Here is a 56,781-nt window from a genome sequence, read left to right on the forward strand (position 1 = left end):
GTCGGCATGACGACGTGGCGCCTCCAACCCGGGCTCCACCCGAGGCGCCGTGCGGAACCCCTCCTCCATGAACGGAAGGGGCGGCTCCTCCAGGGGGTCGTAATCGGGCTGCGGTTGCGGCGCCTTGCGGCCGGGGATCAGGCCGAGCAGGCCGCCCACCATGCCGCCACGGGGCTTGCGCGGTATGCTGTCTTCCGGTTCCGAAGATTGAATGGGCGCACCGTCGGCCTCGACCCCGATCCCCTGGACATGGCGAATGCCCTGATCCTTCAGGATCTTCTGCACACCCTTGATGGTGTAGCCTTCGCCATAGAGCAGGTGCTGGATGCCGCGCAGCAGGACGATGTCGTCCGGGCGATAGAAGCGCCGCCCGCCGGCGCGCTTCACAGGGCGGATCTGGCTGAACTTGGTTTCCCAGAAGCGCAACACATGCTGGGGAAGGCCGAGCTCATCCGCCACTTCGCTGATGGTGCGGAAGGCGTCCGGAGATTTGTCGGCTGTCCTTGCGTCCGGCACGTCCCGCCCGATCCCGATCAGTCGCTGTCTTGCTCGTCCGATGTGCGCCCGTTGATGCGATTCTTCAAGATGCTGGACGGCTTGAAGACCATCACGCGGCGCGGTTCGATGGGGACTTCCTCGCCGGTCTTGGGATTGCGGCCGATCCGCTGCCCCTTGGAGCGGACGACGAACGAGCCGAACGAGGACAGCTTCACTGTTTCGCCCCGGGCGAGACAGTCGGCAATTTCCTTCAGGACGGACTCGACGAGGGCCGCAGACTCGGTTCGGGAAAGCCCAACCTGCTGGTACACGGCCTCGCAAAGATCAGCACGCGTGACGGTCCGACCAGCCATGTGTCTCCCCGGCCCCAAGAGAGTTATGATGGAACGACCCTATCGACTTTCTGCAAGCGCGGTCAACGGGCTTAATGGCGCATTTACCACGCCTTTTCACCAGCGTACCAGGGCCGACCCCCAGGTGAAGCCCCCGCCCATCGCCTCCAGGAGGACGAGATCGCCCTTCTTGATGCGCCCATCCTTGCAGGCGGTGTCCAAGGCCAGCGGAATGGAAGCGGCAGAGGTATTACCATGCCGGTCGACGGTGGTCACCACCTTTTCCGGGGCAATGCCGAGTTTCTGGGCGCTGGCATCGATGATGCGGCGATTGGCCTGATGAGGCACGAACCAGTCGATGCTCTCAGCGCTCTCGCCGGTGGCTGAGAAGGCATCAACGATCACGTCTGTGATCATGCCCACCGCGTGCTTGAAGACCTCCCGGCCTTCCATGCGCAGGTGGCCGACCGTGCCGGTGGTGGAGGGGCCGCCATCCACATAGAGCTTGGACCGGTGACGCCCGTCGCAGCGCAGGTGGGAGGTCAGGATCCCCCTGCCCTCGCTCTTGTCGGCCTCCACCGCCTCCAGCACCACGGCGCCAGCACCGTCGCCGAACAGCACGCAGGTGCCCCGGTCTTCCCAGTCCAGGATGCGGGAGAAGGTCTCGGCGCCAATCACCAGGGCCCGCTTGAACGCGCCGGTGCGCAGATGGGCGTCGGCGGTGGCGAGCGCGAACACGAAGCCCGAGCACACCGCCTGCAGGTCGAAGGCCGCGCCGTTGAGGATGCCCAGCTGCGCCTGAACGGTGGCTGCGGTGGCGGGGAAGGTCTGGTCCGGCGTCGAGGTGGCAAGAATGACCAGGTCGATGTCCGCCGCGGTCACGCCGGCATCGGCCATGGCCCGCTCGGCCGCATGGCGGGCGAGGTCCGACGTGTATTCGCCTTCCGCTGCCACATAACGCTGGTGGATGCCGGTGCGCTGGACGATCCACTCGTCGGACGTGTCCACCCGCTGCGCCAGATCCGCATTGGTCAGGACCGTCTGCGGCAAGTAGGAACCGACGCCCTGCACCCGGGAAATCTTCAAGCTCACGATTGTTCTTCCGTTTCGGCCGCCGGAACAGGCACCGCGCCCGAGAGGGGGAGGCGGCGGCTGAGGAGGCTCGTTTCGATACGGGTCAGCAATTGGTGCCGGATCATGTCGTAGCCGACATCCACCGCGGCAGCGAAGCCTTCCGCGTCGGTGCCGCCATGACTCTTGATAACGACCCCGTTCAAGCCCAGGAACACGCCGCCGTTGGAGCGGCGCGGGTCCATCTTTTCGCGCAGGGCCTGGAAGGCGTCGCGCGCCAGCAGATAGCCGATGCGCGCCCGCCAGGTGCGACTCATGGCGGAGCGCAGATAGGTGGCCAATTGCTTGGCGGTGCCCTCGGCGGTCTTCAGCGCGATATTGCCGGAAAAGCCCTCGGTCACCACCACGTCCACCGTGCCGGCGCCGATGTCATTGCCTTCGACGAAGCCGTGATAGGCCATGTCCGGCTGTGTATCCTCCTTGAGGATGCGGCCGGCTTCCTTGACCTCCTCCACGCCCTTGATCTCTTCCACGCCCACATTGAGCAGGCCCACGGTGGGGCAGGCGATGTTGAGCACGGTGCGCGCCATGGCCGAGCCCATGATGGCCATTTCCACCAGGCTCTGGGCGGTGGCGCCGATGGAGGCGCCCATGTCGAGCACGATGCTCTCGCCCTTCAGCGTCGGCCAGATGGCGGCGATGGCAGGCCGGCCGATGCCGGGCATGGTGCGCAAATTGACCTTGGCCATGGCCATGAGCGCGCCGGTATTGCCCGCCGACACGGCGGCATCCGCATCGCCCGTCTTCACCGCGTCGATGGCACGCCACATGGACGAGCGGTAGCGCCCTGCCCTAAGTGCTTGGCTGGGCTTGTCGTCCATGCCCACGACCACTTCGGTGTGGACCACCTGTGCCGCCGCCGCGAGCGCCGGATAGCGCGCGAGCACGGCCTTCACCCGCGCCTCGTTCCCGAACAGGATGAGGCGCATGTCCGGGTGCCGGCTCTGGGCGATGGCGACGCCGGGAATCACGACCTCGGGGCCGTGATCGCCGCCCATGGCGTCGATGGCTATGCGAACCGGGGCAGTCATGTCGTCGAGGGTTCCAGTCGATCCTGCGCGGCGCGGGCATGCCGCATGGCGGGCGGACAATAACGTGTCAAATTTCGGCCGCAACTGCTCCCGCGGGGTGCTCTGTAAAGAGCGGTGCGGAGGCTCACGATTTGCCCTTCAGCTGCGCCAGGGCGGCGAAGGGCGAATCGTCCGCCGGGCCTTCCTGATGTGGTTCGAACACTTCGCCGGGGCGACGCGGATAGGGGTCGAGCCCAAGTGCGAGGAACTCGGTGGCGAGCGCGCCGAGGTCCACCGCGCCGTCCACGAGGGCATCGGGTGGATCGCGCAGCGCTTCGCCTTCGGCATCCTCTTCCTGCGCCGCCTCAAGGGCCGCGACCTCCTCCGGCGGGGCGAACTCCACCTCGAACGTCTCGTCCACCTGGTCGTCGAAGTCCTCCAGCGAGACCACGGACGTCACCCGAACGGTCGCCTTCAGGCGGCCGGTCACCACGGCGCCGTCACGGCGCGGCACGAGGGTCGCCTCCAGCTGAAGGTCGCTCACCTCTCGCACGCCCACATGGCGCGCGAGCGCGGTGCGCTCGTCCGCACTGGCGGTCAGGCGCACGGTGGTGCCGGAGGGGGACAGCTCCGCAATGCGGACTTTGTGGGTGAAGGGAAGGTCAGACATGGTCCTCGGCCTTATCCGGGGAGAATGGCGGGAACGCGGCCTCGCCACTGGAAAATCGGGCGATGGGCTGGGTGGCCAGCAGATCGCGTGCCGCCTGCACATAGGCTGCGAGCGCGCCAGCCTTGGGGCTTGTGGCCTCGGTCTCCAGGACATTGCGGGCCACGGCCTCGCGCACGGCCTCCGCCCCGCTGGCGAGCGCCGCGTCATAGGCTGCGGTGCGGCCATAGAAGGCCTGGCCGATCTTTTTCATGCGCTTGGGAACGGACAGGTCGCCGATTCCCATTTCCCGCAACGTGCGGTCCATGTCGTCCAGGAAGGCATCGAATACCTTCTGGGACAGATCCTGGCCGGTCTCCCCCTCCCCTTTGAGGCGGTGGCAGACCAGGAAGGTGTGCAGCAGCAGAAGCTCAAACCGTCCTTCCACCGTATCGGGAACGCCGAACTCCATATAGAAGGCAGGCTGCCGCGCCTGTGCCACGATCGCGCCATACAGCCGCTCGATGGTGTCAGGGGTCTTGTTTCGGCGAAACAGCTTGAGCATTACGTCCTGCGGGGTGTGCGCGCGGGGCGAGGCGGACGATAATACGCCTGCTTGAGCCCGTTTCGGGCGTAGCGCGCCCGCTTGCGTGTGGCAAGGGCGCGAATGGCGGCGGGTGGGGGCAACCCGGCGGCACATGACAAATCGGCGACGGCCCGGCAGGGGCACCGCCGGATGGGAATCAACGGAGCGCGGAGGGGCGCGGCCAAGGCCGACCATCCGCCTCGAATGAGGGACTTGGCGTGGCGTCAATGCAGTTGAAGACCAGTGCACCCGACACTTCGTCCTCCCGCAGGCGTGGCCTTCTGCGCACGGGCGCCCTGTTCGGTGCCGCCGCGGCCACCACGCTGCTGACCGCCTGCAGTGGCGCGCCAGGGCTCACCACGGGGTCCGGCACCACCCTGTCCGGCGTGGTGCGCACCTATCAGCGGGGCTACGTGCTCAGCGAAGGCGCGCTGGAGCAGGTGCCCATCGGCTCAAGCCAGGAACAGGTGCTCCTGGTGCTGGGGACGCCCTCCACCGTCTCCGTGTTGAACGGCGACGTCTTCTTCTACATCTCCCAGGTGCAGCAGAAGGTGGCGTTCCTGAAGCCCGAGATCATCGAGCAGAAGGTGCTGGCGGTCTATTTCGACAAGAATCGCCGGGTCACCCGCATCGCCAATTACGGCCTCCAGGATGGCAAGGTGTTCGACTTCGTCAGCCAGACGACGCCCACATCGGGCGCCGAGCTGTCGATTCTGAAGCAACTGCTCCAGGCGACCAATTTCAGCCCCATGGCCACCCAGTAATGCGAATGCGGCGGCCGGGTTGCCCGGCCGCCGCATTGCGACGATGTCACGCAAAACCTGAAGCGTCAGGCGTAAGCCCTTGCGATGGCAAGAAAGTCGATCGCCTTGAGGCTGGCGCCGCCCACCAGGGCGCCGTCCACGTCGGCGGCGTTGAGCAAGGTGGCGGCATTGTCGGGCTTTACAGAGCCGCCATAGAGGATGCGCACCTTGCCCGCCTCGCCCCCCAGGGCCTCGGCCAGCACCTTGCGAATTTCCCCGTGCATCTCCTCCACGTCACCGACGGTGGGGACAAGGCCCGTGCCGATGGCCCAGACCGGCTCATAGGCGATAACAAGGTTGCCTGCATTGGCGCCGGCCGGAACGGAGCCGCGCACCTGCCCGGCCACCACCGCCAAGGCGGAACCGGCTTCGCGCTCCTGACGGGTTTCCCCCACGCACACGATGGCGGTCAGCCCCGCCCGCCAGGCCGCCTCGGCCTTGGCGTGGACCGCCGCGTCGCTCTCCCCATGGTCGGTGCGGCGCTCGCTGTGACCGACAATGACATAGCCCGCCCCGGCATCCTTCAGCATCTCGGCCGAGATATCTCCCGTATGGGCGCCGGTGGCCTTGGCATGGCAATCCTGGCCGCCAATGGCGATGCCCGAGCCGGCGGTCTGGGCCGACAGAAGCGCAACCAGTGTCGCGGGCGGGCAGATGAGCAGGTCGGCCTTAGCTTTCAGGGTGGCATCATAGCCGTCCGCCATGGCAAGCAATTCGGCGCCTGAATGCTTGAGGCCGTTCATCTTCCAGTTTCCGGCAACGAGCGGGCGGCGGGCGGCGGACATCGGCATCTCCGGTTTTGTATCGTGCTTCCGTGCGGTTAGCAGAGGTCGGAAGGCACTGCAAACACGCCGTTCTGCGCCGTTGCGGGGACGAAGCCCCCTCCCTATGATGCGCGCCTTCTGCGCCGGCCTCCGGTCGCCTATCTCAAGTCAGTCGGGACGATGGTACTTCAGACACTCCGCAAAGGCGCCTCGGGCTTCATCGCCAAGGTGTTTCTCGCCATTCTCACCCTCAGCTTCGTGCTTTGGGGCGTCGCCGACGTGTTTCGCACCTATGGAGCCAATGCGGTGGCCAAGGTGGGCGACACCGAGATTTCCACGGATGCCTTCCGGCAACAATATCTGAACCAGCTGCAGCGCATCAGCCGCCAGGCCGGCCGCCCCATCACCCCCGAGCAGGCGCGCGCTTTCGGGCTCGACCGGCAGATCCTCGACCAGATGATCGCGGAGACCGCTCTCGACGATCAGGCCAAGCGCCTCGGCCTTGCCCTTTCCGATGACGAGATCGCCCGCGAGATCCGCGACAATCCGGCCTTCCGTCCCCAGGGCGCCACGGCCTTTGACCCCGCTTATTTCGGCCAGCTCCTGCGTGCCAACGGCCTCACCGAGGAGCGCTTCATCGGCCTGGAGCGCCAGCGCAAGCTGCGCGAGCAGCTGGTGGAATCGTTCGGCGGCAACATCGCCGCCCCGCTCGTGCTGCGGGATCTGATCCATCGCTACGAGACCCAGCAGCGCGACGTGTCCTACGTGGCTGTCGGCCCCGGCGCCGCGGGCCCCCTGCCCGAGCCCTCGGAAGAGCAACTCAAGGCTTTCTACGACGCCCACAAGATCACCTTCCGGGCGCCGGAATACCGCACCGTCGCCTATCTCGCCCTCACGCCCGCGACGCTCGCGCCCTGGATCCAGGTTTCGGATGCGGACGTGAAGGCGGCCTATGACGCCAATCCCGGCCGATTCGGCACGCCTGAGAAGCGCACCCTCCAGCAGATCGTCTTCCCCTCCGCCCAGGATGCGCAGACGGCCGCCGAGAAGGTGAAGGCGGGAGCGACCTTCCAGGAGATCGCCGAGGGCCGCAAGCTCAGCGACCAGGACATCAGCCTCGGCACTGTTGCCAAGGCGGATCTGATCGACCCCAAGGTGGCGGAGGCCGCCTTCGCCCTTCCCGAAGGTGGCACCAGCGCCCCCGTGGAAGGCGCGTTCGGCAGCGCTCTCGTGCATGTGGTGAAGGTGGTGCCGAGTGCCCAGCAGCCGCTGGAACAGGTTGCCCCGCAGCTGCACCAGGAGATCGCCCTGGACCGTGCCCGCAAGGAGCTTCTCGACAAGCATGACGCCATCGAGGACGAGCGGGCCTCCGGTTCGACCCTTGCGGAAGTCGCCCAGAAGGTCGGCCTGCCGCTCGAGACCGTCGAGGGTGTGGACCGCTCCGGCCGCGACCCGTCGGGCGCCGAAGTCACCGGCATTCCCTCCCGCGCCGATGTGGTATCCGGCGCCTTCTCGGCCCAGCCGGGCGTCGAGACCGACCCCGTGCAGCTGCCGCAGAATGGCGGCTATGTCTGGTATGAGGTGAAGGAGATCACCCCGGCCCGCGAGCGCCCGTTCGACGAGGTGAAGGATCTGGTGAAGGCCCGCTGGACCGAGGACGAGACCGTCAAGGCGGTCAATGCCAAGGCTGACGCCCTGCTCGCCGAGGTGAAGGGCGGCAAGTCGCTGGCCGACGTGGCGGCTGCCGCCGGGCTTGAGGTCAAGACCCAGGCCGGCCTCCAGCGCGGCCGCACCACCGGCGACTTCCCCGCGGCCGCTGTCCAGGCCATGTTCGATGCCAAGCTGAACGTGGCCGGCGTCACCTCGGGCGCCGTCCCGGCGGAGCGCATCCTGTTCCAGGTGACGAACGAGACCGTGCCGGCCGACACTGCGCTCGATGCCCGCCTGGAGGCCCAGCTGGGCCAGCAACTGGAAGGCGACGTGCTGAACCAGTACGTGGCGCAGCTGCGCAAGGAGGTGGGAGTCTCCATCAACGAGCGGTCCTTCCTGCTCGCCGTCGGCGGCAGCGGAAACTGAGCCCCGTCATGAACGCACCCACCGATTTCGAGGCCTTTTCCCGGCGCTATGCCCGGGGGGAGGCGCAGGTCGTCTCCACCACCTTGGTGGCGGACCTGGAGACGCCCGTCTCGGCCTTCCTGAAGATCGCCGGCGACCTGCCCAACGCCTTCCTCCTGGAATCGGTGGAGGGCGGGGAGACGCGCGGGCGCTATTCCATGATCGGCTATGCACCCGACGTCATCTGGCGGGCCAATGGCGACAAGGCGGAGATCAACCGCGCCGCCCTGAAGGACGCCGACGCGTTCGAGCCCTGCGCGGAGCCCCCGCTCAAGGCGCTGCGCGCGCTGCTCGCCGAATCCGCCATCGCCCTGCCCGAAGGCGCTCCGCCCATGGCCGCCGGCGTGTTCGGCTATCTGGGCTATGACATGGTGCGCCAGATGGAGCGGCTTGGCCCGGCCAAGCCCGATCCCATCGGCGTGCCCGAGGCGCTCCTCATCCGCCCCACCTTGATGGTGGTGTTCGATGCGGTGAAGGACGAGCTGACCGCGGTGACCCCCGTGCGCCCGGTGGACGGCATTTCCGCCAAGGCCGCGTTCGAGGCGGCGCTGGAGCGGCTCGACCAGGTGGTGGCCGCCCTGGAGCGCTCCATCTCCCATCCCGCGCCCGAACCCTTCCACGGCCATGTGGACCAGGTCTCCAACACCTCGGAGGCTGAGTTCTGCGCGATGGTCGATAAGGCGAAGGAATTCATCCGCGCCGGCGACATCTTCCAGGTGGTGCTCTCCCAGCGCTTCGAGAGCCCCTTCACCTTGCCCCCCTTCGCCCTCTATCGGGCGCTGCGGCGGGTCAATCCGGCGCCCTTCCTGGTCTATCTGAACTTCGCCGGCTTCTCGGTGGTGTGCTCCAGCCCGGAAATCCTGGTGCGGCTGCGCGGCGGCAAGGTCACCATCCGCCCCATCGCCGGCACCCGCAAGCGCGGCGCCACCCATGGCGAGGACGAGGCCCTGGCCACCGAGCTTCTGGCCGATCCCAAGGAGCGGGCCGAGCACCTCATGCTCTTGGATCTCGGCCGCAACGATGTGGGCCGGGTCTCCAAGATCGGCACGGTTGAAGTCACCGACAGCTTCTTCATCGAGCGCTACAGCCAGGTGATGCACATCGTCTCCAACGTGGAAGGCATGGTGGATCCCAAGTTCGATGCCCTCGACGCGCTGGCGGCGGGCTTTCCCGCCGGCACAGTCTCCGGGGCGCCCAAGGTGCGGGCCATGGAGATCATCGACGCGCTGGAGAAGGACAAGCGCGGCATCTATGCCGGCGCCATCGGCTATTTCGGCGCCAATGGCGAGATGGACACCTGCATCGTGCTGCGCACCGCCATCGTGAAGGACGGGCGCATGTATGTGCAGGCGGGCGCCGGCCTCGTCTATGATTCCGTGCCGCAGAGCGAGCACCAGGAATGCGTGAACAAGGCCAAGGCCCTGTTCCGGGCAGGCGAGGAGGCGGTGCGCTTCGCGGCGCGTGCGGGGCGCGGGCAATGAGCGGCCGGCGGCTCTTCCTGAAGGAACGATGGCGCGGCGCTTGACCCTGCCGCAACCCCACGCATTAACTCGGGGCCGGCTCGCTGCCATCAGGAGCGCGAGCGCGCCTGCCCGGATCCGCCGGGCCTGGAGTTCCGATGACCGCCGTTACGCTGATCGATAATTACGACAGCTTCACCTACAATCTCTGGCACTATCTGGGAGAGCTGGGGGCCACCGTCACCGTCCATCGCAATGATGCGAAGGACGTGGAGGCGGTGCTGGCCGAGAAGCCGGACGCCATCGTCATCTCCCCCGGCCCGTGCACGCCGAGCGAGGCGGGCATCTGCCTCGACCTCATCGCGCGGGCGGCGGGCGAGGTGCCGCTCTTCGGTGTCTGCCTCGGCCACCAGGCCATCGGGCAGGTGTTCGGCGGCGACGTGATCCGCGCGCCCCTCCCCATGCACGGCAAGATGTCGCAGATCCATCATGAGGGCCGCTCGGTGTTCCGCGGCCTCAACCGGGCCTTCCAGGCCACGCGTTACCACTCCCTGATCGTCGATCGCGGCACCTTGCCTGATGCCCTGGAAGTCACCGCCCATACGGAAGACGGCCTCATCATGGGCCTCGCCCATCGCACCCATCCGGTGCATGGGGTGCAGTTCCATCCCGAGAGCATCGCCTCGGAGAATGGCCACGCGCTGATCCGCAACTTCCTGGAGATCGCCACCGCATTCAATGCGGGCAAGAGGCAGGGGAGCTGACGCCATGGAATTGTTCCGTCCCCTCCTGGCGAAGGTCGCCAGCGGCGCCGCGCTCACGCGCGAGGAATCGGCCTATGTGTTCGACAAGATGATGTCGGGAGAGGCGACGCCCTCCCAGATGGGCGCCCTGCTCATGGGCCTGCGCGTGCGCGGCGAGACGGTGGAGGAGATTGCCGGCGCCGTCTCCGTCATGCGCGAGAAGATGCTGCCCGTCACCGCGCCTGCCGGGGCGGTGGACGTGGTGGGCACCGGGGGCGATGCCTCTGGCTCCTACAACATCTCCACCTGCGCCTCCTTCATCGTGGCCGGCGCCGGCGTGCCGGTGGCCAAGCATGGCAACCGGGCGCTCTCCTCCAAGTCGGGCGCCGCCGACGTGCTGATGGCGCTCGGCATCAAGATCGACCTGCCGCCCGCCGGCATTTCCCGCTGCATCGCCGAAACGGGCATCGGCTTCATGTTCGCGCCGAGCCACCATCCGGCCATGAAGCATGTGGGCCCCACCCGTGTGGAGATGGGCACGCGCACCATCTTCAACCTGCTCGGCCCGCTCTCCAATCCGGCGGGCGTGAAGCGCCAGATGGTGGGCGTGTTCGCCAAGTCCTGGATTGCGCCACTGGCGGAAGTGCTCCGGACACTGGAGTCCGAGCGCGCCTTCGTGGTGCACGGCTCCGACGGGCTGGACGAGATCACCATTTGCGGCCCCACCGACATTGCCGAGCTGGCCGAAGGGCGCATCCGCACCTTCGAAATCTGGCCGGAGCAGTTTGGCCTGGAACGGGCCGACCCCGAGGCGGTGAAGGGGGGCGATGCCGCCCATAATGCGCAGGCGCTGCGCGCGGTTCTCGAGGGCGCCCGCAATGCCTATCGCGACGTGTCCGTCCTCAACGCCGCCGCCGCGCTCCATGTGGCCGGACGGGCGGCGAACCTCGAAGAGGGCGTCGCCCTCGCCCAGCAGAGCCTCGACAGCGGCGCCGCCAAGGCGCGGCTCGAAGCGCTGATCGAGACATCCAACAAGGCGGCGGCATGACCAAGCCCAACATCCTGTGCAAGATCGAGACCTATAAGCTCGAGGAAATCGCCGCCGCCAAGGCTGCACGGCCGCTGGCTGTGGTGGAGGAGGCTGCGAAGGCCGCGCCGGCGGTGCGCCCCTTCGGTGGCGCGCTGCGCTCCGCCATCGAAGCCGGTCGCACGGCGCTGATTGCCGAGATCAAGAAGGCGAGCCCCTCCAAGGGGCTCATCCGACCGGATTTCGACCCGCCTTCGCTCGCCGCCGCCTATGAGGCTGGCGGGGCGTCCTGCCTCTCCGTGCTCACCGACACGCCCTCCTTCCAGGGCGCGCCGGAATTCCTGGTGGCTGCCCGCGCCGCCTGCGCGCTGCCGGTGCTGCGCAAGGACTTCATGCACGACACCTACCAGGTGGCGGAGGCCCGCTCCTGGGGGGCGGACTGCATCCTCATCATCATGGCCTCGGTGGACGACGCCCTCGCCGCCGACCTCTATGCCGCCGCCCTGCATTACGGCATGGACGCCATCATCGAGGTTCATGACGACGACGAGCTGGACCGCGCCTTGGCCCTGGGTGCGCCGCTGGTGGGCATCAACAATCGCGACCTGCGCAGCTTTGATGTGTCGCTGACCACCTCCCAGCGCCTCGCGCCGCGGGTGCCGGCGGATCGCATCTGCATCGGCGAGAGTGGGATCTTCACGCCGGACGACATCGCCCTGCTGCGCGAAGTGGGCATCCGCAGCATCCTTGTGGGCGAGAGCCTGATGCGGCAGGACGATGTCGCTTCGGCCACGCGGGCGCTCCTTGCGGACTAGGCTTGCCGTATAGGTCAACCTGACCCATCATGCCTCCAGCTCCGCACGACAAGAGGCGGAGCATGGAGGAATGCCCATGGTTCGTCGGTCTCTTGGCGCGCTTGCGCTGTCTTTCGCCTTGTCGCCCTTGTCCGCCTTCGGTGCCCTTGCCGCCGACGTGACGGGCACGTGGCTCACCCCCAGCCGCAACGGCGTAGTGGAAATCTACAAATGCGGCGCCTCCGTCTGCGGGCGCCTGGTTTCGTCCGATGGGCTGAAAGCCGATCCGGCGCTGAAGGATGTGAACAACGCCGACCCCGCCCAGCGCGGCCGCGCGCTGAAGGGCCTGGTCATCCTCCAGGGCTTCAAGGGATCGGGCGGCAGCTGGAGCGACGGCACCATCTATAATGCCGAAGATGGCAAGACCTATTCCGCTTCCCTCACCTTGGATGGCGACGACACGCTGAAGGTGAAGGGCTGCGTGTTCGTGCCCCTCTGCAAGACCCAGAGCTGGTCCCGCACGCGGTGATCGCTGCAAGGCAGGGCCGACGGGAGCCGCGCGCGACGGGTGACGCTTGCCGCTCGCTCTGCAATAGTCGCCGCCGACGCGCGGGGGATTCTCCCGCGCACGGAACGGCACCACCGGGGCAGCACGCCTGCCGCCGCGGAATGAGGAGAGGCGATGATGCGCGCGCGGCTTCTGGCTCTGGCACTCCTGACCAGCCTGGCCGGCCCGGCCTTTGCGGCCGACGTGACCGGCACCTGGCAGACCCCCACCGATGAGGGCGTGGTGGAGATCACCGCCTGCGGCGCGTCGGTGTGCGGGCGGCTCATCTCGTCGTCGGACATCAAGGCCAATCCCAACCTGACCGATTCCAAGAATGCGGATGCCGCCCAGCGCAGCCGCCCCCTGAAGGGGCTCCTGATGCTCCAGGGCTTCAGCGGCAAGGGCGGATCCTGGACCGGCGGCAAGATCTACAATCCCGATGACGGCAAGACCTATTCCTCCACGCTCGAGCTGAAGGGCGACAACACGCTTCAGGTGAAGGGCTGCGTCATGGTCTTCTGCGAGACCCAGACCTGGACCCGCCTGAAATAGGACGCCCCCCATGTCCGGCCTGACCCATCTGGATTCCTCCGGCGCCGCGCGCATGGTCGATGTCTCCGACAAGGCGGCAACCGCGCGCGAAGCTGTCGCCGTGGGCGAGGTGGCCATGGCAGAGGAGACGCTGGCCCTCATCCGCTCCGGCAATGCCAAGAAGGGCGATGTGCTGGGCATTGCGCGCATCGCCGGCATCATGGCCGCCAAGCGGACGCACGAGCTGATCCCCCTCTGCCACCCCCTGATGCTCGCCAAGGTGGAGCTGGAGGTGGAGCCGGACGACACCCTGCCCGGCCTGCGGGTGACCGCGCGGGTGAAGACCACCGGCCAGACGGGCGTGGAGATGGAGGCGCTCACCGCCGTCTCTGTCGCGTGCCTGACCATCTATGACATGGCAAAGGCCGCCGACCGGGGCATGCGCATCGGCGGCATCCGCCTGATGGAGAAGGCCGGAGGCCGTTCCGGCCACTGGCGGGCCGAGCCCTGAGCGGCTGCGCGAGGATTTTCCCATGGCTCTGATGCCGGTCGACGCCGCCCTCTCCCTCGTTCTGTCCGACCTCGTCCCCTTGGCCGTCGAGACCGTGGCGGTGGGCGAGGCGATGGGGCGCGTGCTGGCCGAGGATCTGGTGGCCCGCCGCAGTCAGCCGGCCGCCGACATGTCGGCCATGGACGGCTATGCGGTGCGCGCCGCCGATATCGCCACCCTTCCCGCCCGCCTTCCCCTCAGGGGCGAATCGGCCGCCGGCCGGCCGCTGGGTGCGCCGCTGGCGCCAGGCACCGCCGCGCGCATCTTCACCGGCGCCTTGGTGCCGGACGGGGCGGACACGGTGGTGATCCAGGAAAACACGCGCCGCGACGGTGACGTCGTGGTGGTGGAGGTGGAGACTGCGCCCGGCCGCAACATCCGCCGCAGGGGTTTCGATTTCGCCGAAGGCGCGGTGATTCTGAAAGCCGGCCAGCGGCTGAGCGCCCGCGACGTGATGCTCGCCGCCGCCGGCAACCATGCGACGCTCTCCGTCCGCTCCCGGCCCCGGGTGGCCATCCTCCAGACCGGCGACGAGCTGGTGCGGCCTGGGGAGGCATCGGGGGCCTCTGACGTGGTCATGTCCAACGTCTTCGGCCTCGCCGCCCTCGCCCGAGCCGCCGGCGCTGAGGTCAGCGACCTCGGCAAGGTGGAGGACACCCTGGAGGGCACGCGCGCCGCCATCGCCCGCGCCCGCGCGGAGGGCTTCGATGTGCTGGTCACCTCCGGCGGGGCATCGGTGGGCGAGCACGATTTGATGGCCCCTGCCCTGCGCGCGGAGGGAATCGCGCTGAGCGTGCACAAGATCGCGCTGCGCCCGGGAAAGCCGCTCATGTATGGGCGGGGGGACGCCATGCGGGTGCTTGGCCTGCCGGGCAATCCGGTCTCCTCCTATGTCTGCGCTTTGCTGTTCCTGACGCCCCTCCTGAAAGCGCTCCAGGCCATGAGCGACCTGGAGACCCCGCGCCGGCCCGCGCGCCTCGCCGCGCCGGTGAAGGCCAATGACGTGCGCCTCGACTTCATGCGCTGCACCAGCCGCAAGGGCTCGGACGGGGTGCCGGAAGTGACGCCCTTCCCCCTCCAGGACAGCGGCAATATCTCCGCTTTGGCCACGGCGGACTGCCTGCTGGTGCGTCCCGCCTTCGCCCCGGAAGGGGCGGTGGGAGACCTCTGCGAGATCATTCCGCTCGCCGATTAAAGCGCAGGAGCGGCGCAATTCGCGCGCCCCATCGAGCCATTTACCGCATGTTCACTCTTGTGGAACACAAAAGGAACATGTAGACAATTGTTCTCGATTTGTTTCGCTTTCCTTCGCGTTTCGAGAGAAATTCGGGCAGGGGAAACGGGTCGGCGCCGGGCCATGGACCGGGATCGCCGCGGCGCTGCCGGGCGCTTCCCGATGCCGAGGACTGGGTCCGCGCGGGGGTGGCGCCTGTTGTCCGATGGCCGTGGGCCACGGCCGGCGGGGCGCTGGAAATGGGTGGACTTGCCTGTCCGGCGACACGCAACGGATGGGTCGGGGCTGCTGGCTGGGACGGGATCTGCGATGCTGACACGCAAGCAATATGACCTGCTGCGCTTCATTCACGAGCGTCTGAAGGAGACGGGCGTACCCCCCTCCTTCGACGAGATGAAGGAGGCCCTGGACCTGCGGTCGAAATCCGGCATCCATCGCCTGATCACCGCGCTGGAGGAGCGCGGCTTCATCCGCCGCCTTCCCAATCGGGCGCGGGCGCTGGAAGTGGTGCGCCTGCCCGACAGCGTCGCGCCTGGACTTGGCACCAGTCGCGCCAAGGGGTTTTCCCCGTCCGTCATCGAGGGCAGCCTCGGCCGGGTCCGTCCGCCGGTGGATGACGAGGAGGAGGTGGCAACCACCGTGGCCGTGCCCGTCATGGGCCGTATCGCGGCCGGCACGCCCATCTCCGCCATCCAGAGCCGCAGCCATACCCTCAACCTGCCCCCCGACATGCTGGGCGTGGGCGAGCATTTCGCCCTCGAAGTGCGCGGCGACAGCATGATCGAGGCCGGCATCCTCGACGGCGACACCGTGTTGATCCGCAAGTGCGAGACGGCCGATACGGGCGACATCGTCGTGGCCCTGGTGGATGACGAGGAAGCCACCTTGAAGCGCCTGCGCAAGAAGGGGGCCTCCATTGCTCTGGAGGCCGCCAACCCGTCCTATGAGACCCGAATCTTCGGGCCGGACCGGGTGCGGATCCAAGGGCGCCTGGTGGGCCTGATGCGCCGCTATTGAGGCGTGCGGAAGTCTACAACCGGAGGGCGCACCTCTGCTTTTGACCCGCTGTCCGGGCGGCTGCCTTAGGGGGCGCATGGCTCTTTTTGACCGAGATCATTGGCACGCCGGTTTTCACTCTTGAGTGACTTGAAACTGGCGAGCCAAACTAGACAGTAACCCCTCAGAAACGCTGTGTGGGGGGCGGGCGTGGTCAATACTGTCTATGCGACCAAGAATGGGGACATCGTTCAAGGGGATCCCGGCCCGAATATCCTCTACGGCACCGATCAGACGCAGACTGCCAATTATTCCAACCTGACCATCAATGGGGCAGGCGCCGAAGACACCATATATGGCGCCAGCATGACCGCCTCCAGCGCCTATGGGAATGCGGGGGACGATGTCCTCTACGCCGGCACGTCCACCAACTCATCTTACTATGGCGGCATCGGCAACGACAGCTTCAACGGCGACTCGTCGGTCGGCAACACCTTCTACGGTGACGCCGGCGCCGACACCTTCAATGGCGGGAACGCAGTGAATGCGACCGTCTATGGGGGCGCCGGAGCCAATGTCTATTATGGCGACAATGCCTCCGGCACCCTCACTTATTATGGCGGCAATGACGGCAATACGGTTCAGGCGGGTGCCTTGGCGGAGGGCTCCACCCTCAACGCCTCTGGCGGCACCGGCACTGACACCTTCTATGGCAACACCGCCCAGGGCGAGGTGACATTTTCCGGCGGAGACGGCAACGATGTCTATTATTCAGGCTCCGCTGCCGATGTCACCATCACCGACAGCTCCGGAACCGACAGCCTCTATATTGACGGCACCCAGAACCTCTACACCACCTCAACTGTTGACGACACGCTCACCATTGCCAGCACGGCTCTCGACCAGACGCTGGTGACGCAAGGTGTCGAGGATTTCTATTTCAGCGACGGCAATGGGGGCTGGCTGCACTACACCTATGAGGAACTCTCGACGCACACCTTCTACGCGTCGGAGGACGGCGAGACGATCAACGGGACCATTGCGGCCGAGACCCTCTACGGCACCAATGAGGACGGGACCGCGCAGTATTCGAACCTGACCATCAATGCAGCCGGCGGTGACGACACCCTCTATGGCAGCAACATGGTCGCCTCCAGCGCCTATGGCAATGCGGGGAATGACAGCCTTTATGCCGGGACCTCCGTCGATTCCAACTATTATGGCGGCACCGGAAACGACACCTTCCACGGCGACAGTGCGCAGAACGCGACCTTTTATGGCGACGGGGTTCTGGACACCTTCCATGCGGACTCGTCGACGGACTCCGCCTTCTATGGCGGGGCGGGCATCAGCGTCTTCTATGGCGAGAACGCCACGGGCGCCGTCGAGTTCTATGGTGGGGATGCCGGCAACACCGTCTATGCCGGCACGCTCGCGAGCGGCAGCCTGAGCGCCTCTGGCGGCGCCGGCACTGACACCTTCTATGGCGACACCGCCGAGGGCGAGGTGACATTTTCCGGCGGGGACGGCAACGATGTCTATTATGCAGGCTCCGCTGCCGATGTGACCATCACCGACAGCGCCGGCACCGACAGCCTCTATATTGACGGCACCCAGAACCTCTACACCACCTCAACTGTTGGCGACACGCTCACCATTTCCAGCACGGCTCTCGACCAGACGCTGGTGACGCAAGGTGTCGAGGACTTCTATTTCAGCGACGGAAATGGGGGCTGGCTCCACTACACCTATGATGAACTCTCGACGCACACCTTCTACGCGTCGGAAGACGGCGAGACGATCAACGGGACCATTGCAGCCGAGACGTTCTATGGTACCAACGAGGACGGAACCGCACAGTATTCGAACCTGACCATCAACGCAGCCGGCGGAAATGATATCATTTACGGCAGCAACATGGTCGCATCCAGCGCCTATGGCAATGCCGGGGATGATGTTCTTTATGCGGGTACGTCCGATCACTCCCAATATTATGGTGGATCGAACAACGATGAGTTCTACGCGGGATCGTCCACCTACGGAAGTTTTTACGGCGATGGGGTTATTGACACGTTCAATGCCGAGAATTCGCACAACGGGCACTTCTATGGCGGAGCAGGCTTAAGCTACTTCTATGGCGGGAACGCCAAGGGCTCTGTTGAATTCTACGGTGGCGATGGCGGCAATCGAGTCTATGCCGATCAGATGGCCAGCGGCACAACCCTGAATGCTTATGGCGGCGCGAGCGCAGATCAATTCCATGGCAACGTCTCGCACGGCTTTCTCAATTTCTATGGAGGCGCCGGAAACGACATATATAGCGTGGAAAGCGCCACCAATGTCACCGTTTCCGACAGCAGCGGTATCGATTCAATCTATCTGAAATACGATATAAGCGCGTACACAATCGTCCTCGACCCGACTAACAACAATGCAATATCACTCAATACGGCGGGTGACACGGTGGTCGTCTACGCCCAGGGTGTCGAAGATTTTTACTTCCGCATGGGAACGACGGACATCTCCCATTATACTTATAAAGAGCTGCTGACCCACGAATTCTACGCATCTAAAAACGATCAGACCATCGAGGGCACGCCCGAATCGGACTTGATCTACGGCACCAATGCGGACTTTACCGGTGAATATACCGGCCTGACCCTTTACGGGGTAGGCGACAATGACAGCATTTATGGCGGCCTGATGGGCAATTCCGCCGCCTATGGCGGGGCTGGCAATGACTATCTGGACGGCTCGTCCTCCTACAGCTCCGTCTTCTATGGCGACGAAGGGGATGATCGGATCGAGGGCGGGGGCGCCGACAATACGTTCTATGGCGGCAACGGCATCGACGAGATTTTCGGCGGCACCTCGGAAGATGGCACCTTCTATGGCGACGGCGGCACCAACACCTTCGATGCCGGAAACGCCGTAGGTGTTGTCACTTATTATGCCGGCGACGTGGGCGACATCATCAATGCCAACCAGATCGGCGCAAACACCACGCTGAACGCCTATGGCGGCAGCGCCTCCGACCTGTTCAATGCCCAGGGCGCAGCCGGCAGTGTCAATTTCTTTGGTGGGGAAGGCTCGGACGTCTATCACGCCGACACGGCCGCCGATGTCACCATCACCGACAGCGGGGGCACAGACAGCCTCTATCTCGACTACAGCTACAGCCGCTACGACTTCACGTTCGACAACGAAATCCAAGCCGTCAACATGGACGATACTGGCAGCAACCAGAACGTCTATGCCCAGGGCGTCGAGGACTTCTACTTCAGCAACGGCGACGGCACCTACACGCACTACACCTATGATGAGCTGGCCTGCTTCCTCCAGGGCACGCTGATCCGCACGCCGGACGGCGAGGTGCCGGTGGAGACCCTGAAGGCCGGTGATCTCGTGCTGACCACCACTGGCGAGGCCCGCCCCGTGCTGTGGCTCGGGCGGCGGGCGGTTGAGACCCGCTTCGCCCATCCCCTCACCGCCTTGCCCATCCATATCCGGCCGGATGCTTTGGGCCGTGGCCTGCCGACGCGCGACCTGCTCGTCTCGCCCGACCACGCCTTCTTCATCGGCGGGATGCTCATCCAGGCGGGGGCGTTGGTGAATGGGGTGACCATCACCCGGCATCGGGATCTGCCGGAGACCTTCACCTACTATCATGTGGAGCTTCAGGACCACGACCTGATCTATGCGGAGGGCCTGCCCGCCGAAACCTTCATCGACAATGTGGAACGCGAGACCTTCGACAATGCAGCCGACTTTCCCGGCCGCGCGCGCCCCGCAGTGGAGTTGGACCTGCCGCGCGTGAAATCCCGCCGCCAAATGCCCAAGGTGCTGGCGCGGGCGCTCGCCGAGCGAACCGCGCGGATGGGGGCCGGGACCGCCCAGGCGGCCTGAGGCGCGTCGGCTGGCGCCAGTGAATGGCGAGGGTCTGGTCGGCCTTCTCCGTGGCACAGGTGGAGACGGCCTGTCAGCGGTCGCCGGCCAGCGCATCCTCCCGCGCCCCCGCCATGGCGTCCCCGACGGGCTCGTCCGCGCGCTCCACGGCGGGGGGAAGACGGGGCATCCAGGGGCGGTCCGTGTGTGACGGCCGGCTCGGCACCGACAGCCATGCGCCGTCGGGAGCGCGGCGAAGGCCGAGGGTGCCGCTCGCTTCCAGTTCGGCCGGGGTGAACACGCGCGCCGCACAGGCACCAGGGGGGCGGTGCGGGCTCACCACCATCTGCGCCGTGCGGCAGGCGACGGGAAGGCCGTCGGCACGGCGCACCAGAGCAAGCGTGCCCCCGCCCGGTAAGGGGGCGGTGCAGAGGCTGCGCGTGCAGCGAAAGGCGGCGGCAAGGCTCCGGTCGGTCGCCTTGCGCAAATCGCCGTCCCGCGCCAGCCATTGTTCGGCCAGGAAGCGGTTGCTGCCCGCGCCGGCGATGGAAAACGCTCCGTCCGGCCCGCGCACCGCTACGGTGCGCGCGTCGGGGGCCACCAGCACGTCGAAGCGCGGCGCGGGACCGGCGAGAAGCACCGCGCCCAACGCCGGCAGCAGGGCAAACATCGTCAGAGTGCCGCGCAAAAGGCACGCGCTGGCCAGTGCGAGGGCTGCGAGGCCCGCCGACCCCGCGCCGATCACCTGCGTGCGCACGTCCGCGCCCGGCAGCGCGGCCACCCGGTCAGAGACCGCAAGCATGATGTCGATCCCCGCGCCCATGATCGGCCAGGCGAGGCTGTCCCAGCCAAAGGGCAGGAGCAGCACGCCCAGCAGCCCGAACGGCATTACGAGGGCCGAGACGGCCGGCATGGCCAAGAGGTTGGCAAGGAGGCCATAGGGGGCAAGGCGCTGAAAATGCATGGCGCCGAACGGGGCCGTGGCGAGCCCCGCCACCAGCGAGGTGAAGGCCAGCGCGCCGAAGAAGGCGAGCACCTTCAGCAGCAGGCGCGCGGCAGGATGTTCGGCCGGGGCGCGGGCAAAAAGCGGGCGCGCCCGCTCATAGGCGGCCACCAGGGCCAGGGTGGCCGCGAACGACATCTGGGTGCCCGGATCGAGCACGGAGACTGGGGAGAGCGCCAGCACGAGGACGCCCGCCACCGCCACGGTGCGCAGGTTCAGCGCCGCCCGTCCGATCACGATCCCCAGCAGCACCACCGCCGCCATGATGAAGGAGCGCTGCGCCGGCTCGTCATTGCCCGAGAGGGCGAGATAGCCGGCGCTGCCCAGAAGCGCGACGCCCGCCGCCATGGACTTCACCGGAAACGCCAGCGCGAGCGGCGGGAACAAGGCCAGCCCCCCGCGCACCAGGGCGAACAGGGTGCCGGCCACCATGGCCATGTGCAGGCCGGAGATGGACAGCACATGGGTGAGCCCCGACTGGCGCATGCTGTCCTCCACCTGCGGCGCGATGGAGGCGCGCTCGCCGGTGACGAGCGCCACCGCAATATCCGCCGACGGGCCGGACAACACCGCCCGGATGCGCGCGGCGAGCGCCTCCCGCACGCCCGCGATCATCGCCGCCGCCTTCACCGAAACGGGCGGAGGCGTGTCGAGGCGGGCGGGTCGGGGGCGCCCGAGGCCGAACCCCACGGCACCGATGCCCTCGAACCAGGGCTTGCGGCCGAAATCATGGGCGCCCGGCATGGCCGGCCCCAAGGGCGGCAGCAGGCGGGCCAATTGGGTCACGGGGCTGCCCTCCGGCGGGGCGGAGCCCCGTGGCAGGGACAGGCGCACCCGCTGCGGCACGACCGGCAGGTCGCGCCCCTGCGCCCCGGTCACATAGAGCACCACCCGGTCAGCGGTGGCGCGCCGTTCGCGCGCTTCCACATAGCCGGACAGGCGCACCGGCCCGTCCGGCGGCAGGATGACCGGATGGGCGATGCGCGCGGTCTGGGCGGTGGCGATGAAAAACCCGCAGGAGAAGGCCGCCGCGACGCAGAGGACCGCGAAGGAAACGGCATGGGCGCGGGCGAGTGCCGCAAGGCCGAGCACCACCGACAGAGCGGTGGCAGAAGCCCAGAGCGCGGGTTCCCGGTCGGCACCGAAATAGGCGAGGATGCCGCATACATAGGCGACCGGCAGCCACAGCACCAGCCGGCCCGATCCCGCCTCGGCCCAGAGGTCCGCCAGAAGGCGCGCCCGCAGGCGTTCCAGGAGGCCTGCGCCGGGCAAAACGAGGCCAGGCAGCGGCGCAAGCGGACCCACGGCGGCGCGGGCGCGCGACAGCGCCCGCCCCCTCCGGTCACCGGCCCTGCCCGGCTCCCTTCGCTCGTCCGCCCCCCGATCCATGCGGCGCGTTCCTTCGGGTGTGCGCCTATGCTACATGGGCGCCCATCCTGCGCCAGCCGTCCGTTTCGGGCGGTCGCGGCGCGCCCTGGAACTCTCCTCCGGCCGAGCCTGATGTCCGACATCGTCACCCGTTTTGCTCCCTCCCCCACCGGCTTCCTGCACATTGGCGGCGCCCGCACGGCTCTGTTCAACTGGCTCTATGCCAAGGCCAAGGGCGGCCGGATGCTGCTGCGCATCGAGGATACGGACCGCCAGCGCTCCACCACGGAAGCCATCGATGCCATCATCGACGGCCTGCGCTGGATGGGCATCGATTGGGATGGCGACGTCATCTACCAGTTCGCCCGGGCAGAGCGGCACCAGGCGGCGGTGGCTGAGATGCTGGCGCGCGGCAATGCCTATCCCTGCTTCGCGACGCCTGAAGAGCTGGACGAGATGCGCGAGACCGCCCGCAAGGAAGGCCGTCCGCCGCGCTATGACGGCCGCTGGCGCGATCGTGATCCCTCCGAATTCCCCACCGACCGCAAACCCGTCATCCGCCTGAAGGCCCCGCGCGAGGGCGAGACGGTGATCGAGGACATGGTGCAGGGCACCGTCACCTTCCCCAACAAGGACCTGGACGACCTGGTCCTGCTGCGCTCCGATGGCACCCCCACTTACATGCTGGCGGTGGTGGTTGATGACCATGACATGGGCGTCACCCACATCATCCGGGGCGACGACCACCTCACCAATGCGGCCCGCCAGACCCAGATCTACCGGGCGCTCGGCTGGGATGTGCCGGCCATGGCGCACATTCCCCTGATCCACGGGCCGGATGGCGCCAAGCTCTCCAAGCGCCATGGCGCGCTGGGGGTCGATGCCTATCGCGACATGGGCTATCTGCCGGCGGCGCTGCGCAACTATCTGGTGCGGCTCGGCTGGAGCCATGGCGACCAGGAGGTCTTCTCCACCGCCGAGATGGTGGAGCATTTCGACCTGGACAAGGTGGGCCGCTCGGCCGCCCGGTTCGACTTTGCCAAGCTCGAAAACCTCAATGGCCAGTATATGCGCGCCACCCCGGACGCGGAATTGCTGGAGGCGGTGGAGGCCCTGCTGCCCCATCTGCCGGACGCGGCCGTGCGCCTGGCCCGAATGACACCGGAGCGCCGGGCGCAGCTGCTGGCGGCCATGCCGGGCCTGAAGGAGCGTGCCAAGACCTTGGTGGAGCTGCTGGACAGCGCGGAATTCCTGTTTGCCGAGCGTCCCTTGCCCATCGAGGAGAAAGCGGCTGCCCTCCTCACCGATGAGGCGCGGGGCCACCTGGCCAAGCTGCTCCCCGCGCTGGAAGCGGCGGAATGGACCGCCGCCGCGACCGAAGGCGTGGTGCGCGCCTATGCCCAGGAGGCCGGCGTGAAGCTCGGTGCCGTGGCCCAGCCGCTGCGCGCGGCCCTTACGGGGCGGACCACCTCGCCGCCCATTTTCGACGTGCTCACCGTGCTCGGCCGCGCGGAGAGCCTCGCGCGGCTGAAGGACCAGGCGGCGTGAGCGAACCGGGGGCGGCGGATCCGGGCACGGCGGCCGGCCCGTCCCCGGTGCTCGACTTGAGGGGGCTGAAATGCCCCCTGCCCGTCTTGCGCACCCGCAAGGCCTTCGCCAGCCTTCCAGCGGGGGCCGCCCTGACCGTGCTCTGCACCGACCCCATGTCCGCCATCGACATCCCCCATCTCATGCATGAGACCGGCAATGCGGTGGAGGGGCGCGAGGTGGCGGACGGGGTGCTCACCTTCCGCCTCCGAAAGGCAGGCGGGAGCTGAAGGAGCGTTCATTTGGGAACCCATGCCATGGCCCTGCGGCAGCGCACGCCCGCCTCCATCGCCAAGGATCTCGCCTTTGAGGCGGTGCGCCTGTCCTATGGTGCGAAGGAAGCCGTGCGCGGGGTGAGCCTGCATCTGCAGCCGGGCGAGGTCATGTGCCTGCTCGGCCAGTCGGGCTGCGGCAAGACCTCGCTGTTGCGCCTCGCCGCCGGGATCGAGCGGCCGGAATCGGGCGTGGTGCGGATCGACGGGCAGGAAATGGCCGGCCCCTCCGTGTTTGTGCCGCCCGAGCAGCGGGGCGTCGGGCTGGTCTTCCAGGACTATGCCCTCTTCCCCCATTTGACCAATCTCCAGAATGTGATGTTCGGCCTTGCCCGACTCGGCCGTTCCGAGGCGGAGAGCGAGGCGCGCCGGGCGCTGGAGCGGGTGGGCCTGTCCGATGCGGCGGGGGCCTATCCCCATGAATTGTCCGGCGGCCAGCAGCAGCGCATCGCACTGGCCCGGGCGCTCGCCCCGCGCCCGGGCATCCTGTTGCTGGACGAGCCGTTTTCCGGCCTCGATCGGCGCCTGCGCGACCAGGTGCGGGCCGACACGCTGGGCGTGCTGCGGGATGCCCGCGCCACCTGCATGATCGTCACCCACGACCCGGAGGAAGCCATGCGCCTCGCTGACCGGATCGCCTTGGTGCGGGATGGGGAACTGGTGCAGGTGGACCGGCCCGAGGCCCTTTATCGCGATCCGGCGGACTTGGGCGTCGCTCGTTTCTTCTGCGAACTCAATGAGGTGCCAGGAGTGGTGCGGGGCGGTCGGGTGGAAAGCCTGCTCGGCGCCTTCGCGGCGCCGGGGCTGCCGGATGGCCCGGCCGTGGTGGCGGTTCGCCCGCAGGGCCTTGCGCTGCGGCCTGCCGGCGAGGGCGCCACGGGCCGCGTGCGCGACCGCCGCTTCCTGGGAGAGCTTGAGCTCGTGGAGGTATCTCTTGCCGATCACGAGCGCCCGCTGGTGATCCGCCTGCGCCATGCGGGTGACGCAAGGCCAGGCCAGGATGTGGGCATCGGCGTTGATCCGGGGGAAGTCCTTGTTTTCGCCTCTTCCGGGTCCTAGTGTCGCCGTTCGAAACGGGAGGGACGGCGCCGCCGCCTCCAATCATAAGAGTTCTCACGGAGGGTGAGTGATGGGTTCGATGAGCATCTGGCACTGGATCGTGGTGCTGGTCGTGGTGCTCCTGCTGTTCGGGCGCGGCAAGATTTCCGACCTGATGGGCGACGTGGCCAAGGGCATCAAGTCGTTCAAGAAGGGCATGGCCGAGGACGACTCCACGCCGCCCAGCCAGACCCCGACCGCTCCTGAAGCGCCGCGGAACATCCCGCACCAGACCACCCCCGCGCCCGAGGCCGAGAAGAAGCCGGTCTGATCGCGGTTTCGTCACCAAGGCAGGGAGGGCGGCCTAAAGCCGCCGGCGGGTAGCCTCCTATGTTCGACATCGGCTGGTCTGAGCTGATGCTGATCGGCGTCGTTGCGCTGATTGTCATCGGCCCCAAGGAGCTGCCCTCCGTGCTGCGCACGGTGGGGCGGACGGTTACAAAGGTCCGCCGCATGGCGGGCGAGTTCCAGGGCCAGTTCCAGGATGCCCTTAGGGAAGCGGAGCTGTCCGAAGTCCGCAAGGAAATCGGCGACATCGCGGACGGTGCGCGCAAGACCTTCCCCGGCACCGAGGTGTTCGACCCTCTGCGCTCCATACGCGAGGAGATCCGCTCGACCGTGACCGGCATTGCCGCGCCTGCCGCAGCGGCGACCGCCGCCGTTTCCACGGCGGATGCGGCGCCCACCGTGCCGGTCACGTCCGAGCCGGCGGCCCCGGTGGCGCCCGACCCGCTTCAGGCGGTGCGCGACGAGATCCGCGCCGCGGTGGAAAAGGGCGTCAATCCCCCGGGCACCCTCTCCGCCCCGGTTTCCGAGCCGCTCATTGCCCAGCCGCTCATTCCACTTCCCGAGCCGCCCCTCGACCCGGTGTTCAATTTCCCCGAAGCGGCGCCCCTCGAGGCCCCGCGCTCCGTCGCGGCCCTGCCCGATGCGCCGGCGGAGAGCGCTCCTGCTGCGCCCGCCTCTCCCACCCCGTCCGAGGCGGCCGAAGCGCCCGAGGCGGCTGATCCTCAGACTCAAAGGCCCGGACATTCCGCATGAGCGAGGAGGATGAAATCGACGCCTCGAAGGCGCCGCTGATCGAGCATTTGGTCGAACTGCGTTCGCGACTCATCAAGTCGGTGGTCGCGTTTCTTTTGGCCTTCTTCATCTGCTTCATGTTCGCCAAGCAGATCTACAACATCCTGCTGTGGCCCTATGAGTTCGCCTCCGGCTTCGCCCCGGGCGTGAAGCTCATCTACACCGCGCCCCAGGAATTTCTGTTCACCCAGATCAAGCTGGGCATGTTCGGCGCCGCCTTCATCTCCTTCCCGGTGGTGGCGACGCAGGTCTACATGTTCATGGCGCCGGGCCTCTACAAGCATGAGAAGGCGGCGTTCCGGCCCTATCTGGTGGCCACGCCGGTCTGCTTCCTGCTGGGTGGACTGTTCGTCTATTTCGTCGCCATGCCGCTCGCCATGACCTACTTCCTGTCCATGCAGCAGGCGGGGGGCGACGGGCATGCGGAAATCTCGCTGCTGCCGAAGGTGAGCGAATATCTCTCGCTCATCACCACGCTGATCCTCGCTTTCGGCGTGTGCTTCCAGTTGCCGGTGATCCTCACGCTTCTGGCGCGCATCGGCATTCTCACGTCCGACCAGCTCAAGAAGGCGCGGCGTTATGCCATTGTCGGCGTGTTCATCCTCGCCGCCGTGCTAACCCCGCCGGACGTGGTTTCGCAGCTCGCCCTTGCGATCCCGACGCTGCTTCTCTACGAGGTCTCCGTCTATCTGGTGCGCATGGTCGAGAAGCGCCGGGCGGCGGAAGAGGCGGCACGCGAGGCCTCCTCGGCCAGCTGACGGCACTGGGCCTTCGCCCTTTCGTCCTCGGGCGACGGCCCCTCCCCGGCCGCGCGGCGTTGCGCGCGGCCTTGCCAGTTGAGGGCCGGCGCCCGGCTTTCGGTCCCGGAGTTCGGTCCCATGCATGACATCAAGTGGATTCGCGAGGCGCCCGAGGGCCTGGTTGAGGCGCTGGTGCGCCGGCAGGTGCCGCAGGCGGATGCGGTGGCCCTGCGCGACCGTCTCATCGGCCTCGACGAGGACCGCCGCGCCCGCCTGACCACGCTGGAGGGCCTGCTCGCCCGCCGCAACGCCGCCTCCAAGGAGATCGGCGCCGCCAAGGCCGCCAAGGACGAGGCCAAGGCCGCCGCCCTCATGGCCGAGGTGGCCAGGATCAAGGAAGACGTGCCGGCGCTGGAGGCCGAGGTGAAGGCCATCGAGGCGAGCCTCACCGCCGAGCTTGCCGCCATCCCTAATGTGCCGCTCGACAGCGTGCCCGAGGGCAAGGACGAGCACGACAATGTGGAATTGCGCGTGGTGGGCGAAAAGCGCACCTATGCCTTCACGCCCAAGCAGCATTTCGAGGTGGGCGAAGGCCTCGGGCTGATGGATTTCGAGACCGCCTCCAAGCTCTCCGGGGCGCGGTTCGTGGTCAATAAGGGGTCGCTGGCGCGCCTGGAGCGGGCGCTCGGCCAGTTCTTCCTGGACGTGCACACCGGCGAGCATGGCTACACCGAGGTCAACCCGCCGCTGCTGGTGCGCGACGAGGTGATGTTCGGCACGGCGCAGTTGCCCAAGTTCGCCGACGATCAGTTCCTGGCGGGTCGCCTGCTGTCCGACGAAGCGCGCCATGGCATCTACAAGCAGATCGTCCTTGAGGATGCGGACCTCGTGGCCGCCGGCGGGCCGTCCCGTTATCTGGTGGCGCGCGATGGCCTCTATGGCCTCAACGAGGCGGGCCTGAAGCGCTTCGAGGAATTGTCCAACGGCGCTTCCTCACTCTGGCTCATCCCCACCGCCGAAGTGCCGCTGACCAATCTGGTGCGCGAGGCCATCCTCTCCGAGGACGAGCTGCCCCTGCGCCTGACCGCCTGCACCCCCTGCTTCCGGGCGGAAGCGGGCGCGGCAGGGCGCGATACGCGCGGCATGATCCGCCAGCACCAGTTCACCAAGGTGGAGCTGGTCTCCATCACCACGCCGGAAAAGTCGCAGGAGGAGCATGAGCGCATGCTGGCCTGCGCCGAGGCGGTGCTGAAGAAGCTGGACCTGCATTATCGCGTGGTGACGCTGTGCACCGGCGATATGGGCTTTGCCTCGCAGAAGACCTACGACATCGAGGTCTGGCTGCCCGGCCAGAACGCCTTCCGGGAGATCTCCTCCTGTTCGGTGTGCGGCGATTTCCAGGCCCGGCGCATGAATGCCCGCTTCCGGGCCAAGGACGGCAAGGCCCCGCGCTTCGTCCACACGCTGAACGGCTCGGGCGTGGCGGTGGGCCGCGCGCTGGTGGCGGTGCTGGAAACCTACCAGCAGGAGGACGGCTCGGTGGCCGTTCCCGACGCGCTGCTGCCCTATATGGGCGGCGTGACCAAGCTGGAAAAGGTGAAGTAAGGCGCCTTTCCCGAAGGCGTCGCAGACAAGGAAGAGGCCATGCGGATCCTGGTGACCAATGACGACGGCATCCATGCGCCGGGGCTCGACGCCTGCGCCCGCATCGCCGCCGCCTTGTCCGACGACGTATGGGTGGTGGCGCCCGAATTCGACCAGTCGGGCGTCGCCCATTCCCTCTCCTTGAGCGATCCCCTGCGCCTGCGCCAGGTGGAGGAGCGGCGCTTCGCCGTGAAGGGCACGCCCACCGACTGCGTCATCATGGCCGTGCGGCACCTGCTCGCCGACCAGCCGCCGGACCTGGTGCTTTCGGGCGTCAACCGGGGCCAGAACATCGCCGAGGATGTGAGCTATTCCGGCACGGTGGCGGGCGCCATCGAGGGCACGATCCTCGGCATTCCCTCCATCGCTTTGTCCCAGGCCTTCGGCCTGAAGACGCGGGAAAATCCCAGCTACGGCACCGCCGAGGCCCATGCCCCCAAGGTCATCCGCACCTTGCTGAACGAGGGTATCCCGGCCGGCATCGTGATGAACGTGAACTTCCCCGACCGCCCCGTGGACGAGGTGACCGGCATTGCCGTCACCGCCCAGGGCAAGCGCGACCAGAAGCTCATGCGCATCGACGAGCGGCGCGACGGGCGGGGCAATCCCTATTTCTGGATCGCCTTCGAGCGGCGGGTGTTCGACACCGTGCCCGGGTCGGACCTGCGGGCGCTGGATGAGGGGCGCATCTCCGTCACCCCGCTGCGCATCGACCAGACGGACGAGCCCTTCATGACCCGCCTCGCGCGCGTGTTCGAGGAGAGTTGAGGCCCGGCCTTACTTCACCCCCTCGGCCGCGGGCGTGCGCAGGATGCGGGCGGCATAGTCCTCGCTATAGAGCCGGTGCGGAAAGGCGGTGGCGGCGGGCTGCGTGCGCGCCAACATGTCGTCGATCCGGCCCGCCTCGGGCGCTGCGATCCAGGGCCGGCGGGCGGTGGTGCGGTCGTTCAGCCAGAAGCGGCCCCAATCGAAGGTGGTGGCCACCAGTTCGCGGGCAAACTCCGCGCCATATTCCAGCGTGCCTTCCAGAACCAGGTCCACATAGGACTGGACGAGGGGATGGTTGGCGTCGGGAAAAAGCGGCGGCGCACTGGCGGCGGTGATGGATTTGGGCACATAGGCCCAGATGACGCCGTCCGGCGGCAGGCCCTGCCAGGAGACGCCCTCGATCACGGAGCGCGGCACCACCACCCGGTCATAGCCGCTTTCGCGCCGGTCGAAGCGCGGCAGGCTCTCCCCATCCACCGGGAAGACCACGCCATTGATGCTGCTCGGCGCCTCGCCGGGCGTGGCGGGCCGCAGGCCGAGCGCCGTGAAGCCGGAGGAGGAGCGCGCCACCCAGGAGCGCACATAGCCGAAATCGGGCGAGACCCGCGCCGACACCGCATCGATGCGCCCCCGCCCCGTGGCCTCTCGGGAGGGGGTGTTGATGAGCGAGCCATAGCCGAAGATGAATTCCTTCGGCCCATCGGAGGGTCGCCGACCCCAGAAATTCTCCGCCCGCGCCGGCGTCAGTCCGGTCAAGGCCAGGCCCGCGGCAGCGCCGAGCACGGTGCGGCGTGTGAGATGTGTCATGCTCTCTCTCCCTGCGGTGCGCACCGCTTCGCCGTCGCGGCCCTGCCCCTCAATGCCCCGCAAGCGGCACATCCGGCAAGCTCTGGCGCACCCCGCCGTTTCTCCTGCCGCGCGGCCTGCGACATCTCGCCCGACCGGCTAGGGCGGATGCGGGAATGCTGCACTGCAACTCGCCCCTTGCCGGAAGCCGGTGCCTGTCCCATTCTGGCCTCAGTTCAGGGGGGATCCCAATGAAATTGCCGCGTAACTTCTTCAAGCCGCTCGCCATCGGGGCGCCCGCGCCCTATCGCGAGCTTCCGGTGCGGCTGGAGCGCATGATTCATTTCGTGCCCCCGCACCTGGAGAAGCTGCGCGCCAAGGTGCCGGACCTCGCCAAGCAAGTGGACGTGGTGCTCGGCAATCTGGAAGACGCTATCCCGATCGATGCCAAGGGCGCCGCCCGCGCCGGCTTCATCGAAATGGCAAAGAGCACGGATTTCGGCTCAACCGGCCTTTGGACCCGCATCAACGCTCTGAACAGCCCCTGGGCGCTGGACGACGTGATCGAGATCGTGGGCGCCATCGGTGCCAAGCTCGACGTCATCATGCTGCCCAAGGTGGATGGCCCCTGGGACATCGCCTATCTCGACCAGCTTCTGGCGCAGCTGGAGGCCCGGCATTCCGTTGGCAAGCCCATCCTCATCCACGCCATCCTGGAGACCGCCGAGGGCGTGAAGAATGTGGAGGAGATCGCCGCCGCCTCCCCCCGCATGCACGGCATGAGCCTTGGTCCTGCCGACCTTGCCGCCTCCCGCGCCATGAAGACCACGCGCGTGGGCGGTGGCCATCCCGACTACATGGTCCTGGCCGATCCCGATGGGGACAAGCCCCGCACAGGCTTCCAGCAGGATCTTTGGCACTATACGGTCGGCAAGATGGTGGACGCCTGCGCCGCCAACGGCATCAAGCCCTTCTATGGGCCGTTCGGCGACTTCTCCGATTCCGCCGCCTGCGAGAGCCAGTTCCGCAACGCCTTCCTTCAGGGCTGCGTGGGAGCCTGGTCTCTGCATCCGAGCCAGATCGAGATCGCCAAGCGCGTCTTCAGCCCCGATCCGGCGGAAGTGGCCTTCGCGCTCAAGATCCTGGAGGCCATGCCGGACGGCACGGGCGCGGTGATGATCGACGGCAAGATGCAGGACGATGCCACCTGGAAGCAGGCGAAAGTGATCGTCGACCTCGCGCGGATCGTAGCTGCCAAGGACGCCGAGCTCGCGAAGGTGTACGGTTTATGAATGGCGGGACGTGAGTCCCGCCCAAGGTCAAGGAGGTGAGACATGCCGCAGGACGATAAGGCCCGGAGCACCGGCCGCGCTGCTGTGCGCATAAGCAACGCCTCGTGGACGGGCGAGCCCGCCTATGCGGCGGCCCATCCGGATGAACGGGATCGGGAAATGCGCCAGGCAAAGTTCAGGATCGGCGAGGTGGTGCGCCACAAGCACTTCCCCTTCCGCGGGGTCGTGTTCGACGTGGACCCGGTCTTCGACAATACCGAGGAATGGTACCAGGCCATTCCCGAGGAGATCCGGCCGCACAAGGACCAGCCTTTCTACCACCTGCTGGCCGAGAATGCGGACAGCGAGTATGTGGCCTATGTCTCCGAGCAGAATCTGGAGCGCGACACCTCCGACGAGCCGGTGCGGCACCCCCGCGTGGCCGAGGCGCTCAGCGAGGATGGCGAAGGCGGCTGGCGCATGCGGCGGGACCTGTTGAACTGACGGCAACCCGCATCATCGATTTTGAAAAAGGCGCCCCAGCGGGCGCCTTTTTCAGTCCGGCCCCCTGCCCGCTCCTGGACGGACGCTGCTTGTGCAGTGAATTAAGATGCCCCGTTAATGTGTTGATGGCGTACGGCATTTTGAGGCGGAACGGCGCCCCCTATACTTCCCGCGCGTTCCGGCCCAGTCTCACCTCATCTTCACCTTGGCCACGCGCCGCTGCCCTCCATGCATGATCGCGCCCTGAAATATCTCCTCGCGGTGGTGCGCACCGGCTCCGTGCGCGCGGCGGCGGAGGTGCTGAATGTGGCCGCGTCGGCGGTGAGCCGGCAGATCATCGACCTGGAAATCGAGGTGGGCCAGCCACTGCTGGAGCGCCTGCCGCGCGGCGTGGTGCCCACGGAAGCCGGGCGCATCATGGCCGAGCACGCGCAGCGGGAGGCGGACGAGCGTGCCTTGCTCGAAGACCGGTTGCGACGCCTCAAGGGGGTGGAGCAGGGCACCGTGCGCCTGTGCTGCGGCGGCGGCTTCCTGGTGGATTTCATGGAGCAGGGCCTCGCCCGTTTCGCGCAGACCTATGGTGGCGTGAGCTTCAAGGTTTCGCTCAGCACCACGGACGGCATTCTCGCCGCCATCGCCCAAGGGGATGCGGATATCGGCATGGCCTATAATCCGCCGGGCCATCCCGATGTCCGCAGCGTGGTCACCGCCCGCCAGCCCCTCCTGGCGGTGGTGCCGCCGGATCATCCCCTCAAAGGCAGCGCCGGGCCTGTGCCGCTCGGCACCTTCGCGGCGGAGCCGGCCGCCCTCTTCCCGCCGGACCACGGCATACGCCAGATGCTCGGCCGCGTGGAGGCGGACAACGGGTTCCGGCTCATCAGCCGGCTGGAGACCACCTCGTTCGAACTGCACCGGCGGTTCATCGCGGGCGGACTGGGCGTGGGCTTCCTGCCGCGCTTCGTGGTGGAGGAGGACGTGAAGGCCGGTGCCATGCGGCTCGTCACCTTGCGCGATCCGCTGCTGGCCGAGGCGCGCACCCATCTCCTTCTGCGCGCCGGCCGCCGCCTGCCGGAAGCCGCCCGGCGCCTCGTCAACCATTTGGCGGAACACATGATTGCGTTCCAGGGTCTCACCTGACTCCCGAATTGTTGCCAAAATCCGCACAGGGAGTGCGAAAAGTCATTCTTGTTGCAACGCTTGTTTCCTGGGATCCGTCGAGAAGGGCAAACGACGGATCTTCTTAATGCGCATGGAACAGATCGGGGTCATCGGCCTCGGCAATATGGGCCTCGGCATGGCCGCCACCCTTGCGGCCAAGGGCTTCACGGTCACCGGCTTCGACATCAGCGAGACCCGCCGCGCGCCGGCCGAGGCGGCCGGCATCTCCTTCACCACGACCCTTGCCGACATCCTCTCCTCCGCAGACGCCATCGTCTGCTCGCTGCCGCTGGCCCGCGATGTGGAGCAGGTGCTCACCAGCGATGGCGACCTTCTGGAGCGCCGCGACCGCAAGGTGGTGGTCATCGATACCTCCACTTCCGATCCCGCCACCACCCGCCGTCTTGCCGCCCGCCTCGCCGCCGCCGGCCATGCGCTCCTTGACGCGCCCGTCAGTGGCGGCCCCTCCGGCGCCGCCCAAGGCACCCTCACCATGATGGTTGGCGGCGCGGCCGAGGATTTCGCGCTCGCCGAGCCGGTGCTCTCGGCGCTTTCAGCCAAGGCCATCCATGTGGGGCCCTCGGGCGCGGGCAACGTGGCCAAGCTTGTCAACAACATGCTGGTGGCGGCCCATCTGGTGGCCATGGGCGAGGCCATGCGGCTGTCCGAGGCTGCCGGCCTCTCCGCCCAGGAAGCCATTTCGGTGGTGAACACGGCGAGCGGCCGCAGCGCGGTCAGCGAGGTCATGTTCCCCCGCTGGGTGCTGCCCAACACGTTCGACAGCGGCTTTTCCGCCGGCCTCATGCGCAAGGACGTGCGCCTCGCCCTTGAGCTGGCTGCCGAGACCGGCGTGAGCCTGCCTTTGTGCGCTCATGCCGGGGAGATCTGGGGCGCCACCCGTACCTCCATTCCCGACACGGCCGACTTCACCCGCATGGCCGATTATCGCGCCAAGGATGCCGCCTGATGCTTGAGGTTCATCACTCCGAAGGGGCGCGCCGCGCCCTGGCCATCCTCGCCGGGTTCCTGCCCGAGGGCCGCATCGGCTCCGTGGTGGCGGGCGAGGTGCTCGCGGGCACCGGCGCCACGCTGGACCTGACCAACCCGGCCGATGGCCGCGTCTTCGCAAGCTTCGCCGATGCTGGCGCCCCGGTGGTCGACGCCGCCATGGACGCCGCCCGCAAGGGCCAGGCCGCTTGGTGGGGCATGACCGCCGCCGCCCGCGGCCGGGCCATGTGGGAGATTGCCCGGCTCGTGCGCCAGAATGCCGAGGCGCTGGCCGAGCTTGAGACGCTCTCCGCCGGCAAGCCCATCCGCGACACCCGCGGCGAGGTGGCCAAGGTGGCGGAGATGTTCGAATATTATGCCGGCTGGTGCGACAAGCTCCACGGCGAGGTCATCCCCGTCCCCACCTCGCACCTGAATTACACCCGCGCCGAACCCTTCGGCACGGTGGTGCAGATCACCCCCTGGAACGCCCCCATCTTCACCGCCGGCTGGCAGATCGCGCCCGCCATCTGCGCCGGCAATGCGGTGGTGCTGAAGCCCTCCGAGCTGACCCCCCTCACCTCTCTGGCGCTGGGCATGCTCTGCGCCCGCGCCGAGGGTGTGCCGGCGGGCCTCGTCAACGTGCTGGCCGGCGCCGGCCCCACCACGGGCGCCGCTACCGTCGCCCATCCCGAGACCCGCCTCGTGGTGTTCGTCGGCTCGGCCGAGGCGGGGGCGCAGATCGCCGCTGCCGCTGCGCGGGCCATCGTGCCCTCGGTGCTGGAGCTGGGCGGCAAGTCGGCCAATATCGTGTTTGCCGATGCCGACCTCTCCCGCGCCATCCTCGGCGCCCAGGCCGCCATTTTCGGCGGGGCGGGCCAGAGCTGCGTCGCCGGCTCGCGCCTCCTGGTGCACGCCTCCATCCATGGCGAGTTCGTGGGGCGGCTCGCAGCAGCTGCGAAGCGCATCCCCACCGGCCTTCCGACCGATCCGGCCACCCAGATCGGCCCCATCAACAACCGCCGCCAGCTCGACAAGATCTCAGGCATGGTGGACGCGGCGGTGGCGGCCGGCGGGCATCTGGCGGCGGGCGGGGCCTGCCCGGATGAGTTGAAGGCGACCGGCGGCTTCTTCTTCGCCCCGACCATTGTCGACGGCGTCACCCCGGACGCGGCCATCGCCCGCGAGGAGGTGTTCGGCCCGGTGCTCACCGTGCTGCCCTTCGCGGACGAGGCGGAGGCCATCGCGCTCGCCAATTCAACGCCCTACGGCCTTGCCGGCGCGGTGTGGACGCAGGATGTGGGCCGCGCCCACCGCGTGGCGGCGCAGGTGCGCGCCGGCACCTTCTGGGTCAATGGCTACAAGACCATCAATGTCGCCTCCCCCTTCGGCGGCTTCGGCCGCTCGGGGTTCGGCCGCTCGTCGGGCCGCGAGGCGCTCATGGCCTACACCCAGACCAAGAGCGTGTGGGTGGAGACCGCCGAAAAGCCGGGCGTCGCCTTCGGATACGTGGGCTGACGCCGTCCAACAAAAGCCCCGGGACCCACCGGGGCTTCACCTTCCAGCATGGACACTCGATCTTCAGGGGAGCAGCATCATGAGCGGAGCATCGGTTGAGGCACAAAACGTCTCGCCACCAGGACTGGCACTGGATGACATGGAGGCGCCTTCGGGCCTGAGCGGGCGGGTGCGCCTGTTCCTGTTCGCCCTGGCGGCGGTGCTGATCGCCGAGGGCATTGGCAATGTCACCATCCCGCTCGGCTCCAGCAAGATCGTGCTGCTGCCGCTGCTCTGGGCGCTGCTTGCAGGTGCCACGATCGGCCTCGCGGCGCCCCGCCTGCCCGGCGCGCTGAAGGTGTCGCTGGCGGAGCAGCGCCTGGCTTCCGCCTTCCTCCAGCCGGCCCTCCTCATCTTCATCGCCAAGCTGGGCCTACTGGTGGGCGGGTCCATCCCCAAGATCCTGTCCGCCGGCTGGTCGCTGGTGTTCCAGGAATTCGGCCACTTCTTCGGCACCATGGTGTTCGGCCTGCCGGTGGCCCTCCTTCTGGGCATCAAGCGGGAGGCCATCGGCGCCACCTTCTCGGTGGGGCGCGAGCCGAGCCTGGCCATCATCGGCGAGCGCTTTGGCATGGACAGCCCGGAAGGGCGCGGGGTGCTGGCGGAATACATCACCGGCACCGTGTTCGGCGCGGTCTTCATCGCCATCCTGGCGAGCCTGGTGGCGAGCCTGAACATCTTCAATCCGCTGGCGCTCGCCATGGGCGCGGGGGTGGGCTCGGGCAGCATGATGGCCGCGGCGGCGGGCGCCATCGCCGCCCAGCAGACGCCGGAAATGGCCAAGGACGTCGCCACCTTCGCGGCGGCCAGCAACCTCATCACCACCACCATCGGCACCTATTTCACCCTGTTCCTGTCGCTGCCTTTCACCATCTGGGCCTATGGCAAGCTGGAGCCGATCCTCGGGCGCGGCCGCAGCATCGCGCCGGCGCAGGCCAAGGTCGAAGCGCCCACCGAGGCGCCCCATAGCGAGGTGCGCCTCGGCCTTCTGGCCATCCTGGCAGGCTGGGTGCTGATCGGCGCCTATGGCCTCATCGGCAACTGGATCACCTACAAGACGCCCGTGGACGGTCAGGTGATCGCCGGCATGGCCATCATTCTCGGCGCGGTGCTGGCGGGGTGGGGGCTTTATCTGGCGACCGCCCGCAAGCTGCCGGCGGTGGTGTGGGTGTCGATGATCGGCATGGCGCTGACCTATCCGGCCAATCCGTTCGCGGCCGACATTGCGGCGCTCACCGGCAAGATCAACTTCCTGGCGCTGGCCACACCCATTCTCGCCTTCGCGGGCCTCTCCATCGCCAAGGACGTGCCGCTGTTCCGGCGCCTGGGCTGGCGGATCGTGGTGGTCTCGCTGATGGCCAATGCGGGCACCTTCCTCGGCGCCGCCCTCATCGCCCAGTTCTTCATGCACCCGCCGATCTGAACCCATCGGCCCGCCCAACGGAAAAGGCCCGCCGCGCGCGGGCCTTTTTGCGTTTGGCTTTACTCCGTCTCGTCTTGGGCCCGCAGCAGGCGCTGGGCGATGGCGGAGGCGCTCATCACATGCTGGAGGGCGGCGGCATTGGCGCCCTCCCCGTCCCCGGCCTTGATGGCCTCCACGATGCGCTGCATCTGGATCGGCCCGTCCGTATCGCGTCCGTCCGTCTTGATGGTCATGGACCGCAGATGGTTGATGCGCACGGTCAGCGAGGAGACGATGCCCCAGGCGATTTCCTTTTCCGCGTGGTGGAAGAGGGTGCGGTAGAACTCCGTGGTGGCCGCGAGCACGCCGGGCATGTCGCGCCCGGCATAGCCGGCCTGGATGCCGGCAAGGCAGGTTTCCAGCGCCGCGATCATCGCCGGATTGCGCCGCTCGGCGCAGGCGCGGGCGGCGATGCCCTCCAGCACGCCCCTTATCTCATAGATCTGCAGGGCGTCCGCCGCCGTGGTGCGCGCCACGATGGGCCCGCGCGCCTGGAGCGTGGCCACCAGCCCCTCGGTCTCCAGATGGCGCAGCACCTCGCGCACGATGGTGCGGCTGACCCCCAATTGCTCGCACAGGTCCCGCTCCACAAGCCGCTCGCCGGGCTTGAAGCGCTGGGCGTAGATGGCCTCGCGCATCTTATCCAGCGTCAGCTCCCGAAGGGTCTTGGCCGGGCGGTCCACCCGCAGGGGTTCGAGCGCAGCGTTCATGGGTTCAAGATCCTGTTTCCCGACACCTGCCGCACGCGGGCGGATTCTTCAATCCGTGCGGCCCGCGCGGGATCGCACGTGAAGAAAATCACCCGGCGCGCAATTGGGCCGTTGTCGCTCCAATTTTGGCATGCCATATTACGGCACGCCATAAATATTCCAGCGGGCGACACAATGACCTTCCTCTTTTCCGCACGATCCGCCTCTCCCGTGCTGACGCGCGCGGCTTTGAAACTGTCTGGTTTTGTCGCCGGCCTGGTGCTGCTCGGCGCGGGGGCACAGGCGCAGGACTGCAAGCCGAAGATCGCCGACGCACTCCTGGTGAAGCCCGGCTTCTTCGTCATGGCCACCAGCCCCACCTTGCCGCCCATGGCCTATGCGGACCAGAAGGGCGTTCTGAAGGGCCTGCGCATCGACCTTGGCTATGAGATCGCCAAGCGGCTGTGCCTGAAGCCGGAATTTATCAGCACCGAATATGCCGCCATGATTCCCGGCCTCCAGGGCAAGCGGTGGGACATGATCGATGCGGGTCTGTTCGTGACACCCGAGCGGCTGAAGATGCTCTATATGATCCCGTATGAGAATCTGGCCATCTCCATCTCCACGGCGGTGAAGAACGGCGCGCCCATCACCAAGGTGGACGATCTGGCCGGCAAGACCATCAGCACCGACATTGGCGGTTATGCCGAGCGCAAGATGCGCGACCTGAACAAGGACTTCCAGGCTCGCGGCCTGAAGCCCATGACCATCAACCTGTTCGACAATTACGCCACCGTCTACCAGGCGCTGCGCGCGGGGCAGGTGGATGCGGCCGTTTCCATCGACCCCGTGGCCAAGCAGTATCAGGACCGGGGTGAGTTTACCCATGCGCTCAGCGGCATGTATGCCACCCCCGGCTCGCTGGCCTTCGGCGACAAGGCGGTGGCCGAGGCGGTGGCGGGCGTGATGCAGGAGATGGAGACCGACGGCTATCTGCCGAAGCTCCTCGCCGAATATGGCGTCGGCCGCGCCGAGGGCGGCGTGAAGGTGCTCGGCCCCAATTGAGGGGCGGGCTGACTTCCCTGACCGGCCATCCGGCCTGAACCGGCGGAGCGCCCCGCTCCGCCTTCCCCCATCCGCACGGCGCCGGGACACCCGGACGCCGCCGGGCTCCTGCTGCTTGCGAGGCTTCCGTGAAGGGTTGGCACTGGGACGGCTTCTTTGAATATCTCACCAATGGCTACCTCATCGAGGGCGCCTTCGTGACGCTGGGGCTGACCGTCTTCTCGATCCTGTTCGGCCTGATGCTGGGCTTCGTCATCGCCGTCATGCGCATGTCGAAGTACAAGATCCTGTCTGGACCTGCCTATTTCTACACCTGGATCATGCGGGGCACCCCGCTCTTGGTTCAGCTCATCATCATCTATACGGGCCTGCCGCAGATCGGCATCAAGTTCTCGGTCATCGAGTCGACACTCATCGGCCTGACCCTGAACGAGGCGGCCTATCTCTCCGAGATCGTGCGCGCCGGCATCGCCGCCGTGCCGCGGGGCCAGGTGAATGCGGCGCGGGCCATCGGCATGACGCCGTTCCAGGTGATGCGCTACGTGGTGGCCCCGCAGGCTTTCCGCATCATCATTCCCCCGCTGGGCAATTCGGTGAACGGGGTGCTCAAGACCACCTCCATCGCCTCCATCATCTCCATGGAGGAATTGCTCCGCCGCACCCAGGTGCTGATCCAGGAACGCTTCCTGGTGCTGGAGCTCTTCGTCGTGGCGGCCATCTACTATCTCATCATGACCACCGCCTGGGAGTTCGTGCAGCGCTGGATCGAACGCCGGTTCGGCCGCGCCTTCGATCCGCAGGCGGGCCAAGCGGGACCGGCAGAGCCGGCAGCGCTCGCGGAGCAGCGGTGAGATCATGAGCAAGGCGATTGGCGAGGCATCCCCCATGCTCGAGATCAAGGGCATCAATAAATGGTACGGCACCTTCCAGGTGCTCAAGAACTGCTCACTCTCGGTGGCGCGCGGCGAGGTGGTGGTGGTGTGCGGGCCGTCCGGCTCCGGCAAGTCCACCCTCATCAAGTGCGTGAATGCGCTGGAGGGCGTGGATGGCGGCGAAATCCGCCTGGAAGGCAAGCTGGTCACCGACGGCAAGGCCAACCTGCCCAAGCTGCGCTCGCGCGTGGGCATGGTGTTCCAGCATTTCGAGCTGTTCCCCCACATGAACGTGCTCGACAATCTCTGCATCGGCCAGGAAAAGGTCCTCAAGCGCGACCGGGCCGAGGCCGAGCGCAAGGCCAAGGCCCTGCTGGAACGCGTGGGCATGGCGAGCCATGCGGGCAAGTATCCGCTCCAGCTTTCCGGCGGCCAGCAGCAGCGCATCGCCATCGCCCGCGCCTTGGCCATGGACCCCATCGCCATGCTGTTCGACGAGCCCACCTCCGCCCTCGACCCGGAAATGATCACCGAGGTGCTGGATGTGATGGTCGCGCTCGCCCAGGAGGGCATGACCATGATGGTGGTGACCCACGAAATGGGCTTCGCCCGCAAGGTCGCCGACCGGGTGGTGTTCATGGACCGGGGCGAGATCGTCGAGGACACGGCCAAGGAGCGCTTCTTCGCCGATCCCGCGAGCGACCGGGCCAAACTCTTCCTCTCCAAGATCCTGTCTCACTGACAGACCCGCATCCGGCGCCACGCCGAGTGCGACGCCCCGCGGGCCGCATCAGCTCCCGCACTTTGGCATGCCATAATATCGTTACGGAAAGCGTCCCATGCTCAAGCTTCGCAAGGTGGTCAATTACGACGAGAAGGTCCTCATTGAGGGGGGCAAGGAAGCCCCTCGGCCGCTGCATCTGTTCGGCGCGGCGGCGGTGCTGACCAATCCCTGGGCCGGTCGCGGCTTCGTGGAGGATCTCCAGCCGGAAATCATGGCCATCGCCCCTGTGCTGGGTGCCCTGCTGACCGAGGAAATCCTGCGCCGCGCCGGCTCCGGTGAGGTGGTGGAAGGCTATGGCAAGGCGGCTTTGTGCGGCACCGCCGGCGAGGTGGAGCATGCCTCCGCCCTCATCCACACCCTGCATTTCGGCAACCATTATCGCCGCGCCGTGGGCGCCAAGACGTACCTCGCCTTCACCAATGTGCGCGGCGGGCCGGACACGCCCATCATGATCCCGCTCATGGACAAGCATGACGAGGGCCGGCGCTCCCATTACCTCACGGTCCACTTCTCCATTCCCGATGCCCCCGCCCCCGACGAACTGGTGGTGGCGCTGGGCGCCTCCATTGGCGGGCGGCCCCATCACCGCATCGGCGACCGCTACAAAGACCTCGAAAGCCTGAAGGACCTCCATGGCTGAGCGACCTTCCCTCGCCCAAGGCGCGGCCCGGGTGCATCTGCGCGGCGGCGGCGTGTCCGGGGACATCACCTATCTGCGCCAGGGCGCGGGCCCGGTGGTGGTGCTCATTCACGGGGTGGGCATGAATGCCGCCATCTGGCAGCCTCAGATGGCGGCGCTTGCCGCCGCACATGACGTCATCGCCCTCGACATGCCCGGCCATGGCGGCTCCCTCCTGCCGCCCGATCCGCCGACCCTGGACGATTATGCCGATGCGGTGATCGGGCTGCTCGATGCGCTGGGCATTCCGGCAGCGGCGCTGGTGGGTCATTCCATGGGGGCGCTGGTGGCCACCCACACGGCCCTGCGCAACCCCGAGCGGGTGAGCCGGCTCATCGCCATGAACGCCGTCTTCCGCCGCTCGCCCGAGCTGAAGCAAGCCGTGCAGGCCCGCGCCGTGGAGCTGGAGGAAAAGGGCTTTTCCGCCTCCATCGCCCCGACCCTCGCCCGCTGGTTCGGCGATCCCGTGCCGGCGAACCTGGAACTGGCCGCCGCGCTTTCCAGCGCCGCCCTGCGCACGGTGAATGTGGAAGGCTATCGCCGCACCTATTGGCTGTTCGCCACCTCCGACGAGGCGCTGGCCCCGGCTTTGCCGGGGCTGAAGGTGCCGGCGCTGTTCATCACCGGCGAGTTCGATGCCAATTCCTCGCCCGCCATGTCCCGCGAGATGGCCCGGATCGCCCCGTGCGCCCGCGCCGAGATCGTGCCCGGCGTGCGGCACATGATGGCGCTCACCCATCCCGACGAGATCAATAGCCGGCTCATCGCCTTCCTTGACGAGACGCCCGCCGACGCTTCCCGCCCTCTGCCCGCCGAGGTCGGCCCATGACCGAGATCACGACCTTCGCCCACTATATTGACGGTGCCTTCGAGACCCCGGCCCAGACCTTCGACAGCATCGACCCCTCCCGCGAGGAAGTCTGGGCCCGCATGCCCCGCGCCGGCGCCGAGGATGTGGACCGGGCGGTCCGCGCCGCCCACCGCGCCATGCGGGAAGGTCCCTGGGCGCGGATGACCGCCACCGAGCGCGGCCGGCTGCTCTATCGCCTGGGCGACCTGGTCACAGCCCACGCCGCCGAACTGGCCGAGCTGGAAACCCGCGACACCGGCAAGATCATCCGCGAGACCCGCGCCCAGATCGGCTATGTGGGCTCCTATTACCGCTATTTCGGCGGCCTTGCCGACAAGCATCACGGCATGGTCTTGCCCATCGACAAGGCGGACATGGACGTAACCCTGCGGCCCGAACCCATCGGAGTCGTCGCCGCCATCGTGCCCTGGAACTCCCAGCTCTTCCTGTCCGCCGTGAAGCTCGGTCCGGCGCTGGCCGCCGGCTGTGCGGTGGTGCTCAAGGCCTCCGAGGACGGCCCTGCCCCCCTCTTGGGCTTCGCCCGCCTCGTCGAGGAGGCGGGCTTCCCGCCGGGTGTGGTGAACATCCTGACCGGCTTCGGAGCCGACTGCGGGGCAGCGCTGACCACCCACCCCCTGGTCGCCCGGATCGCGTTTACGGGTGGTCCGGAGACCGCCCGGCAGATCGTGAGGAACAGCGCGGAAAATCTGGCCTATACAAGCCTAGAATTGGGTGGAAAGTCGCCTGTTCTGGTCTTCTCCGACGCCCATTTCGAGAGCGCGGCGAACGCCGTGGTGGCCGGCATCTTCGCCGCCTCCGGCCAGAGCTGCACAGCCGGCTCCCGCCTCCTGGTGGAGCGCAAGATCGCCGAGCCCTTCCTTAAGCTCCTGGCTGACAAGGCGAAAGCCATCCGCATTGGCGACCCGCAGGACGCCGCCACCGAGATGGGCCCGCTCGCCACCGCCCGGCAGGTCACCCATCTGGAATCAACCATCGCCGCCAGCCTTTCGGCGGGGGCGGAACTCATAACCGGAGGAGGCAAAGCAGAGGGATTCTCGCGCGGATTCTATGTTGCTCCGACCATCCTCCGGTCTGAAGACACGCAGATCCCCTGTTTCCGCTCCGAATTCTTCGGCCCGGTCCTGAGCGCCACCACCTTCGACACCGAGGAGGAGGCCCTGGCCAAGGCCAACGATACTCCCTTTGGTCTCGCAAGCGGCGTCTTCACCACGAACCTGGCCCGCGCCCATCGGCTAAGTGCTTCCATTCGCGCGGGAATTGTCTGGGTGAACACCTATCGCGCGGTCTCCCCCATGGCGCCCTTCGGCGGCTATGGCCTGTCCGGATTGGGCCGGGAGGCGGGGGCGGATTCCATCCGCGACTACACCCGCACCAAGACGGTCTGGATCAACACCTCCGACGCCCCCATTCCCGATCCCTTCGTGATGCGCTGAGCGCCGGGAGCCGAACCATGATCAACCGCATCCTCACCCCCCGCGAACTCTTGATCGGGGGCGGAAGCCTGAAATTCCTGCCGGAACTTCTCGCCCGCCTCGGCGTGCGCAAGCCGCTCCTGGTGATCGATCCCACCATCCTGCGCCTCGGCCTCGCGGATGCCGCCATCGCGGCCCTGGAGGCAGCGGGGACGGCGCCGGTGGTGTTCTCGCAGGTGGTGGAGGACCCCACCGACACCAGCGTGCTCGATGCGGTCAAGCTCTTGAAATCTAACGGGTGTGACGGCGTGATCGGCTTCGGCGGCGGCAGCGCCATCGACACCGCCAAGGGGGCTGCCATCGTTGCCAGCACCGGCGAGGAGATCCGCGGCCTGAAGGTTCCCCGCATCGTCGACCTTGCCACCCTGCCCCTGGTGGCCATCCCCACCACGGCTGGGACGGGCAGCGAGGTGACCCGCGCCTGTGTCATCACCGACACCGAGCGCCACGAGAAGATGTTGATTCTAGGCACTTCTGCCCTGCCGGCTGCTGCCATTGTCGACTATGAGCTGACCCTCACCTGCCCCTTCCGGGTCACCGTGGACACCGGCCTGGACGCCCTCACCCACGCCCTGGAAGCCCTCATCAACCGCAACCGCAATCCCCATGCGGATGCCCTCGCCCTTTCGGCGCTGAAGCTGATCGGCGCGAACCTGGAGATCGCAGCCACTACGCCTGGTGACAGAAAAGCCCGTGAAGCCATGATGTTAGGCGCGACCCATGCGGGCCTTGCGGTGTCCAACACGTCCACCGCCCTCATCCATGGCCTCAGCCGGCCCATCGGCGCCTTCTTCCATGTACCCCATGGCCTGTCCAACGCCATGCTGCTGCCCCTGGTGACGGACTTCTCCCTCTCCGCCGCCCCCGACGCCTATGCGTCCGCGGCCCGCGCTTTGGGCTGGGCCCCGGACGGCATGGAAGATGGGGAAGCGTGCCAGCGTCTCGTGGAAGGCTTCCGGGGGCTCAATAATCGCTTGAAGGTCCCCACGCCAAAGGCTTATGGCATCGACGAAATCCGGTATCGGGAGCTGATCCCGGAAATGGCCCGCCAGGCGCTTGCCTCTGGAACCCCAGGCAACAATCCAAGGGTCCCCACCCTGGAAGAGACCCTCTCGCTCTACGAGGCGGCTTGGGACTGAGGCCGCACTCAGAACCCGTTGCAGAGGAGGCGGTCCGGGCTTCGCCTGCCATGTGGGAAGAGGGCATCGCCCCTTGGGCAGAAGCGACACCCTCTAGCCGTGCGACCACTCTGGATAGCCTGCGCCATTGCCATGTGGGGCTGCCCCCACATGGCAGCGCTGATCACCGATTGGCCTTGAGGCCCGCCGCTTCCAAGGCCAGATATTGCTGCGTCACAGCCGGCAGGTGCTGCTCCAGCCACGCCGCCATCTCCACCTCCTCGTCGAGAGACTTCTGGAGCAATGGGATAGCGGCGGAGAAGCCGCCTGTCTCGGCCATGGTGATGAGAGAGCGGTAGGACGCAATCTCGTAATTCTCGAATGCAAAGTCGGCGAAGCTGTTCTTGAGGACTTCGTCGTCCGCCATGCTGTGGCCCATGGCCGCCATGTTGCCCATGAAGGAGGCCGCTGTGTCCTTGAAGGAGGACTCACTCTCCCCCAGTCCCGCCAAAATGTCTTCAAGGCGCCTCGCCTGAGCTTCCGTCTCGGAGACATGCGTGCGAAGCCGCGCTGCAAGATCGGGATAGCTTTCCAGCCGGTCCAGCTGCCGATTCATGATCGACAGGGCCTCGTTTTCCAACGCGTGCGCGTTGCGCAGGCCGACGGTGAAGATGTCGCGAAGGGTCTCGTCTGCCAAGGGTCGCTCCTGTGGTGTGAACGTTGTTCTGTGAACGGGAACGGCGGCCAAACCGCCATTTCCTCCTACCCTCAACGTTCACGCGGCCCTTTGGTTCGTTTTCGCTACGGAAAGCGGCGACAACATCAGCTTCGCCGCGCCATTCATCGCGTATAAGGAGTCAGTTTATTGCATGGCCAACGACTTCATAAAGCGTATTCTTGACCTTTAAGAGGACAGTGCAGTCCGCGTTATGGACGGTGCGACAAGAACGACGCCCTTGCGGCCGGGCCTGCCCGGCGGCGCACCATCGTCCCTTCCGGACTGCCGGGATACCTACTCCACCGGTTCCAGGCGCGTGCGGGCGATGACCGGAATCTGTGGTGTCTCGTCCACATGCAGGCTGAACAGGTCGGGCCGGGCGTAGTGACCGACCGGATCGAAATCGAGCTTGGCGCCCAGCAGATGGTCGAGGTCGATCTCGGCGGTGAGGATACCTTCCTCGTCGACCAGGGGGCCCGCGAGAATCTCGCCCAAGGGTCCGACGATGACCGAGCGCCCGTGCATCATCCATTCGTCCGGTGCAGCCTCGATGCGGCTGGCATAGTCGTCCGGGAAGTCGGACCGCCGCATCACCTGACAGGCGCCGATAACAAAGCACCGCCCCTCCATGGCCACATGGCGCATGGTGGAAATCCAGCTCTCGCGGTCATCTGCCGTGGGCGCGGCCCAGATCTGGACTCCCTTGGCATAATAGGCCGCACGCATCAGGGGCATGTAGTGCTCCCAGCAGATGGCGCCGCCCATGCGGCCATAGGGGGTGTCCACGACGGTGAGGGTCGAGCCGTCGCCGAAGCCCCAAACCAGGCGTTCTGAGCCCGTGGGCATCACCTTGCGGTGCTTGCCCATCAGGCCCTGCGGTCCGAGATAAAGTGCCGTGCAATACAGCGTGCCGCCGTCCCGCTCCATCACCCCAACCACCGCATGGATGTCGTGCGCCGCGCAGGCCGCCACCAACTGTTCCACCTCCGGGCCGGGCACGGCAATGGCGCCGCGCACATAGCGGGCAAAGTCCGCCCGCCCCTCCCCCGTGCGGCGCCCGATGCTGCAGCCGAAGTCGAGGCCCTTGGGATAGCCGCCAATAAAGGCCTCCGGGAACACGGCGATCTTGGCGCCGGTGGCCGCGGCCTCGGCGATCAGCGCCACCGTGCGGGCGGTGGCGGCCGGGCCGTCAAAGGGAATGGTTGCGGCCTGGACCGCGGCGACCTTGACCTTGGACATGGACTTCATCCCTTGTGTTGTGCCTGGCTTTCGCCGCCCGGAAGGGGCCAGAGCGGGCGCGGCAGGTCGAACAGATCCCGCGTGCGGGCATAGGTGGACGGGCCGTGCATGCGGCCCACCAGATCGAGAGCGTCGGCATCCACGCGGGGACGCTCGGGATCGCCGGTGAGGACGGAATGGGCATAGTGGGCATGGAGCACCTCGCCCACCGCCAGCCATTGCCCTGGGCCCGTCTCCAGCAGGTGCAGCAGCCGGCATTCCAGGGCAACAGGCGAGGCGGCAATGCGCGGGGGGCGGATGGCAAGGCTCGGCATCGTGGCAAGGCCGGCGAGGACCGTCTCGTCCACCTCCGGAGGGGCTTCCACACAGGTGGCATTCATGGCCTCCACCAGGGCGAAAGGCACGAGGTTGATGACGAATTCCCCGGTCGCGGAAATGTTGGCCGCCGTATCCTTGGGCTGCCCCGGACGGGCCAGGATGCCCAGCGCCACCACCGGCCGGTCGGCGCCGAACAGGTTGAAGAAGGAATAGGGCGCGGCATTCACCACGCCATCCGCGTTGCACGTGACCACCCAGGCCACTGGGCGGGGCATGATGGTGGAGGCCAGCAGCCGATAGCGCGCCTCCGGCGGCAGGATGGAAAAATCAAAATGGCGCGTGGCGCTCTGCGGGTCGGGGCTGGGGCTGGGCCGCTCCAGACGTGCCACGTCCGCCTGTGCCGGAATGCTGGTCATGATGGTCCTGCTGCGCGACGCCGGTGGGCGGTGCGGCTAGGGGCGGCGCGCCGGAACGCGCCGCCGGTCGGGGGAGGACGGCGCGCCGGTCAGGCGCGCAGGATCTTCACGCTCTTCACGTCGAAGTTCAGCGCCGCCGCTTCCTTGTCCGCAGCAGCGGCGATGGCGGTATTGATGAATTTCGGCACGTCCGGCAGGCGCGGCAGGAGCTTGGCGTCCACGCCCCACTTGGCCAGCGCCTCCATTTGCGCGATCTGCTCGGGCGAGAGGGTGGCGCGGATGTCTGCGAAGGACTTGGCGCTCCAGGCCGGATCGTAGCTGGACGCCTTCTGCAGCACGGGCTCGGGGATGTTCTTGGCGGGCTCCAGGGTGCGGAACCAGCCATTCACCAGGTCATTGTTCTGGGCGGCGAAGAACAGCGCCTCGGAATTGGCGATGAGCAGGCGCTTCAGAACGTCCGGCTTCTGCTGAAGGAACCGGTTGTTGGCGGCAAGCACGATGACCGGGGATACGTTCTGCGAGATGACCTGCGCGGCGCCCGTGCTCTCGAAATAGCTGACGAACGGGTCATAGGAGAAGAAGGCATCGATGCGCTGTGCGCCCACCGCATCGGCCAGTTCCGCTGGCCCCACATTGACGAAGGTCACGTCCTTGCCCGGCGTGAGGCCAGCCTTGAGAACCGCATCCTGCGCATTCTGGAAGGCGGTGATGCCGAAGGTGCCGTAGACCTGCTTGCCCTTCAGGTCCGCCAGGCTGGTGATGCCGGACTTCTTGGTGGCCAGCACCGCCGAGCGGAACCGGGCCTGGGAGGCGACTGTGGTCACCGGCGCGCCGATGGCCATGGTGGTCACGGCAGCAAAGTCCGAGAGCGTGCCCACGTCGCCCGCACCCGAGACCAGGGCCTCGGTGATGGCCGGCGAGGCGGCAAGCTGAATCATCTCCATCTTGAGGCCGTTGCGGGCCGGGATGTCCGTGCGCATCAGGACATGGGCGATCTGGGCCGACACGGTGGTCGTGTTGAACCAGCACATGCGGACCACGTCGCCCTCCTGGGCGCGCAGAACCGACGGCATCGCCAGTGGGAGGGAGGCGGCAAGGCCAGCGGCGAGCTGGCCGAAGCGGCGGCGCGAAATTCCTGAGGTCACGGTCTATTCCCCTTTCTGCCATTCCGGCTTGAGCGTCTCCCACAGGTCGTTGACCGTGGAGACGAACCATGGGTCGGAGCGCATCTCGGCCGTCCGCGGCCTCGGGAGCGGCACCAGCACCTCGTCGCGCACCCGGCCCGGGCGCGGGCTCATGACCACCACGCGGTCGGCCAGGAAGACCGCCTCGTCGATGCCGTGGGTCACGAAAATCACCGTCTTGCCAGCCTCGGATGAGATGCGGGCGATCTCTTCCTGCAACAGCACGCGGGTCTGGGCATCGAGCGCGCCGAACGGCTCGTCCATGAGCAGGATGTCCGGATCGGGCGCGAGCGCCCGGGCGATGGCGGCGCGCTGCTTCATGCCGCCGGACATCTGGTGGGGATATTTGTCCTCGAAGCCGTTCAGCCGCACCATTGCAATCAGGGCCCGGGCGATCTCGGCCCGCTCAGCCTTGGGCATGCCCTTGGCTTTCAGGCCGAATTCCACGTTCTGCTGCACCGTCATCCAGCCAAAGAGCGCATAATCCTGGAACACCACCGTGCGCGAGGGGCCAGGGCGGGTGATGGGCCGGCCATCCTGGAGCAACTGTCCGCTGCTGGCGGACTGGAAACCGGCGATGATGCCAAGCAGGGTGGACTTGCCGCAGCCGGAGGGACCGAGCAGCGAGATGAATTCACCGCGCCGGATTCGCAGGTTCACGCCATCGAGCGCGATCACGGCATGGTCGGAGGCGGTGCCGCCATAGACCTTGCCCACATTGCGGATGTCGATCTGGATGTCGGCGGGCGAGGCCTCGGGCGCGAGGGAGGAGAAATCGGCAGGAAGGCGAGCGAGGGCGACCATGGCGTTCTCCTCAATTGCGCTCGGAGGGAGCCCAGGCATTCACACGCCGCTCAATCCGTTCGAGAATGACGGACATGGCGAAGCCCACCAGGCCGATCGTGACCATGCCGGCGACCACATTGTTGATCTGGAACAGCATGCGGGATTGCTGGATCAGGTAGCCAAGGCCGGTCTGGGCGGCGATCAGCTCCGCCGTCACCACGCACATCCAGCCGACGCCGAGCGCGATGCGAAGGCCTGGGAGGATGATGGGCAGCGAGGCGGGGATCAGCACGTCCCAGAACAATTGCCAGGGCTTGGCGCCGAGACAGAGCGCGGCATTCATCTGGTTGCGGTCGAGCCCGCGCACCGCCGTGTAGGTGGCGACGAAGGCCGGGAAGACGGCGCCCAGGAACACGAGGAAGTAGGACGCCGCATCCCCCAGGCCGAACCACAGGATGGTAATGGGGATCCAGGCCAGTGGCGGAATGGGTCGGAGTGCCTCGACGACCGGGCGCACGAAGTCCGAAACCGGCCGCCACCAGCCGCAGATGAGGCCGAGCGCCAGCCCGACGATGCAGGCCAGAAAGAAGCCCACCGCCACGCGCTGGAGGCTGGCCGCCAGATGCACCCAGAGGGAGCCGTCCACCGCCATTTCCCACAGGGCCTGTGCGACGGCCACCGGAGAGGGGAGAAGGAAGCCGTCCACCAGCCCGAGCCCGCACACCGCCTGCCAGAAGCCGAAGAAGGCGGCAAGGCCCAGCCCCGCGCGGACCGACCGGTTGGCAAAGAGGCGAGAGACAGGCGGGAAGCGTCTCGCCGGCCTGCTCGCGGCAGGCTGGGCGGCCAGCGCGCCCGCATTGGCCTCTGCTTCCATCGGCAACCTCCTTTGCGTGATGGTCCGGCGCACCTCAGCGACCGGGTGACCCAGACGCTATTATTGTCGGCATTTTCCGTCAATTCGATTCCCGCCCGAGAATGGGCGTTGATCGCGCATTTAGAGGCGCTTTTTCGCGCAAATGCCCAAATTCACGCTCAGAATTTGGGCGTCGCATCATTTTTATATCGGATAAAACCGACGATAGACGGCGGGGGGAAGATCGGACATTCTCCCCGCATTGGGGGATGTGGCGTGACGACCGACATTGAAGAAAAGCTGGCCCGGATCGGCATCACCGGGACGCTCTACAAGCTTTATCTGACGGCGGTGAGCCTCGGTGGCGCCTCGGTCACGGAGGTCGCCGTCAAGGCGGGCCTTGCCCGCACCACCGCTCACGACGCCCTGGCCAAGCTGGAGTCCGAAGGGCTCATCCGCTTCGTGGACCACGGCAAACGGCGCTTCGTGGTGGCGCAAGATCCCGGCGTGCTGCTGGAGCGCATTGAGGCGCGGCGGCAGATGCTTGAGGACGTGATGCCGGTCCTGCGCTCCATGTATCACCATGAGAGCGGCAAGCCGAACGTGCGCTTTCATCCCGGACCCGACGGCATCCGCACAACGCTATGGGATACGCTGAACAGCGGCGACAAGGTCTTGCGCGCCACCTTGTCCATGAAGGAACTCATGGCCGAGCCGGGGCTGGAGGAGATGGAGCGCTACCTCAACGAGCGCGCGCGCCGGGGCATCTGGCTGCACGTCATCCGCTCGGCGGAGAGGGATATCGTCCCAATTTGGCCGTCCAGCAGCGAGCAGTGCCGGGAACTGCGCTATGCCCCGCCCGAGCACACGCTCGCCATGACCTGCTTCATCTATGGGCACAAGGTGGCGCTGATCTCGTCGGCGCGGGAAAGCTACGGCATGATCATCGACAGCGCCGAGTTCGCCGCCTTCCAGGCTTCCATGTTCGACGCCATGTGGAGCCTCAGCACGCCCTCCCCCGCGGTTCCATGAGACCGGCTCGCCCCCCCCTCGCCCCGTCTTGTCAGGCACGCGCGAAGGGTGTCGCCTCGTCCTCCAGCTTCGCTGAAATCCGGGCGGCCGTGTCCTTCATGGCAGCGGCATAGATAGCTGTGCGCTCGGGCTCGCGCGCCACGTCATCGGTCACCACCAGGCTGATGCTCGCGACCACTTGTCCGCCCCGCAGGATAGGCGCCGCAATGCCGGCGCGACCGGTGCCGATTTCGGAGAGCGTCATGGCATAGCCGTTCTTCTTCACCGGCCGGAGCTGGTCCTTGAAGGCGGCCCAGGACTCGCAGCCCGCCTCGCGCAAATCCTGCTCGTGGCGCAGATAGAGATTGCGCAACACGCGGTCCGGCAGGAAGGCCAGGATGACCTTGGCTGGCGCGCCGCGAAACAGCGACATGGCCGCCCCCCGCTCGTAGCTGGCGCGCGGATGGGGGCTTGCGCCCTCCACCATGTGAACGCTCATCACGCAGTCGCGAAACCGTCGGCACAGGATGACACTGGCGCTCTGGCTGGTCTCCTCGAGAACCTGCTCCATGAAGGGCGAGGCCACGCCCACCAGGGGGTCGGTCTGGCGGATGATCCGGTCGAAGCGGATGAAGGCGGGCCCCAGCACGTAGCCCGCGCCGGCCACGGGATCGAGCATGCCGGCCTGTGTCAGCTCGCGCACGTTGCGATAGGCGGTGCGCACGGACAGGCCGAGCGTGCGGGCGATTTCCTCCACCGTCCACACCGGACCACCCGTGTCGAAGAGTTGAAGAATGGAAAGAAGATGACTTTGACCGCTCATGACCCCCGCCGCCCGCCGCCAGCCGCGGCGGAACATCTCAAAAGGATACTTTATATCATTTCATGAAACTTAGAGTCGCCACCCTTAGGCCGCGCCTGCTCACCAGATAACGCATCTTAGCAAAAAATTGAAATTGCCAAATATTGGCAAAATGTACTTGCAAGCCCCCCGCCTTTTGCCCACACTCCCTCCCATGCCGCCCGCAAGAGGCAGCAATCCAGATGGGACCAGCGGCCTGGCCGCGCAGACGGTGGAACCGACATGAAGAACTGGCTTTTCGGGGCGGCCCGCTGCGCCGTCGTGGCGTCCATTGCATTCGGTGCCGTGACCCTGGCGTCCCCTGCGGCCAAGGCCCAGCAACTGACCGAAGTGCGGGTCGCCATGCTGGCGCCAAGCTCCCTGCTGTGGCTTCACGCCATCGCCAAGGACCAGGGCTTCTATGCCGAGCGCGGCATTGCGGTGAAGGAACTGACCGCCGCCGGCAGCCCGGCTCTGCTTCAGGCCGTGTCCTCCGGCAGCGTCGAGGCGGGCATCTCTGTGGCGGACCTCGCCATGCGCGCCATAGACAAGGATGCCCCGGTCATCATTTCCGGCGCAGTCCTCGGCAAGTCCATCCTGCGACTCGTGGGCGGCAAGGGCGTGACGAAGGTGTCGGAAATGGCCGGCAAGCCGGTCACCGCTGGCGGCGTCGAGGGCGGCACAGCCAATCTCATGCGCTTCCTGCTGCAACGGAACGGCGTGGATCCGCGCGGCGTGCAGATGGTCGCCATGGCCAATTCCAAGGATCGCGTGGTCGCCCTGCAAAACGGGCAAGTGTCCGGCTCTCTGCTGATCGCCCCCTTCGACACCATCGCCCAGCGCGACGGCATGAAGGTACTGGACGATTACACCGAAGACTATCTCCAGACCCCGCTCATCCTGAACAAGGACTGGGCGAAGAAGGATCCGAAGTCCGCTATCGCTCTCACGCAGGCGACGCGCAAGGCGGCGGCCTTCATCAACGATCCGGCCAACAAGCAGAAGGCCATCGACATCCTGGCCGCCTACACCAAGGTGGATCGGGACATCTGCGCGGACTCCTACGCCTTCATCGTGGAGCAGCAGAAGGCCATTCCGGCGGACCTCGGGGTCAGCGCGGCCAGCCTCCAGAATCTCATCACCATCGACCGCGCCGTAGGGGCCAATCCCGCCTCAGAGAAGCCGTTCGAGTTGTCCCGATATTTCGATCCCAGCTTCCTGGCTGCGAAGTAGTTGAGAGGGGGCAGAGCCCCCCGCGCATTGTCCATACCTGTCCAGCCTGTGACGAAGCCCTGACCGTCGCCGGCCGGATCTGAGCGCCGCCGCAATGGCACGCCTGCGCGTCCTGCGCGGCGGCGCTCATCCCTCCCCGATCTTCCGCGCGCCGGCCCCGTGTGCCGGAACGACGGTGCTTGGCCCGAAGCTGATCCGGCCTCCGCTCCCGAGGACCTCCATGACCGCCACCCCCCGAATTCCCACGAGCCTGCTCACCGGCTTCCTCGGCAGCGGTAAGACCACGCTGCTCAATGCCTGGCTCATGAGCCCGGCGCTCGCCGATGCGGCTGTGATCGTGAACGAGTTCGGCGAGGTGGGCATCGACCACGCGCTGATCGCCTCCTCCAGCGACAACACCATCGAGCTGTCCACCGGCTGCCTGTGCTGCACCGTGCGCGGAGATCTGGTGGATACGCTGCGAGAACTCAACGAGCGCCGCGAGCGAGGCGAAGTGCGCGCCTTCAACCGCGTCTTCATCGAGACCACAGGCCTTGCCGATCCCGTCCCCGTCATCCAGGCGCTGATGACCTTTCCCGTCGCCGGCAAGTTCGCCCTGGACCGTGTGATCACGGCGGTCGACGGCGTGCAGGGCATGGCGACCCTCGACAATCATCCCGAGGCGGTGAAGCAGGCGGCGGTGGCGGACCACCTGATCCTCACCAAGTCGGACATCGCCCCGCCCTCCCCCGATTTGCTGACGCGCCTGCGCGCCCTCAATCGCGGCGCGCGGGTGTCCATCGCCTCTCCCGCCAGTCCGCCGCCCGCCGACAGCGTCGCGGGAACCGCGCTCTATGACCCCGCCGCCAAGAGCGCCGATGTCACCGCATGGCTCAACGCGCAGGCCTATGCGGATGCGCACGCCAGCCATGGGCACCATCACCATGGCCACCAGCATGATGTGAACCGCCACGATTCCCGCATCGGCTCCTTCTGCCTCTCCTTCGAGGAGCCGCTGGCCTGGGAGCATGTGGCCCATTGGCTGGACGCTCTGGTGATCGCCCATGGCAATGACCTGCTGCGCGTGAAAGGCATCATCGACGTGGAAGGCCGCGAGCGGCCCATTGTCGTGCAGGCGGTGCAGCACCTGTTCCACCCCCCGTTCGAACTGAAGGCTTGGCCGGACGGCCCGCGCCGCTCGCAGATCGTGTTCATCACCCGCGATCTCGGGCGCGACTATGTGGCCGAGGTGCTCGCCACCATCCGCTCCCGCCCGGTCGGGTCCCCGCCGGTGCCCTCGTCCGGCGCCGCCCCGACGGCGGCCGCCCACCACGCCTGACGTTCAACCTTATCTCATCCGCAAGCCGGGCGTCGACCCGGCGCGCCGACCCTGGAAGGACCCCATGGACTGCCTGATCCGCAATGGCCTTGTCATCACTCCCAACGGACGCTTCGAGGGCTCCGTGGGCATCAAGGACGGCTTGATCGCGGGGCTCTATGAGCCCGGTACGGAACCCGCCGCCGAGACCGAGATCGATGCCAAGGGCCTCGCCGTCCTGCCGGGCGTCATCGACATGCATTCCCATCATCGGGAAGGCTCGGAGCCGGGCTTTGAATACAAGGACACCATCTACACCTCCACCCGCCAGTGCGCGGCCGGCGGCGTCACCACTTCGGTGGCCATGCCCAACGTGACCCCGCCGCCGAACACGCTCGATCTGCTGAAGAAGCAGTTCGCCATCTATGAGCGGGATGCGGTCGTGGACTGGAACTTCAATCCGGCCCCCACCATCCTGGAAGAAGTGCCGGCCATGGCGCAGGAAGGCATCGCGGCCTTCAAGTTCTTCATGGTGGTGGATACCGGGCGCTCCTATCCGCACATGCCGGGCATCGGCGTGCATGACCACGGCAAGATCCTGGAGATCATGCAGGCCTGCGCCAAGGTCAATGTGCCGCTCATGGTTCATCCGCACGACCAGGCGCTGATGGATGTAATCGAGCAGGAATATTGGGCGCGCGGCGAACGCGACGCCCTGGCCTACGCCAAGGCCTATGCCGCCCATGATGGCGTGATCTGGGAAACCGCCATCGCCACCCTCTTGCGTCTCCAGAAGGCCGCCGGCTGCCACCTGCACATCCTGCACACCCAGACCGCCGGCTCCGTGGACCTCATCCGCAAGGCCAAGGCGGCGGGGCAGAAGGTGACCTGCGAACTCAATCCCTGGGCGCTGTTCCTGGGCTGTGACTGGTCGTCCATCCAGCGGCTCGGCTCCTATGCCCTGTCCTATTGGGTGCCGGAAAAGAACGTGCCCGGCCTGTGGGAAGGCGTGCGCGACGGCACCATCGACATCATCGCCACCGACCACGCGCCACATCTGAAGGAAGAGAAGGAAATCGGCTGGGTGGACGGCTGGAAAGCCCATACCGGCACCCCCTCCACCCAATTCTATCTCTCCATGTTCCTGACCGCCGCGCGCGAGGGCAAGCTTTCGCTGGAGCGCGTGGTGGAAGCCTGCTCGACGGCGCCGGCGCGGCTGTTCGGCCTGGAAAAGAAGGGCGCCATCGTGCCCGGCAACCATGCCGACCTGGTTTTGGTGGATCTTGACCAGGAATATGAAGTCCGCGACGAGGACGTGCTCTCGCTGACCGGTTGGAGCCCCTATGCCGGCCGCAAATTTACCGGAAAGCCGGTCCGCACGCTGGTGCGCGGCCGCACCGTCTATGTGGACGGGCAGGTGGTGGGCGAGAAGGGCTACGGCAAGCAGGCCATCGCCAAGCAGCCGCCCCGCGCGAAGGCCTGATCATGGCCCACTCTTCCAGTGTCCACCGCCTGCGCATTCCGCCGGTGGACACCGCCCCCACCATCGCGCAGGCGCTCGGCGCCTTCGCGGCCGGGCTTGCCTTCGCCGACGTGCCAGAGGCGGCCCGGCAGAATGCGCGCCGGGCGATCCTGGACGTTGTGGGCGTGGCCTTTGCCGGCGCGGACGCGCCTCTCGCCCGAACCGTGCGCACGCAGGCATTGGAGAGCTGGCGGGACGGCGCCTGCAGCCTGTTCGGCGCCCCCGCGCGCCTCGTGCCTGCAGGTGCGGCCCATGCCAACGCGGTGGCCGCCCATGTGCTGGACTTCGACGCCAACTTCAACACCGGCATGGTGTTCGCCCCCGCCGTCCTGTTTCCGGCCCTCCTGGCCGCCGGGGAAGCGCGGGGGGCGAGCGGACAGACTGTCCTGACCGCTTTCGCGGCGGGCACGGAAGTGGCCTGCGTGCTCGCTTCCGCCTTGTCGCCTGAGCCCTATCGGAAGGACCGTGACAGCCTGTTCTATCGCGGCTGGTTCAACACCGCCGTGCTCGGCCCCATCGCCGCCGCAGCAGCGGTGTCGCGCCTGCTCGGCCTGGATGCCGAGGCGACCACCCGCGCCATCGCCATCGCCGCCGTGCAGGCCGGGGGCCTGCGCATCGGGGTCGGGTCGGACATGAAGCCTCTCCTCGCCGCGCGCGCCAGCGAGACGGGCCTGCGGGCTGCCTTCCTGGCCGAGGCGGGGGTGCAGGCGCCCGAGAATGCCATTGAAGGCCACCGGGGCCTCATCGCCACGATCAATGGCGGCGGCTGGACGCCCAGTGCCTTCGCACGCCTCGGAGCTTTCGCCGACCCCGGCACCTCGTTCAAGCTCTATCCCGCCTGCTCCTCCGTGCAGGCGGCGGCCGAGGCGTTGGAAG

Annotated in this window: 54 protein-coding genes and 1 pseudogene (1 of these 55 running past the window's edge); 38 read left to right on the forward strand and 17 right to left on the reverse strand. The window is 67.1% G+C overall.

The window, feature by feature from the left end:
* Positions 1–242: 242 nt before the first annotated feature.
* From PV781_RS00760 to PV781_RS00785, 6 genes and pseudogenes are all read right to left on the reverse strand, one after another.
* Positions 243–516, reverse strand: a pseudogene (locus tag PV781_RS00760) (MerR family transcriptional regulator); the annotation flags it as partial.
* A gap of 17 nt (positions 517–533) precedes the next feature.
* Positions 534–851, reverse strand: coding sequence for an integration host factor subunit alpha (locus tag PV781_RS00765; protein ID WP_274773738.1), 318 nt, complete (start codon positions 849–851; stop codon positions 534–536).
* Positions 852–947: 96 nt separating this feature from the next.
* Positions 948–1,922, reverse strand: coding sequence for a beta-ketoacyl-ACP synthase III (locus tag PV781_RS00770; RefSeq protein ID WP_274773739.1), 975 nt, complete (start codon positions 1,920–1,922; stop codon positions 948–950).
* Entirely contained in the window at positions 1,919–2,992 is a 1,074-nt protein-coding gene (gene plsX, locus PV781_RS00775; protein ID WP_274773740.1) for a phosphate acyltransferase PlsX, read from the reverse strand. Before plsX ends, PV781_RS00770 begins: the two co-directional genes overlap by 4 nt.
* 124 nt (positions 2,993–3,116) lie before the next feature.
* Positions 3,117–3,641 carry a YceD family protein gene (locus tag PV781_RS00780; protein ID WP_274773741.1) on the reverse strand — a complete coding sequence of 175 codons (525 nt, stop codon included), beginning with the start codon at positions 3,639–3,641 and terminating at the stop codon, positions 3,117–3,119.
* Positions 3,634–4,182: a ubiquinol-cytochrome C chaperone family protein gene (locus PV781_RS00785; RefSeq protein WP_274773742.1), complete on the reverse strand. Its 549-nt coding sequence runs from the start codon at positions 4,180–4,182 to the stop codon at positions 3,634–3,636. The genes PV781_RS00780 and PV781_RS00785 overlap by 8 nt, the downstream gene beginning before the upstream one ends.
* Positions 4,183–4,430: 248 nt before the next feature.
* Here PV781_RS00785 and PV781_RS00790 point away from each other — a divergent pair, with 248 nt between their 5' ends.
* Positions 4,431–4,967, forward strand: a complete 537-nt coding sequence (locus PV781_RS00790) for an outer membrane protein assembly factor BamE (RefSeq protein WP_425532345.1) — start codon at positions 4,431–4,433, stop codon at positions 4,965–4,967.
* Between the two features lie 65 nt (positions 4,968–5,032).
* On the opposite strand, the gene tpiA is transcribed toward PV781_RS00790, so the two are convergent.
* Entirely contained in the window at positions 5,033–5,791 is a 759-nt protein-coding gene (gene tpiA / locus PV781_RS00795; RefSeq protein WP_274773744.1) for a triose-phosphate isomerase, read from the reverse strand.
* A gap of 159 nt (positions 5,792–5,950) precedes the next feature.
* Between tpiA and PV781_RS00800 the strand changes: the two genes are divergently transcribed.
* From PV781_RS00800 to PV781_RS00850, 11 genes are all read left to right on the forward strand, one after another.
* Complete coding sequence (locus PV781_RS00800) at positions 5,951–7,846, forward strand: peptidylprolyl isomerase (protein WP_274773745.1); 1,896 nt, start codon at positions 5,951–5,953, stop codon at positions 7,844–7,846.
* A gap of 8 nt (positions 7,847–7,854) precedes the next feature.
* Positions 7,855–9,366 (forward strand): anthranilate synthase component I, encoded by a 1,512-nt coding sequence (gene trpE / locus PV781_RS00805; protein ID WP_274773746.1) that lies wholly within the window; start codon positions 7,855–7,857, stop codon positions 9,364–9,366.
* Between the two features lie 137 nt (positions 9,367–9,503).
* Positions 9,504–10,109: an anthranilate synthase component II gene (locus PV781_RS00810; RefSeq protein WP_274773747.1), complete on the forward strand. Its 606-nt coding sequence runs from the start codon at positions 9,504–9,506 to the stop codon at positions 10,107–10,109.
* A 4-nt stretch (positions 10,110–10,113) separates the two neighbouring features.
* Positions 10,114–11,136: an anthranilate phosphoribosyltransferase gene (gene trpD, locus PV781_RS00815; protein ID WP_274773748.1), complete on the forward strand. Its 1,023-nt coding sequence runs from the start codon at positions 10,114–10,116 to the stop codon at positions 11,134–11,136.
* On the forward strand, positions 11,133–11,930 hold the full coding sequence (gene trpC, locus PV781_RS00820; protein ID WP_274773749.1) for an indole-3-glycerol phosphate synthase TrpC: 798 nt from the start codon (positions 11,133–11,135) through the stop codon (positions 11,928–11,930). The genes trpD and trpC overlap by 4 nt, the downstream gene beginning before the upstream one ends.
* 76 nt (positions 11,931–12,006) lie before the next feature.
* Entirely contained in the window at positions 12,007–12,438 is a 432-nt protein-coding gene (locus PV781_RS00825; RefSeq protein ID WP_274773750.1) for a DUF2147 domain-containing protein, read from the forward strand.
* A 153-nt stretch (positions 12,439–12,591) separates the two neighbouring features.
* Positions 12,592–13,008, forward strand: a complete 417-nt coding sequence (locus PV781_RS00830; RefSeq protein WP_274773751.1) for a DUF2147 domain-containing protein — start codon at positions 12,592–12,594, stop codon at positions 13,006–13,008.
* A 10-nt stretch (positions 13,009–13,018) separates the two neighbouring features.
* Positions 13,019–13,498 (forward strand): cyclic pyranopterin monophosphate synthase MoaC, encoded by a 480-nt coding sequence (gene moaC, locus PV781_RS00835; RefSeq protein WP_274773752.1) that lies wholly within the window; start codon positions 13,019–13,021, stop codon positions 13,496–13,498.
* A 22-nt stretch (positions 13,499–13,520) separates the two neighbouring features.
* Positions 13,521–14,732 (forward strand): molybdopterin molybdotransferase MoeA, encoded by a 1,212-nt coding sequence (locus PV781_RS00840; protein WP_274773753.1) that lies wholly within the window; start codon positions 13,521–13,523, stop codon positions 14,730–14,732.
* Positions 14,733–15,080: 348 nt separating this feature from the next.
* Complete coding sequence (gene lexA / locus PV781_RS00845; RefSeq protein ID WP_274773754.1) at positions 15,081–15,788, forward strand: transcriptional repressor LexA; 708 nt, start codon at positions 15,081–15,083, stop codon at positions 15,786–15,788.
* A 189-nt stretch (positions 15,789–15,977) separates the two neighbouring features.
* Positions 15,978–19,673 carry a Hint domain-containing protein gene (locus tag PV781_RS00850; protein WP_274773755.1) on the forward strand — a complete coding sequence of 1,232 codons (3,696 nt, stop codon included), beginning with the start codon at positions 15,978–15,980 and terminating at the stop codon, positions 19,671–19,673.
* A gap of 73 nt (positions 19,674–19,746) precedes the next feature.
* Here PV781_RS00850 and PV781_RS00855 read toward each other — a convergent pair whose 3' ends face one another.
* Positions 19,747–22,044, reverse strand: a complete 2,298-nt coding sequence (locus tag PV781_RS00855; protein WP_274773756.1) for a ComEC/Rec2 family competence protein — start codon at positions 22,042–22,044, stop codon at positions 19,747–19,749.
* Between the two features lie 111 nt (positions 22,045–22,155).
* On the opposite strand from PV781_RS00855, the gene gltX reads away from it, so the two are divergent.
* From gltX to surE, 8 genes are all read left to right on the forward strand, one after another.
* Positions 22,156–23,571, forward strand: a complete 1,416-nt coding sequence (gene gltX, locus PV781_RS00860; protein ID WP_274773757.1) for a glutamate--tRNA ligase — start codon at positions 22,156–22,158, stop codon at positions 23,569–23,571.
* Complete coding sequence (locus tag PV781_RS00865; protein ID WP_274773758.1) at positions 23,568–23,840, forward strand: sulfurtransferase TusA family protein; 273 nt, start codon at positions 23,568–23,570, stop codon at positions 23,838–23,840. Before gltX ends, PV781_RS00865 begins: the two co-directional genes overlap by 4 nt.
* 27 nt (positions 23,841–23,867) lie before the next feature.
* The gene (locus PV781_RS00870; RefSeq protein WP_274773759.1) at positions 23,868–24,941 is read left to right on the forward strand and encodes an ABC transporter ATP-binding protein; all 1,074 of its coding nucleotides are present in this window, start codon (positions 23,868–23,870) and stop codon (positions 24,939–24,941) included.
* Between the two features lie 70 nt (positions 24,942–25,011).
* The gene (locus tag PV781_RS00875) at positions 25,012–25,251 is read left to right on the forward strand and encodes a twin-arginine translocase TatA/TatE family subunit (RefSeq protein ID WP_274773760.1); all 240 of its coding nucleotides are present in this window, start codon (positions 25,012–25,014) and stop codon (positions 25,249–25,251) included.
* Between the two features lie 59 nt (positions 25,252–25,310).
* Complete coding sequence (gene tatB, locus PV781_RS00880; protein ID WP_274773761.1) at positions 25,311–26,021, forward strand: Sec-independent protein translocase protein TatB; 711 nt, start codon at positions 25,311–25,313, stop codon at positions 26,019–26,021.
* Positions 26,018–26,818, forward strand: a complete 801-nt coding sequence (gene tatC, locus PV781_RS00885; protein WP_274773762.1) for a twin-arginine translocase subunit TatC — start codon at positions 26,018–26,020, stop codon at positions 26,816–26,818. Before tatB ends, tatC begins: the two co-directional genes overlap by 4 nt.
* A 120-nt stretch (positions 26,819–26,938) precedes the next feature.
* On the forward strand, positions 26,939–28,405 hold the full coding sequence (gene serS, locus PV781_RS00890; RefSeq protein WP_274773763.1) for a serine--tRNA ligase: 1,467 nt from the start codon (positions 26,939–26,941) through the stop codon (positions 28,403–28,405).
* Positions 28,406–28,444: 39 nt separating this feature from the next.
* Positions 28,445–29,212 carry a 5'/3'-nucleotidase SurE gene (surE, locus tag PV781_RS00895; protein ID WP_274773764.1) on the forward strand — a complete coding sequence of 256 codons (768 nt, stop codon included), beginning with the start codon at positions 28,445–28,447 and terminating at the stop codon, positions 29,210–29,212.
* A 9-nt stretch (positions 29,213–29,221) separates the two neighbouring features.
* Here the strand turns inward: surE and PV781_RS00900 are convergent, their stop codons facing one another.
* Positions 29,222–30,019, reverse strand: coding sequence for a gamma-glutamylcyclotransferase family protein (locus PV781_RS00900; protein WP_274773765.1), 798 nt, complete (start codon positions 30,017–30,019; stop codon positions 29,222–29,224).
* A gap of 230 nt (positions 30,020–30,249) precedes the next feature.
* Here PV781_RS00900 and PV781_RS00905 point away from each other — a divergent pair, with 230 nt between their 5' ends.
* The 6 genes from PV781_RS00905 to PV781_RS00930 all read left to right on the forward strand — a co-directional run bounded on the left by PV781_RS00905 (position 30,250) and on the right by PV781_RS00930 (position 36,898).
* Positions 30,250–31,290 (forward strand): HpcH/HpaI aldolase/citrate lyase family protein, encoded by a 1,041-nt coding sequence (locus PV781_RS00905; RefSeq protein WP_274773766.1) that lies wholly within the window; start codon positions 30,250–30,252, stop codon positions 31,288–31,290.
* A gap of 159 nt (positions 31,291–31,449) precedes the next feature.
* The gene (gene hspQ, locus PV781_RS00910) at positions 31,450–31,773 is read left to right on the forward strand and encodes a heat shock protein HspQ (RefSeq protein WP_274774142.1); all 324 of its coding nucleotides are present in this window, start codon (positions 31,450–31,452) and stop codon (positions 31,771–31,773) included.
* 228 nt (positions 31,774–32,001) lie between these two features.
* Positions 32,002–32,910, forward strand: coding sequence for a LysR family transcriptional regulator (locus PV781_RS00915; RefSeq protein ID WP_274773767.1), 909 nt, complete (start codon positions 32,002–32,004; stop codon positions 32,908–32,910).
* 97 nt (positions 32,911–33,007) lie between these two features.
* On the forward strand, positions 33,008–33,898 hold the full coding sequence (locus PV781_RS00920) for an NAD(P)-dependent oxidoreductase (RefSeq protein WP_274774143.1): 891 nt from the start codon (positions 33,008–33,010) through the stop codon (positions 33,896–33,898).
* Positions 33,898–35,436: an aldehyde dehydrogenase family protein gene (locus tag PV781_RS00925; RefSeq protein WP_274773768.1), complete on the forward strand. Its 1,539-nt coding sequence runs from the start codon at positions 33,898–33,900 to the stop codon at positions 35,434–35,436. The genes PV781_RS00920 and PV781_RS00925 overlap by 1 nt, the downstream gene beginning before the upstream one ends.
* 139 nt (positions 35,437–35,575) lie before the next feature.
* Positions 35,576–36,898 (forward strand): DUF3100 domain-containing protein, encoded by a 1,323-nt coding sequence (locus PV781_RS00930; protein WP_425532346.1) that lies wholly within the window; start codon positions 35,576–35,578, stop codon positions 36,896–36,898.
* 59 nt (positions 36,899–36,957) lie between these two features.
* Here the strand turns inward: PV781_RS00930 and PV781_RS00935 are convergent, their stop codons facing one another.
* On the reverse strand, positions 36,958–37,647 hold the full coding sequence (locus PV781_RS00935) for a GntR family transcriptional regulator (RefSeq protein WP_274773770.1): 690 nt from the start codon (positions 37,645–37,647) through the stop codon (positions 36,958–36,960).
* Between the two features lie 174 nt (positions 37,648–37,821).
* Between PV781_RS00935 and PV781_RS00940 the strand changes: the two genes are divergently transcribed.
* The 7 genes from PV781_RS00940 to PV781_RS00970 all read left to right on the forward strand — a co-directional run bounded on the left by PV781_RS00940 (position 37,822) and on the right by PV781_RS00970 (position 44,508).
* The gene (locus PV781_RS00940; protein WP_274773771.1) at positions 37,822–38,691 is read left to right on the forward strand and encodes a transporter substrate-binding domain-containing protein; all 870 of its coding nucleotides are present in this window, start codon (positions 37,822–37,824) and stop codon (positions 38,689–38,691) included.
* Between the two features lie 128 nt (positions 38,692–38,819).
* The gene (locus PV781_RS00945) at positions 38,820–39,542 is read left to right on the forward strand and encodes an amino acid ABC transporter permease (RefSeq protein ID WP_209100463.1); all 723 of its coding nucleotides are present in this window, start codon (positions 38,820–38,822) and stop codon (positions 39,540–39,542) included.
* A 34-nt stretch (positions 39,543–39,576) separates the two neighbouring features.
* The gene (locus PV781_RS00950; RefSeq protein WP_274774144.1) at positions 39,577–40,305 is read left to right on the forward strand and encodes an amino acid ABC transporter ATP-binding protein; all 729 of its coding nucleotides are present in this window, start codon (positions 39,577–39,579) and stop codon (positions 40,303–40,305) included.
* A gap of 97 nt (positions 40,306–40,402) precedes the next feature.
* On the forward strand, positions 40,403–40,987 hold the full coding sequence (locus tag PV781_RS00955) for an amino acid synthesis family protein (protein ID WP_274773772.1): 585 nt from the start codon (positions 40,403–40,405) through the stop codon (positions 40,985–40,987).
* Positions 40,980–41,855, forward strand: coding sequence for an alpha/beta fold hydrolase (locus PV781_RS00960; protein ID WP_274773773.1), 876 nt, complete (start codon positions 40,980–40,982; stop codon positions 41,853–41,855). The genes PV781_RS00955 and PV781_RS00960 overlap by 8 nt, the downstream gene beginning before the upstream one ends.
* 5 nt (positions 41,856–41,860) lie before the next feature.
* Entirely contained in the window at positions 41,861–43,330 is a 1,470-nt protein-coding gene (locus tag PV781_RS00965) for an aldehyde dehydrogenase (RefSeq protein ID WP_274774145.1), read from the forward strand.
* A gap of 17 nt (positions 43,331–43,347) precedes the next feature.
* Positions 43,348–44,508 (forward strand): iron-containing alcohol dehydrogenase, encoded by a 1,161-nt coding sequence (locus PV781_RS00970; protein WP_274773774.1) that lies wholly within the window; start codon positions 43,348–43,350, stop codon positions 44,506–44,508.
* A 163-nt stretch (positions 44,509–44,671) separates the two neighbouring features.
* Here the strand turns inward: PV781_RS00970 and PV781_RS00975 are convergent, their stop codons facing one another.
* From PV781_RS00975 to PV781_RS01000, 6 genes are all read right to left on the reverse strand, one after another.
* The gene (locus PV781_RS00975) at positions 44,672–45,184 is read right to left on the reverse strand and encodes a ferritin-like domain-containing protein (RefSeq protein ID WP_274773775.1); all 513 of its coding nucleotides are present in this window, start codon (positions 45,182–45,184) and stop codon (positions 44,672–44,674) included.
* A gap of 315 nt (positions 45,185–45,499) precedes the next feature.
* Positions 45,500–46,444, reverse strand: a complete 945-nt coding sequence (locus PV781_RS00980; RefSeq protein ID WP_274773776.1) for a carbon-nitrogen hydrolase family protein — start codon at positions 46,442–46,444, stop codon at positions 45,500–45,502.
* Positions 46,445–46,449: 5 nt separating this feature from the next.
* Positions 46,450–47,178: a flavin reductase family protein gene (locus PV781_RS00985; RefSeq protein ID WP_274773777.1), complete on the reverse strand. Its 729-nt coding sequence runs from the start codon at positions 47,176–47,178 to the stop codon at positions 46,450–46,452.
* Positions 47,179–47,267: 89 nt separating this feature from the next.
* A complete protein-coding gene (locus PV781_RS00990; protein ID WP_274773778.1) occupies positions 47,268–48,323 on the reverse strand; it encodes an ABC transporter substrate-binding protein in 1,056 nt (351 codons plus the stop codon).
* A gap of 3 nt (positions 48,324–48,326) precedes the next feature.
* Complete coding sequence (locus PV781_RS00995) at positions 48,327–49,166, reverse strand: ABC transporter ATP-binding protein (protein WP_274773779.1); 840 nt, start codon at positions 49,164–49,166, stop codon at positions 48,327–48,329.
* A gap of 10 nt (positions 49,167–49,176) precedes the next feature.
* Positions 49,177–50,022 carry an ABC transporter permease gene (locus PV781_RS01000; RefSeq protein ID WP_274773780.1) on the reverse strand — a complete coding sequence of 282 codons (846 nt, stop codon included), beginning with the start codon at positions 50,020–50,022 and terminating at the stop codon, positions 49,177–49,179.
* Between the two features lie 255 nt (positions 50,023–50,277).
* Between PV781_RS01000 and PV781_RS01005 the strand changes: the two genes are divergently transcribed.
* Positions 50,278–51,033: a TrmB family transcriptional regulator gene (locus tag PV781_RS01005; RefSeq protein ID WP_274773781.1), complete on the forward strand. Its 756-nt coding sequence runs from the start codon at positions 50,278–50,280 to the stop codon at positions 51,031–51,033.
* A gap of 31 nt (positions 51,034–51,064) precedes the next feature.
* Here the strand turns inward: PV781_RS01005 and PV781_RS01010 are convergent, their stop codons facing one another.
* The gene (locus PV781_RS01010; protein ID WP_274773782.1) at positions 51,065–51,835 is read right to left on the reverse strand and encodes an IclR family transcriptional regulator; all 771 of its coding nucleotides are present in this window, start codon (positions 51,833–51,835) and stop codon (positions 51,065–51,067) included.
* A 261-nt stretch (positions 51,836–52,096) separates the two neighbouring features.
* Here PV781_RS01010 and PV781_RS01015 point away from each other — a divergent pair, with 261 nt between their 5' ends.
* From PV781_RS01015 to PV781_RS01030, 4 genes are all read left to right on the forward strand, one after another.
* On the forward strand, positions 52,097–53,086 hold the full coding sequence (locus tag PV781_RS01015) for an ABC transporter substrate-binding protein (RefSeq protein ID WP_274773783.1): 990 nt from the start codon (positions 52,097–52,099) through the stop codon (positions 53,084–53,086).
* Positions 53,087–53,306: 220 nt separating this feature from the next.
* Positions 53,307–54,404 carry a CobW family GTP-binding protein gene (locus PV781_RS01020; protein WP_274773784.1) on the forward strand — a complete coding sequence of 366 codons (1,098 nt, stop codon included), beginning with the start codon at positions 53,307–53,309 and terminating at the stop codon, positions 54,402–54,404.
* Positions 54,405–54,468: 64 nt separating this feature from the next.
* On the forward strand, positions 54,469–55,866 hold the full coding sequence (locus PV781_RS01025; RefSeq protein ID WP_274773785.1) for a dihydroorotase: 1,398 nt from the start codon (positions 54,469–54,471) through the stop codon (positions 55,864–55,866).
* A gap of 2 nt (positions 55,867–55,868) precedes the next feature.
* Positions 55,869–56,781, forward strand: partial view of an MmgE/PrpD family protein gene (locus PV781_RS01030; protein WP_274773786.1) — the 5' portion only. The gene runs 524 nt beyond the window's last position; 913 of the gene's 1,437 nt are visible here — the first part of the coding sequence; its start codon is at positions 55,869–55,871; the stop codon falls past the right edge of the window.

Origin of the sequence: Aquabacter sediminis, assembly GCF_028863665.1 — a bacterium.
GTDB lineage: Bacteria > Pseudomonadota > Alphaproteobacteria > Rhizobiales > Xanthobacteraceae > L1I39.

Bases quoted from the DNA above. Each gene is read 5' to 3' on its own strand.
- serS (WP_274773763.1), top strand. From the start codon at position 26,939: ATGCATGACATCAAGTGGATTCGCGAGGCGCCCGAGGGCCTGGTTGAG.
- PV781_RS01000 (WP_274773780.1), bottom strand. From the start codon at position 50,022: ATGGAAGCAGAGGCCAATGCGGGCGCGCTGGCCGCCCAGCCTGCCGCG.
- PV781_RS00785 (WP_274773742.1), bottom strand. From the start codon at position 4,182: ATGCTCAAGCTGTTTCGCCGAAACAAGACCCCTGACACCATCGAGCGG.
- PV781_RS00900 (WP_274773765.1), bottom strand. From the start codon at position 30,019: ATGACACATCTCACACGCCGCACCGTGCTCGGCGCTGCCGCGGGCCTG.
- tatB (WP_274773761.1), top strand. From the start codon at position 25,311: ATGTTCGACATCGGCTGGTCTGAGCTGATGCTGATCGGCGTCGTTGCG.
- PV781_RS00950 (WP_274774144.1), top strand. From the start codon at position 39,577: ATGCTCGAGATCAAGGGCATCAATAAATGGTACGGCACCTTCCAGGTG.
- PV781_RS00995 (WP_274773779.1), bottom strand. From the start codon at position 49,166: ATGGTCGCCCTCGCTCGCCTTCCTGCCGATTTCTCCTCCCTCGCGCCC.
- PV781_RS00980 (WP_274773776.1), bottom strand. From the start codon at position 46,444: ATGTCCAAGGTCAAGGTCGCCGCGGTCCAGGCCGCAACCATTCCCTTT.
- surE (WP_274773764.1), top strand. From the start codon at position 28,445: ATGCGGATCCTGGTGACCAATGACGACGGCATCCATGCGCCGGGGCTC.
- PV781_RS00935 (WP_274773770.1), bottom strand. From the start codon at position 37,647: ATGAACGCTGCGCTCGAACCCCTGCGGGTGGACCGCCCGGCCAAGACC.
- PV781_RS00840 (WP_274773753.1), top strand. From the start codon at position 13,521: ATGGCTCTGATGCCGGTCGACGCCGCCCTCTCCCTCGTTCTGTCCGAC.
- trpE (WP_274773746.1), top strand. From the start codon at position 7,855: ATGAACGCACCCACCGATTTCGAGGCCTTTTCCCGGCGCTATGCCCGG.
- PV781_RS01020 (WP_274773784.1), top strand. From the start codon at position 53,307: ATGACCGCCACCCCCCGAATTCCCACGAGCCTGCTCACCGGCTTCCTC.
- PV781_RS00830 (WP_274773751.1), top strand. From the start codon at position 12,592: ATGATGCGCGCGCGGCTTCTGGCTCTGGCACTCCTGACCAGCCTGGCC.
- PV781_RS00970 (WP_274773774.1), top strand. From the start codon at position 43,348: ATGATCAACCGCATCCTCACCCCCCGCGAACTCTTGATCGGGGGCGGA.
- hspQ (WP_274774142.1), top strand. From the start codon at position 31,450: ATGCGCCAGGCAAAGTTCAGGATCGGCGAGGTGGTGCGCCACAAGCAC.
- PV781_RS00875 (WP_274773760.1), top strand. From the start codon at position 25,012: ATGGGTTCGATGAGCATCTGGCACTGGATCGTGGTGCTGGTCGTGGTG.
- PV781_RS00905 (WP_274773766.1), top strand. From the start codon at position 30,250: ATGAAATTGCCGCGTAACTTCTTCAAGCCGCTCGCCATCGGGGCGCCC.
- PV781_RS00940 (WP_274773771.1), top strand. From the start codon at position 37,822: ATGACCTTCCTCTTTTCCGCACGATCCGCCTCTCCCGTGCTGACGCGC.
- tatC (WP_274773762.1), top strand. From the start codon at position 26,018: ATGAGCGAGGAGGATGAAATCGACGCCTCGAAGGCGCCGCTGATCGAG.
- PV781_RS00790 (WP_425532345.1), top strand. From the start codon at position 4,431: ATGCAGTTGAAGACCAGTGCACCCGACACTTCGTCCTCCCGCAGGCGT.
- plsX (WP_274773740.1), bottom strand. From the start codon at position 2,992: ATGACTGCCCCGGTTCGCATAGCCATCGACGCCATGGGCGGCGATCAC.
- PV781_RS00870 (WP_274773759.1), top strand. From the start codon at position 23,868: ATGGCCCTGCGGCAGCGCACGCCCGCCTCCATCGCCAAGGATCTCGCC.
- PV781_RS00825 (WP_274773750.1), top strand. From the start codon at position 12,007: ATGGTTCGTCGGTCTCTTGGCGCGCTTGCGCTGTCTTTCGCCTTGTCG.
- PV781_RS00915 (WP_274773767.1), top strand. From the start codon at position 32,002: ATGCATGATCGCGCCCTGAAATATCTCCTCGCGGTGGTGCGCACCGGC.
- PV781_RS01010 (WP_274773782.1), bottom strand. From the start codon at position 51,835: ATGAGCGGTCAAAGTCATCTTCTTTCCATTCTTCAACTCTTCGACACG.
- PV781_RS00960 (WP_274773773.1), top strand. From the start codon at position 40,980: ATGGCTGAGCGACCTTCCCTCGCCCAAGGCGCGGCCCGGGTGCATCTG.
- moaC (WP_274773752.1), top strand. From the start codon at position 13,019: ATGTCCGGCCTGACCCATCTGGATTCCTCCGGCGCCGCGCGCATGGTC.
- PV781_RS00810 (WP_274773747.1), top strand. From the start codon at position 9,504: ATGACCGCCGTTACGCTGATCGATAATTACGACAGCTTCACCTACAAT.
- PV781_RS00800 (WP_274773745.1), top strand. From the start codon at position 5,951: ATGGTACTTCAGACACTCCGCAAAGGCGCCTCGGGCTTCATCGCCAAG.
- PV781_RS00855 (WP_274773756.1), bottom strand. From the start codon at position 22,044: ATGGATCGGGGGGCGGACGAGCGAAGGGAGCCGGGCAGGGCCGGTGAC.
- trpC (WP_274773749.1), top strand. From the start codon at position 11,133: ATGACCAAGCCCAACATCCTGTGCAAGATCGAGACCTATAAGCTCGAG.
- trpD (WP_274773748.1), top strand. From the start codon at position 10,114: ATGGAATTGTTCCGTCCCCTCCTGGCGAAGGTCGCCAGCGGCGCCGCG.
- PV781_RS00925 (WP_274773768.1), top strand. From the start codon at position 33,898: ATGCTTGAGGTTCATCACTCCGAAGGGGCGCGCCGCGCCCTGGCCATC.
- PV781_RS00955 (WP_274773772.1), top strand. From the start codon at position 40,403: ATGCTCAAGCTTCGCAAGGTGGTCAATTACGACGAGAAGGTCCTCATT.
- gltX (WP_274773757.1), top strand. From the start codon at position 22,156: ATGTCCGACATCGTCACCCGTTTTGCTCCCTCCCCCACCGGCTTCCTG.
- PV781_RS00985 (WP_274773777.1), bottom strand. From the start codon at position 47,178: ATGACCAGCATTCCGGCACAGGCGGACGTGGCACGTCTGGAGCGGCCC.
- PV781_RS01015 (WP_274773783.1), top strand. From the start codon at position 52,097: ATGAAGAACTGGCTTTTCGGGGCGGCCCGCTGCGCCGTCGTGGCGTCC.
- tpiA (WP_274773744.1), bottom strand. From the start codon at position 5,791: ATGTCCGCCGCCCGCCGCCCGCTCGTTGCCGGAAACTGGAAGATGAAC.
- lexA (WP_274773754.1), top strand. From the start codon at position 15,081: ATGCTGACACGCAAGCAATATGACCTGCTGCGCTTCATTCACGAGCGT.
- PV781_RS00780 (WP_274773741.1), bottom strand. From the start codon at position 3,641: ATGTCTGACCTTCCCTTCACCCACAAAGTCCGCATTGCGGAGCTGTCC.
- PV781_RS00930 (WP_425532346.1), top strand. From the start codon at position 35,576: ATGGAGGCGCCTTCGGGCCTGAGCGGGCGGGTGCGCCTGTTCCTGTTC.
- PV781_RS01025 (WP_274773785.1), top strand. From the start codon at position 54,469: ATGGACTGCCTGATCCGCAATGGCCTTGTCATCACTCCCAACGGACGC.
- PV781_RS00765 (WP_274773738.1), bottom strand. From the start codon at position 851: ATGGCTGGTCGGACCGTCACGCGTGCTGATCTTTGCGAGGCCGTGTAC.